Annotated in this window: 53 protein-coding genes (2 of these 53 cut by a window edge); 32 read left to right on the top strand and 21 right to left on the bottom strand. The window is 50.0% G+C overall.

What is annotated here, in order from left to right; genetic code table 11:
- On the top strand, nt 1-1453 hold the 3' portion of the coding sequence (locus tag IYN85_RS23785) for an ABC transporter permease (RefSeq protein ID WP_196161468.1). The gene continues 914 nt to the left of window position 1, outside the view; the window shows 1453 of its 2367 coding nt (coding positions 915-2367); its start codon lies off the left edge, out of view; it ends in the stop codon at nt 1451-1453.
- A 27-nt stretch (nt 1454-1480) separates the two neighbouring features.
- On the opposite strand, the gene IYN85_RS23780 is transcribed toward IYN85_RS23785, so the two are convergent.
- The 3 genes from IYN85_RS23780 to IYN85_RS23770 form a co-directional block, all read right to left on the bottom strand.
- The gene (locus tag IYN85_RS23780) at nt 1481-3367 is read right to left on the bottom strand and encodes an ATP-binding protein (protein WP_196161467.1); all 1887 of its coding nucleotides are present in this window, start codon (nt 3365-3367) and stop codon (nt 1481-1483) included.
- 6 nt (nt 3368-3373) lie between these two features.
- On the bottom strand, nt 3374-5659 hold the full coding sequence (locus IYN85_RS23775) for an EAL domain-containing protein (RefSeq protein WP_196161466.1): 2286 nt from the start codon (nt 5657-5659) through the stop codon (nt 3374-3376).
- A gap of 151 nt (nt 5660-5810) precedes the next feature.
- On the bottom strand, nt 5811-6950 hold the full coding sequence (locus IYN85_RS23770; protein WP_196161465.1) for a HupE/UreJ family protein: 1140 nt from the start codon (nt 6948-6950) through the stop codon (nt 5811-5813).
- Between the two features lie 28 nt (nt 6951-6978).
- Between IYN85_RS23770 and IYN85_RS23765 the strand changes: the two genes are divergently transcribed.
- A complete protein-coding gene (locus tag IYN85_RS23765; RefSeq protein ID WP_196161464.1) occupies nt 6979-7758 on the top strand; it encodes a DUF4198 domain-containing protein in 780 nt (259 codons plus the stop codon).
- Here the strand turns inward: IYN85_RS23765 and IYN85_RS23760 are convergent.
- Nucleotides 7748-9013, bottom strand: a complete 1266-nt coding sequence (locus IYN85_RS23760) for an EAL domain-containing protein (protein WP_196161463.1) — start codon at nt 9011-9013, stop codon at nt 7748-7750. The genes IYN85_RS23765 and IYN85_RS23760 overlap by 11 nt on opposite strands.
- Before the next feature lie 936 nt (nt 9014-9949).
- Nucleotides 9950-10531 (bottom strand): MarR family winged helix-turn-helix transcriptional regulator, encoded by a 582-nt coding sequence (locus tag IYN85_RS23755; RefSeq protein WP_196161462.1) that lies wholly within the window; start codon nt 10529-10531, stop codon nt 9950-9952.
- Nucleotides 10532-10784: 253 nt separating this feature from the next.
- On the opposite strand from IYN85_RS23755, the gene ectA reads away from it, so the two are divergent.
- The 8 genes from ectA (at nt 10785) to IYN85_RS23715 (ending at nt 18755) form a co-directional block, all read left to right on the top strand.
- Entirely contained in the window at nt 10785-11267 is a 483-nt protein-coding gene (gene ectA, locus IYN85_RS23750; protein WP_370592243.1) for a diaminobutyrate acetyltransferase, read from the top strand.
- A 13-nt stretch (nt 11268-11280) separates the two neighbouring features.
- Nucleotides 11281-12612: a diaminobutyrate--2-oxoglutarate transaminase gene (gene ectB, locus IYN85_RS23745; protein WP_196161460.1), complete on the top strand. Its 1332-nt coding sequence runs from the start codon at nt 11281-11283 to the stop codon at nt 12610-12612.
- Nucleotides 12613-12674: 62 nt separating this feature from the next.
- Nucleotides 12675-13076 carry an ectoine synthase gene (locus IYN85_RS23740; RefSeq protein WP_196161459.1) on the top strand — a complete coding sequence of 134 codons (402 nt, stop codon included), beginning with the start codon at nt 12675-12677 and terminating at the stop codon, nt 13074-13076.
- A gap of 9 nt (nt 13077-13085) precedes the next feature.
- Nucleotides 13086-14012 carry a phytanoyl-CoA dioxygenase family protein gene (locus IYN85_RS23735; protein WP_196161458.1) on the top strand — a complete coding sequence of 309 codons (927 nt, stop codon included), beginning with the start codon at nt 13086-13088 and terminating at the stop codon, nt 14010-14012.
- 13 nt (nt 14013-14025) lie between these two features.
- Nucleotides 14026-15465 (top strand): aspartate kinase, encoded by a 1440-nt coding sequence (locus tag IYN85_RS23730; protein ID WP_196161457.1) that lies wholly within the window; start codon nt 14026-14028, stop codon nt 15463-15465.
- Nucleotides 15450-16364 (top strand): hypothetical protein, encoded by a 915-nt coding sequence (locus tag IYN85_RS23725; RefSeq protein WP_196161456.1) that lies wholly within the window; start codon nt 15450-15452, stop codon nt 16362-16364. The genes IYN85_RS23730 and IYN85_RS23725 overlap by 16 nt, the downstream gene beginning before the upstream one ends.
- Before the next feature lie 187 nt (nt 16365-16551).
- Complete coding sequence (locus IYN85_RS23720; protein ID WP_196161455.1) at nt 16552-16998, top strand: MarR family winged helix-turn-helix transcriptional regulator; 447 nt, start codon at nt 16552-16554, stop codon at nt 16996-16998.
- On the top strand, nt 16995-18755 hold the full coding sequence (locus tag IYN85_RS23715) for an MDR family MFS transporter (RefSeq protein ID WP_196161454.1): 1761 nt from the start codon (nt 16995-16997) through the stop codon (nt 18753-18755). The genes IYN85_RS23720 and IYN85_RS23715 overlap by 4 nt, the downstream gene beginning before the upstream one ends.
- A 197-nt stretch (nt 18756-18952) precedes the next feature.
- On the opposite strand, the gene IYN85_RS23710 is transcribed toward IYN85_RS23715, so the two are convergent.
- Entirely contained in the window at nt 18953-19453 is a 501-nt protein-coding gene (locus IYN85_RS23710) for a cytochrome b (RefSeq protein WP_196161453.1), read from the bottom strand.
- A 35-nt stretch (nt 19454-19488) separates the two neighbouring features.
- The gene (locus IYN85_RS23705; RefSeq protein ID WP_230390948.1) at nt 19489-20763 is read right to left on the bottom strand and encodes a mechanosensitive ion channel family protein; all 1275 of its coding nucleotides are present in this window, start codon (nt 20761-20763) and stop codon (nt 19489-19491) included.
- Nucleotides 20764-21100: 337 nt separating this feature from the next.
- Between IYN85_RS23705 and rimK the strand changes: the two genes are divergently transcribed.
- The 4 genes from rimK to IYN85_RS23685 are packed head-to-tail and all read left to right on the top strand — an operon-like array spanning nt 21101 to nt 23988.
- Complete coding sequence (gene rimK / locus IYN85_RS23700; RefSeq protein ID WP_196161452.1) at nt 21101-22006, top strand: 30S ribosomal protein S6--L-glutamate ligase; 906 nt, start codon at nt 21101-21103, stop codon at nt 22004-22006.
- Nucleotides 22003-23037, top strand: a complete 1035-nt coding sequence (locus tag IYN85_RS23695) for a succinylglutamate desuccinylase/aspartoacylase family protein (protein WP_196161451.1) — start codon at nt 22003-22005, stop codon at nt 23035-23037. The genes rimK and IYN85_RS23695 overlap by 4 nt, the downstream gene beginning before the upstream one ends.
- On the top strand, nt 23034-23555 hold the full coding sequence (locus tag IYN85_RS23690) for a mechanosensitive ion channel domain-containing protein (RefSeq protein ID WP_370592242.1): 522 nt from the start codon (nt 23034-23036) through the stop codon (nt 23553-23555). Before IYN85_RS23695 ends, IYN85_RS23690 begins: the two co-directional genes overlap by 4 nt.
- Nucleotides 23548-23988 (top strand): RimK/LysX family protein, encoded by a 441-nt coding sequence (locus tag IYN85_RS23685; protein WP_196161450.1) that lies wholly within the window; start codon nt 23548-23550, stop codon nt 23986-23988. The genes IYN85_RS23690 and IYN85_RS23685 overlap by 8 nt, the downstream gene beginning before the upstream one ends.
- A 622-nt stretch (nt 23989-24610) precedes the next feature.
- Here the strand turns inward: IYN85_RS23685 and maoP are convergent.
- From maoP to IYN85_RS23670, 3 genes are all read right to left on the bottom strand, one after another.
- The gene (maoP, locus tag IYN85_RS23680; protein WP_196161449.1) at nt 24611-24967 is read right to left on the bottom strand and encodes a DUF413 domain-containing protein; all 357 of its coding nucleotides are present in this window, start codon (nt 24965-24967) and stop codon (nt 24611-24613) included.
- A 112-nt stretch (nt 24968-25079) separates the two neighbouring features.
- Nucleotides 25080-25559 carry a methylated-DNA--[protein]-cysteine S-methyltransferase gene (locus IYN85_RS23675; protein ID WP_196161448.1) on the bottom strand — a complete coding sequence of 160 codons (480 nt, stop codon included), beginning with the start codon at nt 25557-25559 and terminating at the stop codon, nt 25080-25082.
- Nucleotides 25556-26917 carry an AlkA N-terminal domain-containing protein gene (locus tag IYN85_RS23670; protein WP_196161447.1) on the bottom strand — a complete coding sequence of 454 codons (1362 nt, stop codon included), beginning with the start codon at nt 26915-26917 and terminating at the stop codon, nt 25556-25558. Before IYN85_RS23670 ends, IYN85_RS23675 begins: the two co-directional genes overlap by 4 nt.
- Before the next feature lie 241 nt (nt 26918-27158).
- Here IYN85_RS23670 and IYN85_RS23665 point away from each other — a divergent pair, with 241 nt between their 5' ends.
- Entirely contained in the window at nt 27159-29102 is a 1944-nt protein-coding gene (locus IYN85_RS23665; RefSeq protein ID WP_196161446.1) for a methyl-accepting chemotaxis protein, read from the top strand.
- Nucleotides 29103-29996: 894 nt separating this feature from the next.
- Here the strand turns inward: IYN85_RS23665 and zntR are convergent.
- Nucleotides 29997-30416, bottom strand: a complete 420-nt coding sequence (gene zntR, locus IYN85_RS23660; RefSeq protein WP_196161445.1) for a Zn(2+)-responsive transcriptional regulator — start codon at nt 30414-30416, stop codon at nt 29997-29999.
- A gap of 138 nt (nt 30417-30554) precedes the next feature.
- Here zntR and IYN85_RS23655 point away from each other — a divergent pair, with 138 nt between their 5' ends.
- From IYN85_RS23655 to IYN85_RS23625, 7 genes are all read left to right on the top strand, one after another.
- Nucleotides 30555-30839 (top strand): MazG nucleotide pyrophosphohydrolase domain-containing protein, encoded by a 285-nt coding sequence (locus IYN85_RS23655; RefSeq protein WP_196161444.1) that lies wholly within the window; start codon nt 30555-30557, stop codon nt 30837-30839.
- A gap of 20 nt (nt 30840-30859) precedes the next feature.
- Nucleotides 30860-31552 (top strand): HAD-IA family hydrolase, encoded by a 693-nt coding sequence (locus tag IYN85_RS23650; RefSeq protein ID WP_196161443.1) that lies wholly within the window; start codon nt 30860-30862, stop codon nt 31550-31552.
- Nucleotides 31553-31810: 258 nt separating this feature from the next.
- The gene (locus IYN85_RS23645) at nt 31811-32947 is read left to right on the top strand and encodes a hypothetical protein (RefSeq protein WP_196161442.1); all 1137 of its coding nucleotides are present in this window, start codon (nt 31811-31813) and stop codon (nt 32945-32947) included.
- Nucleotides 32877-33599 carry a DUF6151 family protein gene (locus tag IYN85_RS23640; protein ID WP_370592241.1) on the top strand — a complete coding sequence of 241 codons (723 nt, stop codon included), beginning with the start codon at nt 32877-32879 and terminating at the stop codon, nt 33597-33599. The genes IYN85_RS23645 and IYN85_RS23640 overlap by 71 nt, the downstream gene beginning before the upstream one ends.
- A gap of 1 nt (nt 33600) precedes the next feature.
- Complete coding sequence (locus IYN85_RS23635) at nt 33601-34716, top strand: AraC family transcriptional regulator (RefSeq protein WP_196161440.1); 1116 nt, start codon at nt 33601-33603, stop codon at nt 34714-34716.
- 18 nt (nt 34717-34734) lie between these two features.
- Nucleotides 34735-35148, top strand: coding sequence for a GFA family protein (locus IYN85_RS23630; RefSeq protein ID WP_196161439.1), 414 nt, complete (start codon nt 34735-34737; stop codon nt 35146-35148).
- A 24-nt stretch (nt 35149-35172) separates the two neighbouring features.
- Nucleotides 35173-35655 carry a cupin domain-containing protein gene (locus IYN85_RS23625; protein ID WP_230390947.1) on the top strand — a complete coding sequence of 161 codons (483 nt, stop codon included), beginning with the start codon at nt 35173-35175 and terminating at the stop codon, nt 35653-35655.
- 6 nt (nt 35656-35661) lie between these two features.
- Here IYN85_RS23625 and IYN85_RS23620 read toward each other — a convergent pair whose 3' ends face one another.
- Nucleotides 35662-36963: an MFS transporter gene (locus IYN85_RS23620; protein WP_230390946.1), complete on the bottom strand. Its 1302-nt coding sequence runs from the start codon at nt 36961-36963 to the stop codon at nt 35662-35664.
- A 414-nt stretch (nt 36964-37377) separates the two neighbouring features.
- On the opposite strand from IYN85_RS23620, the gene IYN85_RS23615 reads away from it, so the two are divergent.
- The 5 genes from IYN85_RS23615 to IYN85_RS23595 all read left to right on the top strand — a co-directional run bounded on the left by IYN85_RS23615 (nt 37378) and on the right by IYN85_RS23595 (nt 41041).
- Entirely contained in the window at nt 37378-37794 is a 417-nt protein-coding gene (locus tag IYN85_RS23615; RefSeq protein ID WP_196161438.1) for a zinc-ribbon domain containing protein, read from the top strand.
- A 457-nt stretch (nt 37795-38251) separates the two neighbouring features.
- Nucleotides 38252-39175 (top strand): YafY family protein, encoded by a 924-nt coding sequence (locus IYN85_RS23610; RefSeq protein WP_196161437.1) that lies wholly within the window; start codon nt 38252-38254, stop codon nt 39173-39175.
- 74 nt (nt 39176-39249) lie between these two features.
- Nucleotides 39250-39642, top strand: coding sequence for a hypothetical protein (locus IYN85_RS23605; RefSeq protein WP_196161436.1), 393 nt, complete (start codon nt 39250-39252; stop codon nt 39640-39642).
- Nucleotides 39643-39664: 22 nt separating this feature from the next.
- Nucleotides 39665-40189: a ClbS/DfsB family four-helix bundle protein gene (locus IYN85_RS23600; protein ID WP_196161435.1), complete on the top strand. Its 525-nt coding sequence runs from the start codon at nt 39665-39667 to the stop codon at nt 40187-40189.
- A 222-nt stretch (nt 40190-40411) separates the two neighbouring features.
- On the top strand, nt 40412-41041 hold the full coding sequence (locus IYN85_RS23595; RefSeq protein WP_196161434.1) for a helix-turn-helix domain-containing protein: 630 nt from the start codon (nt 40412-40414) through the stop codon (nt 41039-41041).
- 69 nt (nt 41042-41110) lie between these two features.
- Here the strand turns inward: IYN85_RS23595 and IYN85_RS23590 are convergent, their stop codons facing one another.
- Nucleotides 41111-41494 carry a VOC family protein gene (locus tag IYN85_RS23590; protein WP_196161433.1) on the bottom strand — a complete coding sequence of 128 codons (384 nt, stop codon included), beginning with the start codon at nt 41492-41494 and terminating at the stop codon, nt 41111-41113.
- Between the two features lie 213 nt (nt 41495-41707).
- On the opposite strand from IYN85_RS23590, the gene IYN85_RS23585 reads away from it, so the two are divergent.
- The 3 genes from IYN85_RS23585 (at nt 41708) to IYN85_RS23575 (ending at nt 44481) form a co-directional block, all read left to right on the top strand.
- Nucleotides 41708-41974 carry a DUF211 domain-containing protein gene (locus tag IYN85_RS23585; RefSeq protein WP_196161432.1) on the top strand — a complete coding sequence of 89 codons (267 nt, stop codon included), beginning with the start codon at nt 41708-41710 and terminating at the stop codon, nt 41972-41974.
- 11 nt (nt 41975-41985) lie between these two features.
- On the top strand, nt 41986-42555 hold the full coding sequence (locus IYN85_RS23580) for a VIT1/CCC1 transporter family protein (protein WP_196161431.1): 570 nt from the start codon (nt 41986-41988) through the stop codon (nt 42553-42555).
- Nucleotides 42556-42900: 345 nt separating this feature from the next.
- Entirely contained in the window at nt 42901-44481 is a 1581-nt protein-coding gene (locus tag IYN85_RS23575; protein WP_196161430.1) for a diguanylate cyclase, read from the top strand.
- A 251-nt stretch (nt 44482-44732) separates the two neighbouring features.
- Here IYN85_RS23575 and IYN85_RS26065 read toward each other — a convergent pair whose 3' ends face one another.
- The 7 genes from IYN85_RS26065 to IYN85_RS23540 form a co-directional block, all read right to left on the bottom strand.
- Nucleotides 44733-46955, bottom strand: a complete 2223-nt coding sequence (locus tag IYN85_RS26065; protein ID WP_196161429.1) for an ATP-binding protein — start codon at nt 46953-46955, stop codon at nt 44733-44735.
- Between the two features lie 4 nt (nt 46956-46959).
- On the bottom strand, nt 46960-47640 hold the full coding sequence (locus IYN85_RS23565; protein WP_196161428.1) for a transporter substrate-binding domain-containing protein: 681 nt from the start codon (nt 47638-47640) through the stop codon (nt 46960-46962).
- Nucleotides 47641-47868: 228 nt separating this feature from the next.
- Nucleotides 47869-49398: a histidine ammonia-lyase gene (hutH, locus tag IYN85_RS23560; protein ID WP_196161427.1), complete on the bottom strand. Its 1530-nt coding sequence runs from the start codon at nt 49396-49398 to the stop codon at nt 47869-47871.
- Nucleotides 49391-51082 (bottom strand): urocanate hydratase, encoded by a 1692-nt coding sequence (gene hutU / locus IYN85_RS23555; RefSeq protein WP_196161426.1) that lies wholly within the window; start codon nt 51080-51082, stop codon nt 49391-49393. Before hutU ends, hutH begins: the two co-directional genes overlap by 8 nt.
- Nucleotides 51083-51126: 44 nt before the next feature.
- A complete protein-coding gene (locus IYN85_RS23550; protein ID WP_196161425.1) occupies nt 51127-51870 on the bottom strand; it encodes a UTRA domain-containing protein in 744 nt (247 codons plus the stop codon).
- A gap of 85 nt (nt 51871-51955) precedes the next feature.
- Complete coding sequence (locus tag IYN85_RS26285; protein ID WP_196161424.1) at nt 51956-53293, bottom strand: ATP-binding protein; 1338 nt, start codon at nt 53291-53293, stop codon at nt 51956-51958.
- A 226-nt stretch (nt 53294-53519) separates the two neighbouring features.
- A complete protein-coding gene (locus IYN85_RS23540) occupies nt 53520-54734 on the bottom strand; it encodes a ribose-phosphate pyrophosphokinase (RefSeq protein ID WP_196161423.1) in 1215 nt (404 codons plus the stop codon).
- Nucleotides 54735-54915: 181 nt separating this feature from the next.
- Between IYN85_RS23540 and hutI the strand changes: the two genes are divergently transcribed.
- Both hutI and hutG read left to right on the top strand, forming a co-directional pair.
- Nucleotides 54916-56145, top strand: coding sequence for an imidazolonepropionase (gene hutI / locus IYN85_RS23535; protein ID WP_196161422.1), 1230 nt, complete (start codon nt 54916-54918; stop codon nt 56143-56145).
- Nucleotides 56138-57103, top strand: a complete 966-nt coding sequence (gene hutG / locus IYN85_RS23530; protein WP_196161421.1) for a formimidoylglutamase — start codon at nt 56138-56140, stop codon at nt 57101-57103. Before hutI ends, hutG begins: the two co-directional genes overlap by 8 nt.
- A 68-nt stretch (nt 57104-57171) precedes the next feature.
- Here hutG and IYN85_RS23525 read toward each other — a convergent pair whose 3' ends face one another.
- Nucleotides 57172-57671: the 3' portion of a DUF4386 family protein gene (locus tag IYN85_RS23525; RefSeq protein WP_196161420.1), read on the bottom strand. The gene runs 70 nt beyond the window's last position; 500 of the gene's 570 nt are visible here — the last part of the coding sequence; its start codon lies beyond the right edge, outside the window; the stop codon is at nt 57172-57174.

Raw genomic sequence — 57671 nt, 5'->3', positions numbered from 1 at the left:
TCTGATGAGTTTGTTGGCGCTCGGCGCAATCGCCAGTACGTTGGCTATTCCGTTGGCGGTGTTGTGCGGTAAAGCCTATGCGCAGTTTGTCAGCGGTATTCTGAATTTCGATGTGCTCACTGCGCATCTGCCCTGGTTCACCTACGGGGTGTTGGTCGCCAGTGGTATTGGTATGCCGATACTTTTTTCGTTGGGTACCGTCTTGCGTGGCACTCGTATCAGTGTAGTCAGCGCGCTTTATGATTATGGCGTGAGCGTGCCGTTGACGTTACGCATCCAGGAACGACCGGCGCGTGCTCGCGGACCAGTGTTGTTGCAGTTGGCACAACGAAACCTGCGCCGTAATCGTCAGCGGTTAGGAGTGACATTGCTGTCGATGGCACTGGGTGTGGCCATTTTTAACACGGGCTTTAACGTGCGCCAGTCATTGCAGACGCTATTGGATGACGTTGCCACGGCCATTGGCTACGACGTGCAGGTGGTGTTCGCACAGCCGTTGGCTGAGACAGAGGCACGAGCGTTATTTACGAACCTGGAAAACGTGAAGACCGTGCAAAGCTGGGCGGGTGGTTTGGGCTTGCTGCAGTCCGACGCGTTGTCGACAGAATCTGGCGTTGGTGTCATTGCTTTGCCTTACGATGATGTCATGCTCAACCTGCCATTGGTTTCAGGAAAATGGCTGAGCGGACAACCGGAAGAAGTTGTCTTCAATGAGCAGGCCTTGAAGCAATTTGGTTCACCGAAGGTGGGTGATCGCCTCCCCGTGACGATTAACGGAGACACTCTCTTGTTGACGTTAACCGGTGTAGTGAAGCAATTGGACCTGCCAAAAATATACGTGGACCAGGCTTACTTTAATCAGGTGATCAATCACAGTGGTGATATCAACACCCTGTCCTTCCAGGCGGTGGATAACCGTTATGACGCCGTGTTGGAACTGAAACAGCAGATTGAACGACGCTTGCTTAGCAGCGAATGGCCGGTGCTGTACGTGGTGTCGGAAGCGGAACGGGTGAAGGTCATTTTTGACCACCTGAACGTGATTCTCAGTTCGCTGATCTTCCTGTCTTTGTTGGTGTTGGTGGTCAGCGCGATCGGCTTGGCATCCAGCACCAGTGTCAGCGTGATGGAGCGAACCCGGGAAATTGGCGTTATGCGTGCCATGGGCGCAACCCCAACAGATATTTTTCGGTTGTTAACCTGGGAGGGCCTGTTGGTTTCATTGTTCAGTATCGCGTTGGGATTGATGTTATCACTGCCCCTGAGTGCCCACGCGGCTGAGTTCTTCGGTTTGCTGATGCTGTCGGAAGCCAACGCACTGTCGTTCCAATTCAGTGTCTCAGGTTTGTGGATTACGCTGCTGTTTACTGTTGGGTTTGGCTGGTTAGCGAGTCGGATTCCGGCGCAAGGTGCAACGGCGTTATCGACTCGGGACGCGTTGGCGTACGAATAATTCGGTTACCTGAACGAATTGAACCGGCTAAGCCGGTTCTTCGCTTGTGTGTGCATTCATTCGTACCGGCATACGGATAACCATGCGACACCCGCCGGTGTCGGGTGTTTCAACACGGATAGTGCCCTGCATCGATTGCGTAACCCATTGATGAACCAGATGCATACCGAGCCCGATATGCCCTTTGCCCCGGGCTCCGGTAACAAAGGGGTCAAAAATGTCGACACCCTTGCCCAGGTGAATACCGTTGCCGTTGTCACTAACGCTGATTTCTACTCGATTGTCGTCCAACGGCTGTGCTTCTATTAAAATTCGGCCGACCTGGTCGGTCTCAAAGCCGTGCTCAATGCTGTTAGTGATCAGATTCTCCAGCAGTTGCGACATCAAACCATATTCATTGTACAGCTCAAGATCTGTGGGTACCCGGTTTTCAATGCTAATGGCGGTATCCTGCAGGCGAAGTTTCAGCGCCTGAATCAGGTCGTCTACCAGAGTAGCCAGGCTGAAATCCGACAACTGCAAATTGGTGCGTTCGTAGGCCAATCGTTTAAAACTCTGCACCACCGAGCGGGCTCTCTGTGCATTGGCATCGATTTGTTTAACCCGCAATTTGGTATTGGCGATGTATTGCGTCAGTGCCTCAACAGTCAGTCCAGTCTGAACTTGTGTTTGCAGGTCATCAACGGAAGCCTGTAATCCGGACGCGCTGAGCAGGATGCCGCCGATAGGCGTGTTCAGTTCATGGGCGACGCCGGACACCGTTAATCCCAGCGCGGCTAACTTCTGACTTTCCACCAGTTCATCCTGCAACTGCTGTTGATACATAAGCGCGTCGTTCAATTCGGTGACGGTTTGCTGCAGACGGGCTTTGTCCGCGTGCAGTTCGTTCGAGAGTCTTAACACGATGGCGCGCAAATGAAAGCTGCGTATAACGAACAATAAAATCAATGACGTTAACACGACAAAAACAAACAGCGCGTGCCAAAACGCTTGCCAGCGCGCATTGGCTAGCTGAGTGGGTGTTGCATAAGCCAAGAACACGACGTCGGCGTTTGAGTTGCCACCCGGGCCCATGACTTCCGTGCGGTGACTGACTAATGCGCCCTCAATTTTTTGTTCTGCTGACGAAGCGTTAGAGCTGAGCCATTGCCAAAGCGCGGGATACCTGTTGGCGAGCGATGCCTCCGCATTGTCCAGATCGTTGCCCCATTGCAGTTCGCTTTGTGGATGCAATATCCAGTAACCGTCGCTGTCGGTAATCTGCAGGGTAAAGCCCTCAGTTTGTATGTTGGCCAGTTTTTGCAACAGGTCGCGTAGGCTGATATTCATCACCAGAACACCGTCGCGCGTGGTATCTTCCACACCGGTATGAATGGCAATACGCACCGTTGGTTGATAGGGTATTTCGATTTCACCGTTGTCGACGTTCAGGTCAATGCGAGATACATAAATATCCCCAAGGTCACCATACAAGGCCTGTTGAAAGTAATAACGGTGACTCTTGTTCTGCAACTCGTTCTCCGCACGTACCTTGGCAATACCGTTGGCGAAATCGACTCGAACACGCTCCATACCCTCGCTATCCAACCAGCGTAATTGAGTGATGTTGGGTACTTGTTCACCAAACAGTTGAAATGTGTTACTGAGCTGTCTGGTGTCGAGTGGCGTTGCCTCTGACAGGCTTTCTGAAACCGCCGAACTGAACCGTAACACACGTAACAGGGTTTTTGCATCGCCGACTTCCTGACGAAATTCAGCAACGGCCTCATTCAAGGTTAACTGTTGCGACGTGGCAAGTTCGTTGTATTGGTTTGTATAAATGAAGATGAAAACGAGCGCAGATGAAAACGCTGACAAGCTGATCAACAGTAGCGCAAGGTAGGACAGTTGGCGCTTTAACTTGGCGATCGGCATAGTTGCTTAGCTCGAGGTTCGGAGCGTTGGTGTCTCGCCCGAACTCTCAACGGCTTGTGTTTCTAACCACACTAACACGTCTGCTAATATCATGGGTTTGGCAAAGTAATAACCTTGGCCAAACTCGCAATCTTTTGCGAGTAGCATCTGGTGTTGCTGCTCGGTTTCAATACCTTCCGCAATAACGGCAAAGTTAAATCGTTTTCCCAATTGCATAATGACATCGGTAATCTGTTCACCTTCTTTGTGTTTGGTCATGGCATCGACAAAGGAACGGTCAATTTTCAGATGAGTCGCCGCGAGGCGGGTAATGTGTGATAGCGAAGAATAGCCTGTACCAAAGTCGTCAATGCTGACGTGGTAACCTAAGTTAATCAGCAGTCTCAGGATTGGGTTGATGCGCTCGTAGTGTTCCATGGCCATAGTTTCGGTGATCTCTATGTCCAAAAACTCTGAGGGGACTTGATTCAGTTGGCTGAGATTGAGTAATTTATCGATATAAGTACTGTTCAATAAATCCGCTCCCGTCGCATTAAAGGACACCCGTAATCGGTAACCATTGGCAAGGAGTGTTTGCACGGCTTGCAGCGTCAAGTCGAGGGCGATTGCGTCGATCTTGCGAATCAACCCCGCCGATTCGGCTAGCGGAATAAAAGTATCGGGGGGAACCAAGGTGCCATTCGGTTTTTGCCAACGAAGCAGGGCTTCAAACCCGACAACGGCTTTGTTGCTTAGCCTGACTTTCGGCTGAAGGACAACAAAAAATTCGTCACGGCTTAACGCCGCACTCAAATCATAAATCATAGACTGTCGGTTCAGTATCGTAGACTTAAGTTCAGCATTGACCTGATAAAAAGGTTTTGCATTTTCCTGCGCTAAATTCAATGCGGCTTTGCCTAACGACAAAATAATATCGGCCGGGTCATCACTATAATCCCCCAATGGCAGGAGAACGATGTTGGAATGTAGGGTCCAGGTGGTATCCCCTAGATGCGTATTGAGTTCGGTCGCCTGTTGGTATTCGATGTCATAAAACGACGGCGTTTTGTCGAATATCATGACCAACGTATCGTAGGTTAAGCGAGCGATCGACCGACTATTGGGAAGCGTTTGTTTCAATACCTGACAATACTGCATCAGCAACGACATACTGTTGATGTGGCCGATACTCATTTCGATATCATTGAAGTCACGAAGGCGAATAAATGTCATGGCCGATTGTGTTTTATTGGCTTTAGACAGACTGTTGAGATAGCGAATGAGCCAGTTTCGGTTTGGAATGTGCAACTCAGCGTCCCGATAGGCGAGATCGGACAGTTGTTTAATTAGACCGATTTTCTTGAATCCGTCGTTTATGTTTTCACAGAATGCGCGTAGCAATTGCAGATGATAATCAGATAGGTGAGCATTCGAATTAACGATCATAATGTAGGTCGAACCGTTTATTTCTGAAATGTCAAAATACAAAACAGACACCCACGGGCTGAACACGTGATTCGCCTGTGCTATGGCCGCTGTGATGTAAGATTGCAATAACGGAACATGGATATGGGTTTCGTTTAAAACCTCGTGCAATGAACCGCCGATATAGGGTTCAAACTGTCCAGAGGCGGCCAGAATGGTTAATTGTTCTTTCAGTTTTTCCGGCGAAACGGAAGCACAAACGATACCGCCCGCGTTTGCGTGGGTCAGCTTAGCAATTTCATCCAGTAAGCTGGTGGTAAACTCTCGCAAGTCGGTTTTTGGGGCAATCGCCTGCGCTGCCTGAATCAACACCTGCAACCCCACTTTGGATTTCTCCAGCGACTGAAATGCTTGCCAAGAGCGGATATTGCCGGTGAGCATGGCGCGCAGTTTTTCCTGCGTCAGGTCGGCTTTGTTCCAATATTCATTGATGTCGTATCGTTCCATGACATCTTTGCGCGGAGCCATACCGGGTTGCCCGGTGAGCAGTACAATTCTGACGGTAGCGTTGCCAATAGCGTTGCGAATGTTGCCGATTAAACGCAAGCCGGCGTCATCGTTTTCCATCACCACATCGAGCAGTATGACGGCCATGTCTGGGTGGTCCAGCAACAGCGTTGCCGCTTGCTCCGCTGAGTTTGCTGTGAACAATTCAATGGGTTGGCCGAGTATGCTGATGCCGCTGAGTTCTACGCTGAGGGTTCGTTGATAGGTTAAATCGTCTTCAACGCTTAATATTTTCCAGGCCGATAAGGCCGGTTTACTCGTTTGACTATCCGGCAAGGCAGCGGGTTTGAACGGAAAAAGGCCGGTTTGCTGTGTGTCCAATGCACGCCCTCCTTTTCTGGTCAATGAACCATAAACGTAGACCGCTTTGTTCTGCCTGACAAATTAATCATTATGATTAGAGTGCAAATATGACCATGTTTTTAGCAGGGTTATTAGTCTCCTTTGAGAACGTTGGTTTTATTCAGTTGGTTTAAAAAAAGACCCGTTGCACAAACCAGAAACTGCCAACCAGACTGATCGCCACTGAGGCGTTAACGACGATAACCGACCGGTACCAGGCTTTGTGTCGAAACCAGAAACCAACCAGTGCAAAGCAGGCCGCAATCACGCTCAGCTGACCGAGTTCGACGCCGACATTAAAGCCGAGTAACCCGCCGATAAACGACGCCGGGCTGAGCCCGAAGTCGGTCAATACGCTGGCAAAACCAAGACCGTGGATCAGACCAAATCCAAAAATAACTAATGGGCGCCACCAATGCATTTTGGTGAAGAGGATGTTTTCGATCGCGATGTAAACGATTGACGCCGCAATGATAGGCTCCACGATGGACGCGGGGACACGCAACACGCCGAGCATACTTAACGCCAGAGTCAGGGTGTGCGCAATGGTAAAAGCGGAGACTTGCCATAGCAGGGGGCGCCAATGTGTACTGAACAAATAAAGTCCGATGACAAACAGAATATGATCGACGCCCAACGGGACGATATGCGCAAAACCGACGGGGATATAATCCAGAAAAACCTGCCAGGCTGAGACGGTCAGAAGATTTGCCATTGCGATAGTCCCGGTGGATCTACCTTCAAACAAATAAGCGGTAAACACGTCTTGCGCCTCGTTCGTGCTTAACCGGAATGCGGCTGGACCGAACGACTCTGGCCAGTCCAGTTGCCAGTCTTCCGTGATGGGCTGCTTGGTGGTTAAGGCCACGATGCTGTCGCGCGCAATGTTAATGTCGCCGATGTCATCGATGCGGACACTGGTTAATTCCAGTGCGATCTCTTGTTTTGATGTGAAGCGCATGTCACGGGTGAGTTGCGCTAACCAAGGTTTCGCTGCCTGCAGTAAACCGTTCGCTTCCAGCGCGCGTAATTGTTGATAGCTGCTGGCATTGGGGGCTTCACTGCTGTCACTGTGGGTAGCGGCAATATCGGTGATCTGCGCTTCCAGGTTAAGAGTTAGCGTGAATTGGATATGGTTATCATCGAGTACCAGCGCATCGATAACCACAGGGTTGATCTCATGAGCACGCGCGCTGCCACAGAGTACCAGCAACAGTATAAGGCAGGACTGAACAACGGGTTGGAATCGGGTATTCTGTCGCAACTTCAATGGATTTCTTCCTTACACAGAGGGCGTTATGAGCAAACATTGTCTTATTTTACTGATGATCGCAATAGAGCCCTGTCTGGCCCATGAGTTCTGGCTGCAACCACAACGTTATACGGCGGTACCGGGAGAAACAGTTCAGGTCGATTGGCGCATCGGGATGGAATTCTCCGGCACGCCTTACGTGTACCTGCCAGATATGGCGACTCAGGTTGCGCAATTCAGTGATGGTCAGCTCCGACCGCTGACGCCGCGTTTCGCTGCCAAACCGGCTCTGTCGGTGGTGATGGGCGCTGGTACCACCATTGCCGTCACGGAGTCGTCAGACTTTACCATTGAATACGAAGACAAGGCTGCCTTTGAGACGTTTCTGAGCAAAGAGCATTTGCAGGTGAACACTGACGCCCTGGCAGACGAAGACCAGGTCATTGAACGCTACCGTCGCTATGCGAAAGCATTACTCACCCCGCCAGAGCAGCCATGGCAGGATAGTCGTGTGGGCTTGGCATTCGAATGGGTAATTGCGCAACAGGACACACAGTTGAAAGCGCAACTGTTCGCCAGTGATCAACCCGCCGCGGATCTCCCGGTTCGGTTATTTGTACAACGTGCTGATGGGGCGGTAGACAGCAGGCTTGCGCAGACCGATGCCAACGGCGTGGTTTGGTTTGATGACTTAAGTGAAAACAATCACTATTTGTTGAATGCCATTCGGCTGTACCCGATTGATCCGGCTGCGAATAAAGATAAGGCGAGCTGGCATTCGGATTGGGCGTCCACCACCTTCCAATGGTTGAACGTTACGGATTGATCGAGCGGTGTGCTTCCCAGTTGTGTAGCCAGCGTCGAATATCGGTGTAGGGTTTCGGCGGAGAGTACAGATAACCTTGCAGATGGATGTTGTGATAACGCGACAGATACTCGACATCGTCCGCACGCTCCAATCCTTCGGCCACCATTTGCATGTGGTTGGCGGTGCACTTGTCCACCAGTTTTTCACACAACTGCTGAGCGTAGGGGTCGCTGGCAATATTGTTGATGTAAGAACGATCCAGCTTAACTTCGGAAAACGGGTAGTGTTCAAGTTGCGCCAAACTGGTGAAGCCCATGCCATAGTCGTCCAGCGAACAGCCAAACCCCATCATGCGCAACCGAGCCAGATTTTTTAATCGGGTGTCTTTTTCGATAAGGTCGGTCTCGGTAATTTCCAATGTGATGCGCGTTGGGGGCAGTTGACAGATCTGGCAGAGGTCGTTAAACGTTGAGGGCAGTTTGTCATCGTCCAACTGACCGGGGCTTAAATTAATCGCCAAGGTCAGCGGTAGGTAGGGAAATTCCTCACACAGTAAATTGAATTCGAGCGCCGCTTTTTCCAGCAGCGCTAATGTCAGCAGCATCATCAAACCCGCGCGTTCCGCGGCATCAATAAAGCGATCCGGTGTGATGATTTCTTTGCTGATCGGATGCACCAAACGGCATAACACTTCAAAGCCGACCACGCTTTCGGTTTTATTATCTATTTTCGGTTGGAAATAGGGCACGATATTTTTATTTTCGATGGCCCGTAAAATCATTTCCTTGGACAGCGACGCCAGGTCGCTGGCGTTATAATTTCTCGCAGCGAGGAGTGCGCGGTCCATCATGGTTTGAATGACGGACGGCTCCAGGTTCTGATCCAGATAACCCACCAGATACAAAGACTGCCGTCTTGCTAATTCTATGGTGAGGTCGACGATGCGTTTTTCCATCTGTGAGTGAATGATGATGCTGCCGTCATATTGCCTTTGACCCAGATGTTCGATGAGTTCCAGGCCATCGCATTCGGGCATCTGCAAGTCGGTGAAGATAATATGGACGGTAGGTCCCTGTTCAATCCGTTCAATGGCTTCCAGCCCATTGGCGGCCATCTGGATTTGCTTATAGCCCATATCCTGCAGGACGAACGCAATGGTCTGAAGCCGCACAGGGCTGTCGTCCACAATTAAAATGGATACGCCGTCTGTGGTTCCGGGTTTTTTGGGGAACAGCTGGTTGGTTCGACCCGTGAGCTTTGGCGTGAGAGACATAATGTGCTCCACCGTTAGCGTCTGTGCTGGCAACAAGTACTTCATCACACATTGAACGTCGTTTGACGGCCAAGGTGTTGATGAAAATCATTTTGACTATAGCTGAAAAATGACGAGCTTCGAGTGTTGCTACAAAATGAAACAGGACGAACGTTTTTTGACACTGGCACTGGATAGAGCCGGGAGGTGACTTAAGTGATTTGGTTTAATTGGATAATGTTTTCTGTCGAGTACCAAACCGTTTCGATGATTCGGGTTTGTTTCTCGAAGAAGAATCTCTTTGAGTTTTTCCTTTCCAAGGGGAGATCCCTTTGATCCCGAATGGTACTTGCCTGAGCAGGTGCAGTATATATCTTCGGCATTTGCTTCATCTGTGGACTCGGTTGCAATGGGGCGTTCTCGCTGTCAAGGACCGACGTATCCGGCTCTCTTATTCAAGCATCCCTGCTTGACCAACCTGTGAGACGGAAATTGCTTCGTGTGGTCGTTTGAAAGGCGGAGAAAACCGTAGCAAGAGTTACTTTCTCGATAGATAAAACCAACCTCTAAATTCTATGTACGAAAGACTGGCGTAAATAACTGTTTCGTCGCATCTGCTTTGGCTGACATGACAGACACATCGCAACGGATTCAAGGGCATGGATGCCCTTGGAAGCGCCGCGCGTGCAGGGACGCACGCTCAAGCGACCGTTCGAAGAAAGTGTCCGGCATGGAAGAAAACCAAAGCGGGCGACAGAAGGGGGGGGTTAAAATCGATTAAAAGCGAAACCCCAATGGGCTTCGATTCGATTTTAACGACTTCACCTCTGGTGAAGGCCGGATCAAGGGGATCTCCCCTTGGAAAGAAAAAACTTCGAGAAATCCAAACACCCTTAAGCCAGTACCATCCGGTACAACCGCTCTCGCGGTAACAACTGCACACAACGTTAGACTAGGTTACTCTTTATTGGCCTGGCCGAAGCTGTCCATCGTAAAGGCATCGTGTTTGTCGATGGAGGTATCCTGGCGGTCGAGCAGACCAACATCCAATACCGGTGACGCGTCGATATGCTGGGCATCCATCATGTAAGCGATGCGTTGCAGAGACGCGATAATCATGGTCTGTTCCCATTCCTGCAAATCCGCAAACTGGCGCGCAAACTGATCCTGCAGCGGGATCGGTGCTGATTTCAATACTTCGTGTCCATTATCCGTTAACAATGCAAACACCTTGCGCTTGTCAGTGGTGGATCGCTCGCGCATGACCAGCTCGCGTTTTTCAAGGCGGTCGATAATGGTCGTGACCGTCGCTTGGCTTAAATTCATGATGCTGGCCAGTTCACCAATAGTCATTTCGCCTTTATTACGGATGGTCTGTAACAGCAATATCTGCGGCGCTGTCAGGCCTGTTGTCTTAGCCAAATGTTTGGAGTGCAGATCGGTGGCCCGGATTACCCGACGTAACGAAACCAGTACTTCTTCAATTTTTTCCACAGGAAGCTCGTCATAATCTTTAGATGTCAAAGTAAAAGTATACATCAGTACCCCAAAAAACCCGATTAAAAGCCGTCAATGGCCGCATATCGATAGATTACGTTACAAAATAGCACAGCTAATGCGACTGGAAAATAATTTTATTTAGTGTACTATGCATATCCATATTGAAGAATTGCTCAATTAATGAGCTAAAAAGCCATATTTTTGGTGAAGAGTTCGAAGTTTAGACATATTTCACAAAAATATTGCTTAGTCTTCTAAAGTATTGACTTAAATTTAATAAATGGGGGAGAGCGTGATCCATTTACAGGTTCCTGAGTTATCGGATGGGTATGAGGTCTATCGGCTTATACAGCGCTGCCCACCACTGGATGTGAATTCCGCTTATTGCAATCTGCTGCAGTGCGGCCATTTTGCGCAGACATCTGTCATAGCCAAGTCCGGCGGTCAGGTCGTGGGGTTTATCAGTGGTTATGTACAGCCAGAACAGCCCGATACGTTGTTTGTCTGGCAGGTTGCTATTGATGATTCTGCTCGCGGGCAGGGGCTGGCCACGCAGATGCTGGAACACTTGTTGGCGCGGCCGAATCTGACTGGCATTCGATACCTGGAAACCACCATCACAGACGATAACCAGGCTTCCTGGGCGCTGTTTACCCGATTTGCAGAACGCAGACAGGTCGAGCTGTCACGGTCTGCATACCTCGACACCATGACTCATTTTAATGGCGAACATGACAGTGAACGTCTTGTCCGCATTGGTCCTTTTAATCAATAAGCTGGAGTAATCCATGAAAATTTTTGACGAAATTGAATCGGAAGTGCAATCGTACGCGCGATCATTCCCACGTATTTTTAACCGCGCTAAAAATGAATTTCTGTATGACGAAGACGGCAACGAGTACCTGGATTTTCTCGCTGGTGCTGGCACGCTGAACTACGGTCACAACAACGACAAATTCAAAAAACGCTTGCTCGATTATGTTATGGCCGATGGCGTGACTCACGGTCTGGATCTGCACACCAAAGCCAAAGGTGAATTTCTGGAAGCGTTTAACGAACGCATTCTGAAGCCCCGTCATCTGGATTTCGTCATGCAGTTTACCGGTCCTACCGGCACCAACGCCGTTGAAGCCGCGCTTAAGTTGGCTCGCAATATTACCGGCCGTGAAAACATCATATCGTTTACCAATGGTTTTCACGGGGTGAGTCTGGGTTCATTGGCCACCACCGGTAACTCGCATCACCGGGGTGCTGCCGGTGTGAGCCTGAATGGCAGCAGCCGCATGCCGTATGACGGCTACCTGGGTGATGACGTCGACACCACTGCGTATCTCGACAAAGTTTTGTGCGATTCCAGTAGCGGTATCGATAAGCCTGCTGCGGTGATTGTTGAAACGGTACAGGGTGAAGGGGGCATTAATGCCGCCAGCATCGAATGGCTGCAACAATTGGAACGCGTCTGCCGTAAGCACGATGTGTTGTTGATCGTTGATGACATTCAGGCGGGCTGTGGCCGCACTGGGACCTTCTTCAGCTTTGAAGAGTCTGGCATCAAACCAGATATCATTACGCTGTCTAAGTCTTTGGGGGGGTACGGTTTGCCGTTCGCGGTGGTCTTGATCAAACCTGAGCTCGACCAATGGAAGCCCGGCGAACATAACGGTACGTTCCGGGGCAATAATTTTGCTTTTGTGACTGCCAAAGCAGCGCTCGATGAATACTGGGCCGATGACACTTTTGCCAAAGATGTGCAACGTAAAGGTCGCTATGTTACCAAGCGGCTGACGCAGATGGCCGAAGACTATGGCGATGGCAATTTTACTACGCGTGGTCGCGGTATGTTCCAGGGCATAAACTGTGTGAATGGTGAGCTCGCGTCAAAAATTACCCGTAAATGTTTTGCCAATGGTTTGATTATTGAAACCAGTGGTGCAGATGATCAGGTGGTGAAGATTCTCTGCCCGTTGGTTATCTCAGACCATAATCTGAAAAAAGGGCTGGATATTCTGGAGGCGGCCATTCGTGATGTCTGCGCGAAAGAAGATGAAATTCCAGAACAGACGGATTATTTCGATAACGTTCAGCTGAACGAACCCGAAGAAACCAAAGCCGCCAGTTAACTTTTTTGAGCGCGCACGTGTTGACTCCTCTCTCACGGGCGTGCCTTTTTATGGAGAAAAATATGATTGTCAGAACCATGGACCAAGCTCAGGCCGATGGCCGTAAAATCGTCTCACCCGATGGCAACTGGGACAGTACCCGCCTGCTTTTGAAAGACGATAACATGGGTTTCTCATTTCATATCACGACGATTTATACTGGTGCCGATTTCCAAATGCATTATCAGAACCATTTGGAGTCGGTCTATTGCATCAGCGGCGAAGGCGAAGTCGAAACTATGGCCGACGGTAAAAAATACCCGATTCAGCCGGGCACGATCTACATCTTGGACAAGCACGACAAACACATTTTGCGCGCGTTTAAAGAAATGAAAATGGCCTGTGTGTTTAATCCACCCTTGAACGGCAAGGAAGTCCACAACGCCGAAGGTGCGTACGAACTCGATGCGGAAGCGATCAGCTAAGGTAGCAACATGAACGCCAATGTAGGCGCCGACGTTGATCTGTATCCATCCCGTCACGGTGCCGACTGTGGGATTCAGTCGCGCTATGACCCGATAGTCTATGGCGAGCCGGATCGCGACGGGGGGCTGACTCAGAATCAGTTGGAGCGCTACCAACAGCAAGGTTATCTGGTGCTGGATAACCTGTTCAATAACGCTGAAATAGAGCGCCTCATCGACGAAGTCACGCTGTGGCAGCAAGCCTTTCGCAACAGCGAAAACGACAATGTATCGATCGATGAACACGGTGATATTCGGTCTTTTTACGGTATACATGCGCAGCATGCTCTTTATAGTGCGTTGTCTAAAGACACCCGTTTGGTGTCAATCGCTCAACAGGTGTTGGCGGATGATGTGTATCTGCATCAGTCACGCCTGACATTTAAGGCGCCCTTTGTCGGTCAAAGTTCATTCTGGCATTCCGATTTTGAAACCTGGCATGTGGAAGATGGTCTGCCCCGAATGCGAACCTTGTCTTTAGCACTTGTGTTGACCGAAAACCAACTGACTAACGCACCGATTATGGTGCTGCCAGGGTCGCATAAATCATTTGTCAGCTGTCCGGGCGAGACACCGGAAAATAATTATTTACACACCATGCGCGAACAGCACGCGGGTTTGCCGCGCCAAGATGACATTCAGATTTTGGCAGACATTAACGGCGTTGATGCGATCTCGGCAAAGAAAGGCAGCGTTATTTTGTACGACTGTAATCTGATGCACGGTTCCAGCAATAACCTTTCGCCACTGCCCAGACGTAATGCCGTGTTTGTTTACAACGCAGTATCGAACCGGCCCCGTGAACCTTACTCGGGGATGCCGGCACGGCCTGAATTCATGGCGACGCGTCGTCTGATTCAGCCCATTCGCGCGCAACATCAACAGTTACATTTTTAAATCAGGGGAAACCATGCACACAATAGAAAAAATTGGCGGTACCTCCATGAGCGACTACGAGTCGGTTCGGGATAACATAGTGTTTAAACCGGCCTTGGCCGACAACCTGTATCAGAGGGTTTTCGTGGTCAGTGCCTATGGTGGCATCACCGACAAACTACTGGAAAGCAAAAAGAACGGCCAGCCGGGCGTCTACAAATTATTTGCCAGCAGTATGCAGGATGACAGCTGGAACGATGCACTGTCTGCGCTGAAACTCGATATGTATCACATCAACGAGGATTTGTTTGGCAGTGATAGCAGAGCTCTGGAAGAGGCGAATCGGTTTATCAATGATCGCATGATCGACGCTCAGAAATGCTTACTCGATTTGCAGAGCCTGTGTCGCCATGGCCACTTTGCGCTGGACGCTCATCTGGCGACGGTGCGTGAAATGCTCGCCAGTTTGGGCGAAGCACACAGCGCTTGGAATACCGCTCGGCTGTTGCAGCGAGATGGTGTGAACGCCTGTTTTGTGGATCTGACCGGCTGGCGCTCGAAGACGCACATGTCACTGGATGATCGTATTCAGCAAGCCTTTGCCGAGATTGATCTGAGTAATCAATTGCCTATCGTGACCGGTTATGCTCACAGTGCCGACGGTCTTATGCTGTCATTCAACCGCGGCTACAGTGAGATGACCTTTTCGCGCCTGGCAGTCTTAACCGGCGCAACTGAAGCCGTGATCCACAAAGAATTTCACCTTTCCAGTGCTGATCCACGCTTGGTTGGTGAAAGCAATGCGGTTCCCATTGGGCGCACTAACTATGATGTGGCCGATCAATTAGCAAACCTGGGTATGGAAGCCATTCACCCGAAAGCCGCTAAAGGTTTGCGTCAGAATAATATTCCGCTGCGGGTGAAAAACACCTTTGAACCGGAACACACCGGTACGCTCATTACTGGGGACTATGTCAGCGATTCCCCGCGGGTTGAAATTATTGCCGGTACCAAAGGTATTTATGCGCTCGAGTTGTTCGATCAGGATATGGCGGGCCTATTTCACATCTACGATCCGAAAATTGTTGGCATTATTAAACGGTACAAAGCGCACATCGTGTCGAAAGACATTAATGCCAATACTGTGACGCATTACCTGAGCACCAACTTGAAGACCATCCGTCGGATCCGTACCGAACTGGAAAATACATTTCCGGAAGCCGAAGTAGATCAGACTAAGGTCGCCATTGTGTCAGCCATTGGCAGCGATCTGAAGATCAACGGATTGCTGGCACAGACAGCGCAGGCGATTTCGGACGCTGGAATCGGTATTCTCTCCGTACACCAGTGCATGCGTCAGGTCGACGTGCAGTTTGTCGTGCACGAAACCGATTATGCCAATGCCGTGAAAGCATTGCATAAATCGCTGGTGGAAGTTCATGATCACGGGCGTGCTATATGCCTGGCGTCGTAAGGTACTTCCTGTTCATCGTCTGTCTTTGGCCGTTTGGGCTATTGGCAGCCGATGAGGGGCAGGATAACTCAGCTGACGATGCTGCTACGCCAACCAATGCCGAACTGGAACAGACAGTCAATGCGCTCGAGGAACCGTTGTACAACGCTTTCGTTGAACGCTACGTGCTCGATGAATTAAAGCAGTTGCGAACGGACCTTGGAAATCAGCGGGCCGACATTATCCAGCAGATTCTCGACCGCGAACATAAGTCCGTCGACCGGGCGGTCTCCTACGCGACCGATACCGTAACCTATTTCTTTTACCTTGTGGCCGCCGCCAGTTCGATTCTGGTTATTGTGGGCTGGACCTCGATTCGCGACATCAAAGAACGGGTGCATTCTTTCGCCAATGAGGAAATCGCCAAGTTGATTACCGAATACGAAAGCCGTTTGGCTAATATCGAGAAACAGTTGCGTCTGAAAACGCAGGACATTGAGGAAAACCGGGAAGCGTTGGAGCAAACCAAGGAAATTCAGTCGCTGTGGTTGCGCGCCCAGCAGGAAAACAACCCGTCGTCGAAGATCCAGATATACGACCAGATTCTCAAGCAAAGCCCGGAAGACAGCGAAGCACTGACCTACAAAGCGGATGCCGTGCTGGAGCTGAACGAGTCGCAATGGGCGGTAAATCTGTGCAACCAGGCCTTGATGATCAACCCTGAAAACGCGCATGCCTATTATCAACTGGCCTGTGCCTATTGCACTATGGGGTATTTTGAAGACGCACTGAAAAACGTTGAACAGTCGATACACCGTAACGAAACCTATCGTGATGACATCATGTCGGAAGTTATGCTCGAACCGCTGCGGGAACTAAACGAATTTCAGTCGCTGTTCGTAGGTGAACGGTCACAGTAAACCGGCAACATCTTTCGAAGACCCGTGCAGCCTGCTCGGGTCTTTATTCCCAATAAAGCACTGACTGAACTCTGTATACGAGACGCTTTGCTCTGACTTATCAATACTCATTCCCATCCTATAGCTTGCGTTTTATTGTTTGCTTCATAGAATGATTTAATCATTGAACTATTTAAGGGTTGAATCAATGGCTGAGCCGTCATTTGAACAAGCCATGCAGTTTGAACAAGCGTTCAGACATGTCCATATCGGCATCCGCAAAGGCATGATCAAACAGGTGAAAGATGAATTGGGCATCGAGTTTACCGATTTTCCGGTGCTCTACCTCATCAAAAAAGGGTTTACCTCACCCAGTGCCATAAAGGACCGCATGCAGATGTCGGCATCAATGGTCTCGCATATGGTCGACCGGAGCCTGAAAGCCGAATTGATTAACCGTGAGCTGGACCCTAAGGACAGTCGACGCTTTCTGTTGTCGTTGACCGACAAAGGTGAGCAGTTGATCAAACGGATGAACGAACACTACATGCAACGCATACAGAGTGCGGGTATGTCGGGTGAACAGTTGGAGCAGTTGAGCAAACAACTGACCAAGTTGGCTCGCGCCTTTGGCGCGACGGAGGAGTGTGAATGATAGAACAACATGAAGGGTTAAAGATCAGTCCGGAACAGCGCCGAGCGAGTGTCATCGGAGTGATGCTGGCGTTGTTTATGTCGGCGTTGGATCAGACGATCGTCAGTACTGCAACGCCGATGATCATCCGTGACTTGGTCTTCCCCGCCAACTGGATTACCTGGTTAACCACCTCGTATCTGGTGACCTCAACAGCGTTATTGCCGATCTGGGGCAAACTGTCGGATCTCTACGGTCGGCGCCGGTCGTTAGAGGTGGGCCTGGTTATTTTCATCGGCGCGAGTTTGTGGTGTGGGTTTTCGCAGTCGCCCATGGCCTTGATTCTGGCGCGCGCGCTGCAGGGCGTCGGTTCCGCGGCGATTTTTGCCAATGCCTTTGCCGTGGTCGGTGATCTGTTCGAACCCCGAGACCGACCTAAAATGCAAGGTCTGTTTGGCGCTATGTTTGGCCTCAGCTCGGTCTTCGGCCCGTGGATTGGAGGGCTGTTAACGGATTACCTGAGCTGGAATTGGGTATTCTTTGTCAATCTGCCCATCGGCATTGTGGCGTTGACATTTATCGGTCGCAAAATGCCGTTGTTGCAGCACACCACCGGAAAACACATTGACTATTTAGGTGCAGCGTTGCTGCTGTTGTTTGTGGTGCCATTGTTGCTGGCGTTGTCGCTGGCCCCAAACACCTTCGCTTGGACCAGCAAAGAAGTGCTGGTTATGTTCGCGCTGTCGGCCATTGCTGCCGCGTTATTTATCCGTCATGAGTTAAACGATTCCGATGCCATTATCGACTTGCGACTGTTTGCTAAGCCTGCCTTTGGCATTACCGCGTTGGCGTCATTCTTATTGGGTGCGGCTTTCCTAAGCTCGATCGTGTTCATTCCGCTGTTTATGGTGAACGTGCTGGGTGTCAGTGCCACCAGTGCCGGTGCCACTCTGACACCGTTAACTCTGGGTATCGTCGCCGGTAACATTGTATCTGGCCAATTGGTCAGCCACATTGGTTCATATCGACCGGTACTGATACCGGCATTAGTTATGCTGATCGCCGGCTTTGCCTGGATGGCGATAGGCCTGACCCCCGATCTTCCGCAGTGGTTGGTGATTGTGAAGTTAGTCATCCTCGGTATCGGTCTGGGTCCGAGTATTCCGCTGTTTACGCAAATGATGATCAATGCCGCGCCGCGCAATAAAATGGGTGTGGCCTCCAGTACCGCCACCTTTGTACGTCAGATGGGCAGCAGTGTGGGTGTCGCTGTGTTGGGAACTATATTCAGCGCCACGTTGACGGCTAATATGCAAAACGATCTGCTGCCGACAATTCCAAACCAGTTTGCGCAGACTTTTGCAGCACCGTCGAATAGCGGAGAAGGTAGCATGGGTGCCACCATCGATTTTGACGAACTGAAAGTGATGGTCGCTCACAATATCGATGCCGTATTGGTGCAATTAGAGCAAGCTAAAACCGGTGACGCATCCGGTTTAAAACAGGTCTGGCAACAATCCGCGATGACCGCTGCTTTACCACTGCCGCAAAGTAATGATCAGGTCGTGCGCGTGAGCAAACAATTGACGGCGCAACGGGCGTTTGTTTTGAAGCAATTAGATGTTGTGCACCGTACATTCCAGGAAGTTTGGGCCGATGCCATACAGCGTATTTTTTACGCGGGTTTGATTATCGTGATTCTGGGCTTTGTGGTGACGTTGTTCATCCCCGAGGTGCCTTTGCCACCAAAACGGGCGGCCGCGCCCGTAACGGAATGACCCTGAGCCCGGAAATTTCGTTACTGGTCGAGAGCTGAGGGAAATTAGCCTAAACAGTTTGTTCGTTTGTCCGCCAAGCCCTAGTTTTTGTAAAGTCCAAGGGCATTCGGACAACATGTAACAAAGAATTTTTCACGGACTCGATCAGCGAAGGTCGGTCGCAAAGTGTTACCGAAGTCCGGTATCTTTAACGCTTGTCAGAACTTGTTTTCCGGCTTTACCATCCGTTTTAACACATCCGTCTTGAGCACAAATTGTTGATACAGGGCGCCGACAACGTGCAGAAATAAAAAGGCTAACAGCAAGCCTTTGCCAAACTCATGACCCTTCGCCGCTAATTCAACGTGACCAAACCAGGCTACGGAGCCGGAAATAGGCATGACCAGTAAAATGGTGTACAGCATAAAGTGCGTGAGTTTTGCGGTAATTTTCAGTACCGCGTTTTCTGCTTGTGGTGGCGGTGGTACTTTTTGTTTGAGTCGCACGCTCAGGCGGATAGCAGCCATGACAAATATCAGTAACCCAAGCACAATGTGTGATTGTCCCCATATCACATCAAGTATACTGGGTTCTTCACCGCGTTGAATTAACCCACCCAGGTTGTGTACACCATCATGAAAAATAAACTGCACGAGAACCATGACTGCGAGCAACCAGTGCAGACGAATTTGTGTGCTTGAATAACCAGTTTTCGACATGATTTTTTCCTTGTTTGAAAAACGCCTTGCGTGGGTTATGGCAACTTACGAAAGCCTTCGTTGAGAATGCGCACTTCGCGCTGCGGAAATGGGAACTCGAAGCCTTCCCGTTTCATCATTTGCCAGATGCTGTAAAGAAGATCGCCGCCGACGCGATGCTCACCGTCGTCGATCGCTTCCATCCAGAATTCCAGATGCAACTGAATGCCGTTGTCACCAAAACCGGCGATTTCAACATCGGGTTGCTCTTCAAAGTTATAGGCTTCACCAGCCAGAACTTTCGGGTGCGCCGCAAGCAGTTCCTTGATCAAAGGGAACAGGCGATCCAGATCGGTTGAATAGGCTACTTCGTAGTCGATCGCGTATCGTTGTTTGGCGTTTTTGTGTGTCCAATTGGTGAAAGTCTGGCTAAAAAATACATCGTTGGGCACCACAATATCTTTACCGTCGAACGTTTCCAGCGTAATTGCCCGTAAGTTCAATTCGCGGATCATACCTGCGCGTCCGTCTTCCAGCTCGATGTAGTCACCAATAGCCAGTGAACGATCGAGTAAAATAATCAGCCCGGATATAAAGTTAGAGGCAATAGATTGCAGGCCGAAACCGATCCCCACACCGATGGCACCACCTAAGACCGCCAGGGTGGTCAGGTTAATGCCTAGAATGTTGAGCAGAATTAAAAAGATCACCACATAAACGGCAACTTCAAACAGCTTGGCAATAATTTCCCGGGTACTGATATCGAGTTGTTCCTGCTGGCGGATTTTCTGTTTGCCGAACTTGTTGGATTCCTTTCCTAGCCAAAACAACAGTAACCCGAAGTAACCAACCCGTAACACGTCATACAGGGATATATGTAAGTTACCTAGATTCGTGGCGTAGCTGTCCAGTGCGCTAATGACCGGAGCCAGTAAATCAAAGGTATTGAGGACAATCAGTGGGATCAACGTATAGATAATGGCAAGTGCAAAACCCTTAGCCTTTATATGGGTTAAGGCGTAGCGGACGATAATGGCTATGGCCACTAACGACTGCGCAATGGTGGTCAGTGGAAACGAACCCGCGTGACTTTTTTCATAATAATAATTCGGGAACACGAGCAGTACGAATGTCAGTACCCACGTGCCGGAGTCCTTCATGAAATTTTGCAAGCCTTGCAGGCGCGACAGGTGCGATGCTCGCATCATACGCAACAAAATACGGTTACCAATAAAACCTGCGATAAGGCACAAGGCAATAAAGCCGACCTCGGCCAGAATTGGATAATTTTCCAGCCATTGTTGAGTGGTTGAAAAATCGGGTAATGTCATAGGGGTGTTCCTGTGCGACTTGTCATACTGAGCAACACGTGAACGTGTTGGCTCGGTTCATGGTATTGCTTTCCCGAGAAAGGTCTTACCCGGGATTTACGGGTGGCTTGGCCCGCTGTTACTCTTAGCCTTCGGGCAGAGTATAAGCATTGCGCTCCGGCTGCCAGCCAAAAGAGCGCCTATTGCGTACATTTTTCAGTCCACTGGCAAACCGATACGGGTGTTATGCGGACCTACAGGGCATTTGCTTTTATTCAGACTAGTCTTACTATGCGCGCCCTACAAATCAGGTGCATTTTGTACCATACTGAATTTTTATTATCGGAGTCCGCTCGACATGCGAATTGCAGTGTTATCACGCAACGAAAATCTATATTCCACACGCCGGTTAAAAGAGGCCGGTGAAGAGCGCGGCCACGAAGTCGACATCATCGATACCCTGCATTGTTATATGGACATCACGCGGTCGCGACCCGCCGTGCGATATCACGGTGAAGAGTTGCCATATTACGACGCGATTATTCCACGCATCGGCTCGTCGGTGACCTTTTATGGCACCGCGGTGGTGCGCCAATTTGAAATGATGGGGACTTTCTGTGTCAATGAGTCGGTGGCGATCAGCCGCTCACGAGATAAACTGCGTTCGCTGCAGTTGTTGTCGCGCAAGGACGTTGGCTTGCCACGTACCGGTTTTGCCAACAAGCCAGACAACGTAAAAGACTTGATTAAGAACGTCGGTGGTGCGCCTCTGGTGATCAAGTTGCTGGAAGGTACTCAGGGCATAGGTGTGGTGTTGGCCGATACCAACAAGGCAGCAGAAAGCATTATCGAAGCCTTTATGGGCCTGAAAGCCAACATTCTGGTTCAGGAATACATCAAAGAAGCCGGTGGTGCCGACATCCGCTGTTTCGTGGTGGGCGATAAAGTGGTCGCAGCGATGAAACGTCAGGGCGCCGAAGGAGAGTTCCGTTCTAATCTGCATCGTGGCGGAACGGCCAAACTGGTTCGCTTGTCCAAAGACGAGCGTGCCACGGCGGTGAAGGCTGCCAAGGTCATGGGTCTGAATGTGTGTGGTGTGGATATTCTGCAATCCGCCAACGGACCGGTGGTCATGGAAGTTAACTCGTCACCGGGCTTGGAAGGCATCGAAGATGCTACTAAAAAGGACGTAGCGGGATTGATTTATGCGTTTATTGAAGAAAACGCAAAGCCGCACAAAACCCGAACCCGAGGTAAGGGATGAAAGAACTGGTCATTGCCGGGCACACCATTAAGCCCGGCAGCCGAACATCGCTGGATATACCGGTCGCCAAACTCTACACCGATACCGGAATCTATATTCCCGTGCACGTTATTCGTGCCAAAAAGGAAGGACCAACCGTCTTTGTTTCGGCGGCCATTCACGGTGACGAGCTCAACGGTATTGAGATTGTGCGTCGTCTGATTCAGTCGAAAAACCTCAAAGTAACGCAGGGCACGCTTATCCTCGTGCCTATGGTCAATGTTTACGGTGTGCTCAACCAAAGCCGATACATGCCCGACCGACGAGATCTGAACCGGTGCTTCCCAGGCTCTGCCAAAGGTTCATTGGCCGGACGGCTCGCCAACATCTTTTTAGAAGAAATTGTGTATAAGTGCGACTACGGGATCGATTTGCACACGGGTGCGATACACCGGTCCAATTTGCCTCAGGTCCGCGCTGATATGAAGGACCCGGAAACCCGGCACCTGGCCGAATGCTTTGGCGTTCCGGTGTTGCTTAATTCAGACCTGCGCGATGGTTCGCTGCGCCATACTGCGGTGGAAAAAGGTATTCGAATTCTGTTGTACGAAGCAGGCCAGGCTCTGCGTTACGACGAAATTTCCATCCGAGCGGGCATGCGTGGCGTCATCAATGTTTTGGGCGAACTGGGCATGGCCAAAAAACGAAAAAGCCGTCGCAAGCTGACGCCTTACGAAGCCAACAACAGTGCCTGGGTACGAGCGGGTGAAAGCGGCATTGTGAATCATTTAAAAGCGCTGGGCGACGCTGTGGCCAAGGGGGAAATTCTGGCCACCATCGGCAGCCCCTTTGGTGATGTGACCGAACATGTAAAAGCCAACCGCGCAGGAATTATTATCGGCAAACAGAACATTCCCTTAGTGCAGGAAGGCGATGCCATGTTCCACATCGCGTTTTTCTCCGAAGCGGACGACGATATTGCCGATACCATCGGCACCCTGCAGGAAACCCTGATGGACGCGGATAAAAATCAAGAGGAAATCATCGCGTGAACCTGTACGTTGAGTTATTAATTTTCATCGCTATCGCCATTCTGATCCGCGGCTTTGTGTTAAAAATGGTGGGACGCTTAGGGGAAGAGAAACAGGTCGATGAGCGTCGTCTGTTCTATGTGAAAAAGGCGATTGACTCCGTTATTGTCACGCTCTGCGTGCTGATTATTTTCAGTGTGTCCGGTTTGGGTATTAACGATCTTGGTGTGTTCCTGGGCTCAGTCATCGCGGTATTGGGCGTCGCCCTGTTTGCGCAATGGTCCATACTGAGTAATGCGACAGCCAGTGTCATCGTGTTTTTCTTTTTCCCTTATCGCGTGGGCGATGAAGTAAAGATACTGGATGGCGACAACAGCATTGCCGGTACCATTAAAGAGATTGCTTTATTTCACGTGATACTCAGCGATGAACGAGGCGACATCATCACCTTCCCGAATTCCATGGTTTTCCAGAAAGCCGTTGTGATTAAAAAAGGAAAAACACAGAACAATGAAGAGGATGAAGACCACAATGAGTGACAAAATTTTAGTCGGCGCCATTGAAACCTGTTCGCTCCCAGAACTGAAAATTCAGGATCTGGATGTCCGGATCGACACCGGTGCTAAAACATCGTCACTGCATGTCGATCACATTAAAAAATTTCAACGCAATGGAAAACCCTGGGTGAGTTTTGACATCCACCCAACCGTGCACAATGTTGAAGAAACTATCAGTACGGAATCGAAACTGAAGGATATCCGCCGGATTAAATCGTCGAATGGCCAGGTTGAAGAGCGCTACATCATTACCACTCAGTTTCAATTGGGTAATGATGTTTGGGACATCGACATCTCGCTGACGGATCGTTCGGATATGAGTTTTTTGATGTTGCTCGGGCGCGAAGGTATGGGCTCGCGGATCATCGTAGACCCATCACAGACTTATCTGGTGTCCAGCGAAGAAGCCGAGTAACTGCGCTAGGCTTATTTGTGTTCGTTTATGCGAACCTGATTTGTATCTGCGGCAATGGCATCACCCAGTAAATGGGTTATTTCGCTTGGTCGTTTGAAAGATGAGTAGACAATGACATGAACTGCTTTCTCGATAGACAAAACCAACCTCTCAATTCTTTAAACCCAGGACTGGCGTAAATAATCGTTCCGTCGCATCTGCTTTGGCTGACTTAATTGACACGTCGCAACGGATTCAAGGGCATGGAAGCCCTTGTAAGCGCCGCGCGTGCAGGGATGCACGCTCAAGCGACCATTCGAAGAAAGTGGCAACTATAGCAGAACACCAAAGCGGGCGACAGAAGGGGGGGGTTAAAATCGATTAAAAGCGAAGCCCCAATGGGCTTCGATTCGATTTTAACGACTTCACCTCTGGTGAAGGCCGGATCAAGGGGATCGCCGCTTGGAAAGTACTATCCAATAAAACCATGCCACCGAATGATGCATGTACCGAAGATACTAGCAAACTACGCTTAAGTAAGTGCCATTAGGGGAGCCACCCCCGGGAAAAGAAAAAATCCAACATGCTCTTTCAAGAAGAGCCAATACGAAAAAGGGCATCTGAGATGCCCTTTTTACCTGGATTACGCGTCTTCTGTTTCCAGCGGTTCACTGTCTTCAATGGCCGTGCTGTTTGCGCGGTCATCACGCCCCATCGAAATATAGAATTGACGCTTACCTAGGTGTCGGCGATACAGTTGCCATACCTTTTCATGGTCGGTTTCAGCGGCTTTTTCATGGCGACAAAAGCGTACAAATTCACGCTCTTCGTCGGTTTCCGCTTCACGTTCACCACTGTCCAGGGCTTTGTAAGCCTGACCGTGGGCTTCAATCAACGCGGTTTGTTTTTTCGTGAAGTCGCCACTGCGGGCAAAGCCGTAAGGAAAATGGGCGCGATCAACAAAAATTTTGGTGGCCTTAAAAGAAACTTGCTCAGTCATGGTAATCGTCTCCAGGGTGACCTTTCCGGCGATTATCATGACGGTCCTGAAACCAGTAAATCAGAAAATTTTTATGTTAATGATAAAAAAATTCGATCAAAAGAGCGTTGGTTTAGATCGCCAATGTACCTTCATGCTTTAACAGCCAGGCTTTACGTTCCACGCCTCCCGCGTAACCGGTTAAGGTGCCTTTTTTGCCTATGACTCGATGACAAGGCACGATAATGGAGACCGGGTTTTTGCCGTTAGCCGTACCCACGGCCCTGGTCGCACTGGGTTGGCCAATGGCATGGGCTAAATCCTGGTAGCTCCACGTTTCGCCAAAGTTGATGGTGGTCAGCGCCTGCCAAACCCGGCGCTGGAAATCGGTACCCTTTGCCGCAATCGGTACGCTGAAGCTGCGCCGTCCCGACTGGAAGTATTCCGTCAGCTGTCGTGTGGCCAGTTCAATGATCGGGTGGTCTGGCGTATGGGCGCCAAGCGCCTCTGGCTGGGTGGTTTGGGTCATAAACCACACGCCGAGTAAACCCAAGTCGTTGGCTTGTAACGTGATGGTGCCCAAGGGGCTGTCGATGCGGTGATATACGATCATGATTGTGCGTTCCAGCAATGAAAGGTGGCATAACTGCCCCAAGGAGACAGAGTATCCGGTTGGCACTCAGCCAGCGAGTTGAGCGTTTTTTTAATCACCAGATCCGTGGACAAAAAACAGTCGCTTTCGGACAGGCCCCGCAACCGCGCGTATTGAATGGTCCAGGGGCCAATACCTTTAATGTTGATCCAATCGTCGACTGCCGCATCGGGGTTGTCTCTGACAAAAACAGCGAATCGGCTCAGCGTGTCTTTGCGGCTTTGCGGCATTTTCAAGAAGCTCAAATCCGCGTCGGCGATCTCTGCAGGCGTGGGGAAAAAACGGGTCTGCGCGTGGGCATCCGCAACCGGGGAAAGTTCCGACACCAGTCGGTTGAGCTGTGTAATAGCGGCTTTCACGGAGACTTGCTGACCGAGAATCGCTCTGACACCGGCTTCCCAAGTTGACCAAACACCGGGTATTCGCAAACCTTTGCTTAAAATAGGTTTTAACGCCGTCGTCGCGAGGTGTTGTTCAATGGTAAGGATGTCAGCGTCGAGATCAAACATGCGCCGGACCTGGCTCACCAGTGGCTTTAGCTGACTGATATCGTTAATGGCAAATTGCATCAGCAGCGCTTTTCCATCGGTGGGTTCAATGCTGAACCAACCGCGACTGCCCTGGCATTGGAAGGTGCGTTGATAGCGTTGGCCGTCAATGCGCTCGACACCGGCAATTAATCGCATTTGGTAAAACGCCAGAGTGTGTTGCCAATTCAGCGGGGGACGGAACGTCAGTTGGATTTCATTAGTCAGTGGTTTAGCGCGGCGGCGTATATCGCTCGGTTTCAGATGCAGGATTTGCCTGAAGGCGTCATTAAAACGACGCACACTGTTGAAACCACTGGCCAGACCGATGTCCGCAATTGGTAGGCTGCTGCTATGCAACAGTTGCTTGGCAAACATCAGTTGTTGAAATTGAGCGTATTGTTTTGGCGACATACCCAGGTGCTTGTGAAATAACTGCCGCAAGTAGCGGTCGGTAATGCCCAATCGTTCTGCCAATTCCGGGAGTGATTGTTCCTGCAGAGCACCTTGCTCAATCAATGTCAGTGCCCGTTGAAAGGTGGTTTCGACCCCCCTCCAAGCCCAAGACCCGGGTGCACTGTCCGGGCGACAACGCAAACAAGGGCGATACCCTGCTTGCGCGGCCTGCGCCGCATTTAAAAAGTAATCAACATTGGCTTCTTTGGCGGGAATAGCAGGACAGATCGGACGACAAAAAATACCCGTGGTTTTCACCGCAACAAAAAATCGACCATCAAACCGAGCATCACGAGCCAAACGGGCTTGCTGAAATTGTCGATGGATCTCGCTCATAACGTCTTCGTCTTTAATCAAGAATAGACCCAAGTGTACGCCAACAGTCAATTGAAACTAGCCATTTTCGGAACCGAACCCTAGGCATTAAAGTAACCGTGCTCATATTGACTATGGCGATTCAAAGCCGGTATTTGCTGGCTAAATATCGAACAAAGCCTAAGCTTTTTAGTATAGGGGTCGATAAACAGTGAAGGTCACTGACGATGCGCAGGCCGTCGAATCATAGTGAGGAGTGGTTATGAGTACCTGGTTAAAGAATCTTAAAATTCAATATGCTCTCATTGGCATTATCACCATCGCGATGCTCATTTTGGCGTTTGCCACCAATTTCGTAAACAACCGTATGTTTACTTCCGTCACCAAACAAACCATTGAATCCGAACTGCTATCGAACCAATTGCTTAAGGTAGAAGCGAGAATATTGAGTGAGTTGAATATCCCGATTGGTATTGCACGGGGTATGTCTCAAACGACATTCCTACGCAAATGGGTTGCAGATAAAGAACCCGAATCGCAGCGCAAAACGATGCTGGAATACCTGAATGAGTTAAAGACACGCAATAACGCCGTGACCGCTTATTGGGTATCTAACGTCAGTAATAACTATTACAACGAAGAAGGCATTTTGACTCAATTGGATCCTGCCGAAGACACGTGGTTTTTTGACTTTCTGAAGAGTGGCAGAGATTACAAAGTATCGCTGAATTACGATGCACCGAGGAATACGACGCTTGCCTTTGTTGACTTTATCGCTCGAGATGGCAGTAAAGTGCTTGGGGTCGCTGGAATCGGTTATTCGGTCGATGCGGCATCCAAAGCTGTATTGGACAACAAAGTGGGTGAGGAAGGTTACGTCTTCGTGACCAGCACCGATGGCACTATACTGATTCATCGAGACAGTGCTGACATGGCCGAAAACATGAACGTCGCTCAACTTCCGGGTATGGCAACGGCCGCAAAAAATCTACTCGAGGGTGACAGTTATCACTTTGTGCAATCCAAAATTAATGGCATCGACAGCTACATTGCATCCGTGTCCATGGAAGAGCTGGGATGGAAAGTGTTTGCGGTGTTGCCGGTCAGTGAGCCACTGGGTCCGGTGCGTTCGGTATTGTGGCGAAGTGCGTTGCTGAATGCGGCATTAGCCATCGGGTTTATCTTGATCATGATATACATAGCCCAGCGTATTACCCGACCAATTGTCGATATTGGTGTTCGTTTGCAAGATATGGCCAAAGTCGGTGGCGATTTGACCCATCGTCTGGACGCTTCACGTGGCGATGAGCTGGGCCAATTGGCGCAGGGCTTCAACGCGATCATCCATAAAGTGAATGAAATTATGGTCGACATTAAAGAAACCGAGGGCGTGATGACCTCATCGTTTGCTGACTTACGGTCCATGGCCGAAGAGGTAAACGAATGTGTGAATGGCCAGCAGCAGGAGGCGGAATCCGTTGCTACTGCGACCACGGAAATGACGCACAGCATCTCAGAAGTCAGTGCCTTGGCAACCAGCACTGCTGAGCGCACTGAAAATACCCATTCACAAATCACACAAGCCAACGGTCAGGTACAGACCACCAACAAACTGATGCAGCAGCTGAACGACAGCAACAAAGCCACTCAATCTGTCATGAAGGCGTTGTCCGATCAAACACAGACGATCAGTTCGGTTGTCGATACCATCAGCAGTATTTCAGAGCAGACTAATCTGTTGGCCTTAAATGCAGCCATTGAAGCGGCACGTGCAGGTGAACAGGGCCGTGGTTTTGCTGTGGTTGCCGATGAAGTTCGTTCACTGGCCAGCCGCACGCAAGAGTCCACCACCGAAATCAAAGAAGTTATTGAGCGACTGCAAACTCAAGCCTTAAATGCCGTGGATGCCATGGATAAAAACAGTGCTCTGGCCAACGAAGGTTTGGAAAACACGAACGTCGCCAGCCAATCGCTGCAAGCGGTTGTGAACGACATTCAGGAAATTACCAATATGAATACCCAGGTGGCTACAGCAACGCAGCAGCAGTCCTCTGTGATTTCCGAACTTAGTTCAAACGTTACCCGTATTGCGGATATGGCAAACACCGTCGCGGACTTATCGAACCGGACTAAATTGGTGGTGCAGGAGTTGGATCAGCAAAAAGAAAAACTGGGTACCTTGGTCTCGCAATTTAAAACGCAGTAATCATGCAAGTGTTAACCCTATCCGGCACAAAAAAGCTCATATGGTTAACAGAAGTGACTTATGGCGGCTCGCAATCGCGGCTTCTGCCTCAATCATAGAGATATCTTTGGTAAAACAGTTCACTGAACATGGTTAATAGAAAATCTACCCCGCCTGCGCCTTCCTACCCAGCTCAACAACATCGTAAACGACAGGCGGTGACAACGCTTGGAAAGTCTGTTGTCATGGCAGGCACGTTGGTGATGTTGTTTAACAGCTTTATTTAGTGCTGGGTTTTGGCAATAGCTTAATGGCTATCTACCTCAGCGGGTGTAGAAATGCGTAAAGTTCGAGGCAAGTTCTGCAGGCAATATTCATTATCTTGGCAAAGGACTTTACAATGAAATTGGCCATTAAAGCCCGCCCTCAGGGTCCTTCAGATCGACGACTGAGCTTTGTTGTGTGTTTTGAAAAGGACTCGGCATTCCTGCAACACACGCCTCGCTCATCCTTCGATCTGATAGGACTGAGGTGATTTGAATTAATCAGAGTTGCCCTAGATGCTGCAACCAATGGTTTGTGTTTAGCGATCTATGCTGACTGTTATTTGAAGTTCTTTCGCTTGCATGGCGCGGAATTCTGATAGCGCATTCAACAATCACTTTCTCTTTTTCCTTTGCAAAGACATTTCCTCAATGATGGTGAACACGACAGTCGCCAGTTAGTTCAAACAGTCACAACTTTCTTCGAGTTTCTTTAATAGCCAAGTAACGGGGGGCTGGGTTGTACCTCGTTCTCAATAAGCAGTAGTTCGTTTTATGTTATATAGGAACGCCTCCAAATAAGAAAAACTAGCTGTTAGCGACTTTTAACACCGTACTTGCAGCATTCCAGGGGCAGGCTACCGGCTGTCTTTCAGTGTTGCATTGGTACCGGGTCTTCATGCTCAAGCGCCTCGATAATCGTGCAGTATTCGGCGCTTTCGCTGCCGCCGCAACAGGCGTCGGACAGTCGATGCAGTGCTTTTAAAACGGACTGCAATTCCTCGATCTGATGTTTCACTTCTTTGATCTTGGTATCAGCCAATGCTTTGGCATCGGCACAAACGTGTTTGGGCAAATCAGAACGGATGGATAAGAACGTACCCACTTCATCCATGCTGAAGCCGATGGTTCGTGCTCGTTTGATAAAGCGCGCGGTTTCCAGATCCCCTTTCGTGTAGATGCGATAATTACTGGCGCTTCGGCCAGAAGCTTTCAATAAGCCGCTTTTCTCGTAATAGCGCAATGTATGCGCGGTCAGACCAGATTTTTCAGCCAGTTCACCAATTTTCATGAGTTTTCTCCCGTCAGGCATCTGTTTTGATGCGGAGTTTAGAGGTTAGAGTATAGTCTAAGGTCAAGGTTTTTCAGCACTGCCTTTTCACTGCGGCTTGCGTACAATGTTCGACTTGTTATCGAACCGAGAACCGGCATGAATCTGAATGACCTGCAACAGCACGTAGGCGCTGTCGATACCCTCCCAGACCCACAGTCTGGCTACTTTTTGAAACTCATCGAAGAGGTGGGGGAGTTGGCCGAAGCCATTCGGCAGGGTCAGGCGGGGCAGCCAACGTTGGAAACCCTGAAAGGCAGTATTGCCGAAGAACTGGTCGACGTGTTGTATTACACGCTGGCGCTGGCAAACCAGCATGGTGTGGATCTGCAACAGTCGTTCGATTTAAAAGAGCAGTTGAACCGGATTAAGTACCAACGCTGAATATCGAGCACGGCGGTTCAATGTTAACCTTGTCACAAAAACGCGGTACTATGCTGGCCGCAAACAACAATAACACAGGGCTGTGCCGCATGATTCAGGCAATCATCACTGATTTCGATGGTGTCATCCGCCATTGGCAAAACGACCAAACCGCTCAGGTGGAAGCGCAATGTAAGCTGCCCGCGGGTACGTTGTCATCCTTGTGCTTTGATCCAGAACTGCTGCTGCCAGCCATTACCGGCAAAGTAAGTTTCGAGCAGTGGCAAGTCAATGCGAAAGCGAAAATCCAGAAGATCTATGGTCTTGGCGTGGCCGAACATTACATCGAAGCTTGGCAGCGAAACGGTTATCGGATTGATCATGACCTGATCACGAAATACCGAGATTATTTCCCGGATGCACATGTGGTTCTCGCCACCAACGCAACGTCGCGATTGCCACAGGAACTGCACGAGGCCAATCTGAACTCAAGCTTTTACCAAGTGTTTAACTCCAGTGCCATGGGTGTCGCCAAGCCGCAAAAGCAGTTTTTTTCGGCCTTATTGATGAGCTTGGGTTTATCCGCTAAACAAACATTGTTTATCGATGACAGTATCGGTAACGTGCAGTCCGCAAAACAGTTGGGTATGAACGCGCTGCATTACGACAGCCGCACGCAAGTGCTTTCGCAACTGGAACATCTGTCTCTGCAGTATTCGATGCTCGCCATGTAGCCGCTGTTTTCTTTGGCCGCTTGCAAAAACCTGCTTGCATTCAAGTTTGTCTTTTGTAAACTCGACGTTATGACGAAATTACCTGCACAGTACATCACACGATTTATCAGCCCTCGGGAACCAAACGGCTCGGGTGGCAAGTGACGTCGGTAACTTGAATGAGCGGAAACCCCCGGCCAACACCCGGGGGTTTTTCGTTTTCAGGTAGCCAATTTTCCGCTCCAAACATTGTCATTCAGTTTATGGAGCACAACACCCATGCCAGTACTACTTTCTCAAGCCGAATTATCCCGCGCCTTATCCACGCCCGATTTAACCGACCCGTTGGTGGTCAGCGGTCATGCCCTGCAAACGCTGATCCGTTTGACGCAACGAGCGTTGCAACAGGTGTGGTCTTGTCAGGTGCGCACACTGCGTTCCAGCCCGGTCGTACCAATTGAAAATAATTACGATCGCCTGAACTACCCCATGGATGGCGCAGCGCGCGACGCCCGCTATACCCGGTACATTACCCCTCGCTATATTTTGCGAACGCAAACGTCATCGGCCATCCCTGATGCGCTGGCCGGTATGCATGGCGAAAGCCCAGCTGACTTGCTGTTATTGTTGCCAGGGATTGTGTATCGGCGCGATTGCATCGACCGACTGCATTGCGCGGAGCCTCATCAACTCGATATCTGGCGATTGGTGAACCACAAAGAGCGTAAACCGATGCGCATCGAGGACCTTCACCAGATGATTCAAACGCTGATGAACGCTCTTTTACCCGGACACGAATGGCGAACGGTTCCGTCGCCGCATCCTTATACTCAGGGTGGTGTTCAGATCGATGTGCGTTGGCAGGAAGCCTGGATTGAAGTGGGCGAATGCGGGCTGATTGCACCGACGATTCTGCACAATGCTGGCCTTACCGTGCATTCCGGATTGGCGATGGGGCTGGGGTTGGACCGGATATTAATGATTCGCAAAAACATTCCCGATATTCGTCTGTTGCGATCAACCTCGCATCAGGTACAAGAGCAGATGCAGGACCTATCACTGTATCGCCCGGTGTCATCCATGCCAGCCATCAATCGGGATATATCGCTTGTGGTTAATGCAGCGGTCGATGCGGAAATACTGGGTGATCGATTGCGGGAGGGCTTAGCGGACATTTCCATGATTGAATCTTTAGTGGTTATGGATGAGACACCCTACGCGTCGTTACCAGAGAAGGTTCGTGAGCGCTTGGCGATAACATTGGACCAGAAAAACCTGTTATTGCGGATTACCATTCGCGATCTGCACCGCACATTGACTTCGGCGCAGGCGAACGCGATACGCAATGAGGTCTACTTGTTGTTGCATGAAGGCAAGCCTATCGATATTGCCAGTAACGGGGAGCATGCGCAGTAAGATCAGAGGTGATCTTGGGCAGACCATTGTTTATAGTAAGGCGAAACTTCTCAGGGTCGGTGCTATGGAACTTCAGTTGCAATGCCAGTGTGGCCAAGTGCGCGCACGGTTGTCTCACATGCAACCAAAGACCGTGAACCGGGCAGTTTGCTATTGCCGGTTCTGTCAGTCTTATTTGCGCTTTCTCGGTCAGGAAGCAGCATTTGCAGACACTCAGGGCGGAACTGATGTTTTTCAGATGTCGCCACGCGATGTAACCTTTGAGTCCGGCTTTGAGCTCATTCGGGCGGTGAAGCAGACTGAAAAAGGTGCCGCCCGATACTACGCCGGGTGTTGCAACACGCCGCTGTTTAACGGCGTGCAAAACCTGAAAGTACCCTTTCTCGGTGTGTTTACCGGCAGTATTCAGGGCTTCGATGAACCCCGCAACGCGGATGATGCCATCGGCCCGGTGCGGGCGCGGGTGAACAAACAGACGGACGAACAGTGGGCGCAACCCAACGCAGATCGAATGTCGGTATTACGCATGTTATTGCATGTGGCTCGGCTGATGCTGTTCTGGTTCGTGCGTGGCGACGCGAAGCATTCACCATTGTGTGCAGATAACGGACAGCCACGTTTGTCCGTCGAACGCATTCGAGTGAAAACATAACATGGGCGCGCTGATTCTCAGTTTCCGTGTGGCAGCGGGCACGCTTATTCTGTTGACGGCATTTCAGTTGATTCGAAGCAGTCAGAATCGTCGTTTCAACATCAGCTACCTGATGTTGGCGAGTGGCATGCTTATCTATTTATTCACGCCCTATTTTTTCCACTGGCGGGGCGCCGAATTTAGCCTGCCACTCCCGTTACCGGTCGGTATTTTGATCGACGCGTTAGCCTCGTCAACGCCAGCCATATTTGCAGTCTTTACAGTCATTGTTTTTCAGGATCGCTTACCTCCGCGGGCGATGATCTTGGCAGCCGTTGCTATGATGGCGCTGGACATGATCGGGTTCAGTTGTGAAGCGGGTGCCTGTGGTCCCTTTTCACCGCTGACGACGCATTCATGGGCCTGGTTTTTGTCGGGCCCGTTTCCGCACCTGTTGCGTGTTGGGTTTATAATTCTTTCTATTGTCTGGACACTCGACGGTTGGACCAGTGACCTGCTCGAATCCCGGCGTCGGTTCCGCGCTGTTTTCTTAGCGATTCAAGGTGTCCTCATTGTGACGGTCGTGGTGTTAGAAAACTTTATTCCTGCGTCTGTTATCGCACCCGAAACCAGTTTACTGTTCAACAGTGTGCTGATCTGTTTGGCCGCAGCGTTATTGGCCGCCTTCTTCTTGCAGACTAACACGGAAGTTACTGAACAGTTAACGCAGTCCAAACTGGTATCGCCGCCTGCCGATACGCCTTCTGACCACATAACGAACAATAACGCTCCGCGCTCAGCAGAATTGCTGACTTTGCAGCGCTTGTTCGACGAAGAACGAATTTATTGTCAATCCGATCTGACCATTGGAAAGCTGGCCGCAACAATGAAACTGCCTGAATACAAACTCAGAACACTCGTGAACACAGAGTTGGGTTACCGCAATTTTAATGAACTGCTAAACCTCTATCGGATTTCCGAAGCGGCCAACCGGTTGGCGGATACGAAGACCAAACCTTTGCCAGTACTGACCATCGCGTTGGATGTTGGCTACCGTTCACTGTCGACATTTAACAAAGCTTTTAAAGAGCGCCACGGGTTGACGCCATCGGAATACCGTAAACAACACACTCACTAATTTTTCAGGATGTAAACGATGTATCACGGAAAGTGTTTATGTGGCCGCGTGCAGGTGCAAGTTAATGGCGGCATTCAAGACATCATTCATTGCCACTGTTCCCTGTGTCGAAAAAACAGCGGAAGCGCGTTTGCCACCAACGGTTTCATTGCCCAGGACATGTTTTCAATTACACAAGGCGAAGACTGTTTAACCACCTTTACGTTCAAGCCAGGACGGCATCGACATTTTTGTCGTTATTGCGGATCACCGGTGTACAGTTCGAACGAACAGGACCCAACGCGACTTCGGCTGCGGTTGGGCATTCTGGATTCCGACATAGTGGAGAGACCCATGTCACATAACTTCATGGGCTCGAAAGCTAATTGGGAAAACCTGGACGCATCGTTGCCGCGTTATGAAGAATTTGAACCTGCACGCCAGAAAACTTAAAACCTAATACCAATGGAACCCTAAATGAAACCAATGAGCAAAAAAAGCATGGATGCCATGTCCCTCATGGCGCAAACGGATAATGCGTTTCCGGACGTTTTCCACGCCAAAATGGGGCCAGCTCAGGTGCGTGCATTGAGTGATGCTTTTGGGCTGCAAGGGTTTGGTGTCAATCTGGAAGTCGTGGTGCCCGGTGCATCATCAGGCTTGCGGCATTGGCATACCCGCTCGGAAGAATTTGTGTATGTGCTCAGTGGTGAATTAACGTTGCACTATGGCGAGCAGGTGGAAACGATGAGGGCCGGTGCATGCATTGGTTTTAAAGCCAACGAAGGGCTGGGGCACCGGTTAGTCAATCATACGGATAAACCGGCGGTGTTTATGGTTGTTGGCAGTCGGGTCGATGGCGATCAGCCGGTTTATGATGAAGACGACTTTCAATGGAGCGTCGACGCCGACGGACAATGGATTGCCGCACATAAGGACGGGACGCCTTACTCGTCGTAGGCCTTCTCACTCCGGCATCGGTTGCTCGGTGGTGGTTTGAGAGTTGGGTTTATCAACGGAGGGCTCTGCTGAATCCGGTTGGCGCAAGGTAGGTTCGCCCGCGCTCACCAACACACGGCTGCGCAGCATGAGCACACCGATGAGTGCCATGCCGAGGCCCGTGAACACCAACAACACTTCGATACGCACTATGTCTGCCAGTGGGCCAAACACCAGCATGCCCATAGGCATGGTGGCCGAGGAAATCATCGTCATCACGCTGAATACCCGGCCCATGTAATGTTCTTCAACATGTTCCTGAATTAAAACCGTGGCGGGCGTGTTAAACAACGGCATTGCCAGCCCAGCGATGCCCATGAAAATCAGGTACAGCCAGAAGACCGGAACCACGCCCAGTGCAAAGGTAAACAGCCCCATAACCACCGTAGAGCTGATCATGGTATGAACCCGATTGCGGAAGCCGCCCCAAGACGCGATGAGCGCACCACCGATCATCATCCCAATACTGAAAGTGATTTCTATCGCGGTTAAGCGCCAGACATCCTCGCCAAAACTCCGCGTGACTTGCAAAGGCGACAAAAACGCCACCGGCGCCGCAAGGAACATAAAAACCGCGCTGAACAGAAAGAAGCGAACCAGATAACCGTGGTGGCGAATGTAATGGACACCACTGCGCATGTCGCTCAGGTAGCTGGTGGTTGCGGGGGGCTTGGCAGCATGATGCGCCGGAACATGAATGAATACGGCCATAATAAAGACCGCTAAAGCGGCTGTGACCACGTCAATGTAAAAAATGGTTTCGATCGGCGCGAATGTCATCAGTGCACCAGCCATCATGGGTGCCAGCAACATTGTCATGGCCTGAATGGTGCCTAAAATACCGTTAACCCGCGTCAGTTTATCCTTGGGTGTAAATTGCGGAACAAAAGCTCCGACAGCCGGCATTTGAATGCCCTGCCCAATAGCGCGCAGAAACGAAGCCAATAAGAACGGCCAATAGCCCTGCACACCCAGCATCAAACCAAGCGCCAACGCCAGTGTGGTTAGCGCGACCAAACTGTCAGCCAGCATAATCAGTTTTTTTCGGTCGTAACGATCGGCCCAAACCCCCGCAAAGGGACTTAAGAAAAACATCGGTAAAACGCCGATGATAATCATCAGCATCATCATGTAACCGGACTTCGCCGTGAGGGTGATGTGCCAGAGAATCGCGTACTGCACCAACATTGACCCAAACAACGACAGCGCTTGCGTGGTCAGAAACAAGGTGGCGGTGCGTTGCCAGGTAGGGCGCTCAGTAGTGTTCAAAGGTCAGATCTCGTGTAGGTTGGGGCGATTGTTTTTATCAATATTTGCGTCGTTGTATACAGGGCCTGCATTGACCATTCCTTGTCAGGCGCGAGTATAAGCCATGAAGGATATCGAACTGTGTCCGCTGTCATAGTATTCTGGCTGCTCGCCGACAGACTTGGCGTTTTATAGCACAGATAAACGTAATAACGTGCTTTTTTTGACGAAATAAATGACGTTAAACCCCCCAATGTTGCGGCTGAAAACTACGCAATAGTCATAAGCGAGTATGTTCAGGCGCTATATGCATTAGCATACAGTTGATAGCATATAGCGCGTGATTCAGCAGTCTCGGTTGTAGGAAGGAAATAGAATTAAATCGGTTGTGTACAATTTCGCTCTGAAGTGAAAACGTTATTAGTAGGTATCGACATGAAAAGTGGTAGGCAACGGCGTATCGAAATAAAAAACAAACGAGCAGAGCGCGCTGCGATACTAAAGAGCGAATTAGAAGGTAAGAGGTATCTGGAAGCCAAAGCACTTTCAAACACGGTCGTAAAAGCGAATCATAATGAATTGCTACATAACAATACGTATGGGCGTTTTCCTGACTATTACTATGACGTCGTGTTTAATTGTGTTGAATGTGGCGCCGCTGCACTTTGGACCGCCAAAGCGCAGAAATGGTGGTATGAAATCGCGAAAGGTTCTATTTGGTCGACCGCGTCGCGATGCCCTGCCTGCCGAAAGAAGCGTCGAGAGGAAAAAGAAGCGCAAAAGAGACATATGGACGATATGGCCAATAAAAGGCCACACCCAAATGAAGCATTCTTTCGACGAAAACAATAACAGGTCTAATGCCCGCCTCGGAGCAGTTGTTAGCGGTCAGGAACAGCTTTGGTTTGTATTACGTGACTGATGAGAAAGTTGGTGGTGAGTTCTTTCAGCGATAATTTTCCGACGAGGCTGGGGCGGCTTTCGAGCACTACGCTGCGGGTGCTGAGCATGAGTGCGTGAATGGCTTCGTGTTTTAAACGAATCGTCAGATCTGACGATTTCGTCTCGACAAGGGATAAACAGTTCAACCAGGTCGCAGTTGCTCTCAAAATAGAAATTTATATGCCAAGCAAGCTTAAGTAAGTGCCATGGCCCTTCACCTTGATCGCGGCGCGGCTCTATATCCGTTAAGAACGGGCAACCAAAAAAAAGTTGTTGTCAGTTGATGCAAAACAAGCCACATGCAAGCCATAGGGAAGGCGTTGGCTTATACTTTGTGAACGAACTGTCTTAACAAAAAAATACTTTTATGCAGATTGATCGTCTCCTGGAAATAGTAATTCTGTTATTGAATAACGGGCAGCTCACTGCACGTACTCTTTCAAACCATTTCGGTGTATCTGTACGAACGATCTATCGGGATATCGACACATTAAGCCTGGCTGGGGTGCCTGTCAGTATGACGAAAGGTCAGGGCGGTGGCATCAGCCTGATGAAACATTATGTGTTAGATCGATTCTTTCTGACTCAGAAAGAACAGGACGAAATTCGACTTGCATTGGACACTCTACGGGCTTCCAACTTTCCGGGAATAGAGTCCACAATCAATAAAGTTTGTGGGATATTTAAACAACCTTCGCAATCAGATTGGATTCAGGTCGATTTCTCTTATTGGGGCAGCGCCCGGGATGAGCAAAACAAGTTTGGTCTGCTCAAGCATGCGATATTGTCGAGAGTTGTTATTCACTTTAATTACTATTCTTCAGCGGGCACCCTTGGCAAGCGGACGATTCAACCTCTTAAGCTTTGTTTTAAGGGCAATGCTTGGTATCTAGTGGGTTATTGTGAGACAAAACAACAGGTGCGAACGTTTCGTATTTCACGCATGACTGATGTATTGCTGACGGCAAAGACGTTTCATCGCGATCTGCCGGAGGATCTCTGGGTTGAGCATTCGGCGGCGCCTTCCCCGGCTTTGACCAAACTCCATTTGCGTTTTGACGCTGAGGTTGCGCATCGAGTACACGATGACTTTAACCATAGCGACTTTACTTATCACAAAAACGGTTCACTCGAAGTACGGGTGGAATACCCGATGGATGCCTGGGTCATTTCCTATCTGTTGTCGTTCGGGCAATACGTCGACGTGTTGTCACCTCTGTCTTTAAGGCAGCGATTAATTGATGCAGCGCAAGAAATGCTGGATAGGTATCGAACACAGCCTAAAATATGACGCAGGGTGTCATATTCCCCGGTTCATAATGCAAGGAGGTTTAAGAAACCAGTCAAGCCGCTAAGGAGGCCATTATGTTAATCGCACTGGGTTATGGAATCATCAGCACACTATTACTGTATGGGGGGTATCAGTGGTTAACGGCTCGATACCCAAAACGTGTGTTAACACACACCCTGCCTCTGAGCGTATTGAATGCGTTGTTGGCTACAGTATTCACCATTCTTTATCTGGTCAGCCCGGAGTCATTCAGCGCCGAGACCCAGATATCCGGTATCGCACCCCTGGTATTCTTCACAATACTGTCGCTTTATTTTTATTTGCTGATTATACCTTTGGAAGGACTCAACCTGGTTTTGCTATATCAGGAGAAGGCACGCTTCGCAAGGGCACCTGGTCTGAGTCAACTTTGTTTAAGTATGATTGCGATAGCCGGTGTCATCTACATTTCTGTTTCTGTCTTTTAATTCAGCGAAAGGAGGCTTTGTTATGAGCCGACCCACAACTAAAACCGACCTGCTAGCCTCTGCCAATACCGAGTTCGAAAAACTTTGGGCGTTAATAGAGTCGATGAGCATGGATGCGCAAAAAGCTTCATTTCAATTTGAGGACCGGGACAAGAACATTCGGGATGTGCTGATGCATCTGTCAGAGTGGCACAAACTGGTCGAGTCTTGGCATCGCGAAGGCACGCTCGAAGGAGGCATGCCTGCGGTTCCGGGTGAGGGCTATACCTGGAAAACTCTTCCAGAGTTTAATCAGAAGCTTTGGGAGCGTATTCAGGGTGTTCCGTTGTCGAAGGCCAAAACTCTGTTAAAGAAAACGCATCTGCAGACGCTGAACTTGATAGAGTCCCATACCAATGATGAGCTGTTTAAGAAATCGGTTTATCCCTGGACAAAAAGTTCAACGCTTGGTGCCTACTTTGTCAGTTGCACTTCCAGCCATTACGTTTGGGCGATGAAGAAGATTCGTAAGCATAAGAAAGCCACTCAAGAAAACGCTTCTGCTTAAGGTTCAACATCCGGCACGCAGAGTGGTCTGGCTTGGGGAGCAACCCTCCTCAAGTTAGTCCTTAAGGTGAATGTCTGTATTTTCAGAAAGCACAGCGTTGCCTTTATGGCACGGCTTGAATAATGTGGTTTTCCGCAAAGTGGCGTACAGAGAATCACATTTCGTTGTTTAGCGCGGCTACAGGATGGGAGCTTCAAATAACTATTGGTGGGGAAAGATACCGTGATATTGGAAGAATGGCTGTATTCGAGCGAATGTGATTCAACCGCTATCGTGCTGCCGGATGGATGCTGTGACGTTATTTTTCAGCAAGATGAACAGCATTGCTTTACTTTTTCCATAACCTCTGTCGATAGTTGCGCCTATCAGGTGGCCCTGAGCAAGGGTGTCACATTGCGTGGTTTTCGGTTGAAACCCGGGGTGGTCGTTGACGAAACATCGTTGGCGGAGTTCATGGCGCACGAGCCTGAACCGAGTAAGCTGGATAGCACATGGCTAAACGAATTTTGCGCGGTGAAAGCTTCGGTCAATGAAGCGCTTGAAGGTCTCCGATCCGACTTAAACGGGATCGGAGCAGTGGCAAAAAATTTAGGTGTGTCGGTACGCACCTTACAACGGCACATCCGGTCGGAAACCGGAAAGTCACCTTACTTCTGGATGTCGTTGGTTCGAGCCAGGCGTTGCGCCCGGCTTTTGGCCGGGGCTGCCGACCTAACGGATGCAGCATTGGCTTCAGGCTATGCCGATCAGTCACATATGACCAGGGAGTTGCAACGCTGGTTCCGGTGCACACCCTTGGCCTTTAAACAGGGGCGCTGTCACAATGAAATCCACTTGTCCGGCTACGACTAGTGGTCTATGCGTGAATTTAAGTAATGAAAGCGCATAGCAATCGCGCCACCTTATTTTCTGCATGGACCACTAGCTCGCCACCGGTGAGCAAATTTCAATGAGAAACCCATTAGGGTCTCCGACGTACGCCGTTGTCTGTCCCCAGGGTTCGTTGCGTACTTCTTGAATTAGCGTTGCGCCTTGCTTTAAAGCCGCTTGCAATGATGCCTCTACGTCGTCTGTTTCAAAGGCGATTTCGAATACAGGGTTGTTGACGTCTGGCTTGCCTGGGTTTCTTCCGAGTTGAGTCATCAGTGATGCAGATGAAAATGCAAGTTTTGTACTACCGGTGTCCAGCTCACCATAGTCGCCACTTTCATGCAACATAGCTCGCGTTAAGCCAAACGATCGTTCATAGAATGAGAGCGTCGTTTCTACGTTTTCGACATAGAGTATGGTGTATCGTAATTTCATGGTTGAGACCTTTCTCCGCATTAATTGAGTGGTAACCCTAATGGTTGATTCGCTCATCGTCTTGAAAAAAAGCGACACGTTCAGAAAAGGGCAATGATGGGCTAGGGTTTATCTACCTGCGCGTCTATGGCAATTGGTCTACACTGATTGTGTGAACTTTTAGCGGGGCGCGAGTTGCCTTGCTGATAAATCTTAACTCAAGAAGTGGTGCCTATGATTAAGCTAACCGGTGTCGTCTTGGATGTTCTAAAACCGCATCAGCCCGGTGCGCTGGAGTTTGCTAATTCCATTGCGCAATGCCGCGAGGGTTTGGTGGTTAATCTGGTCGTTGTGGAAATGGATGAAAAAACCCATTCCCTGAGCATAGAAATTACGGGGCCTGACATACCGTTGGACAATATTGAATCTGTGATTAACGACATGGGCGGTTCTGTCCACAGTCTTGATGAAGTTCAGGTAGTTAACGACAATTCAGACTGAGTGTTCGGTTTATGTCTCGACGCACACTACAACAAGCACTGGCGTTGACTGAAAGTACCGCACTTTTGCGACGTTACTTTGTTGTTAACGGGTTTGATGGCGCTCTGACGATGCTGGGTATTTTAAGCGGTTTTTATTTAGGCGAAGTTGCCGATACGCGAATTGTCATCAGCGCTTGTTTAGGGGCTGCGGTGGCATTGTTTATGAGTGGCTTGAGTGCAGCTGTGATCAGCGAAGCCGCTGAACGGAAACGCAGTCTGGCAGAAATGGAACAGGCAATGGGAAAGAGTTTGCAACAATCTGCCCATGGAACTGCAGCGCGTTTGACGCCATGGTTGGTGGGTGCCGTTAACGGTTTGTCTCCTCTGTGTATATCACTGCTTATTCTCTCGCCGGTGTTTTTTTATTCCCCGGACATGCGATACTCACCATTATTGACCGCGATGAGCTTTGGCCTTATCTGTTTGTTCTTGCTTGGTATCTTCCTGGGGCGAATCGACGGGAGTCATTGGTTGCTGAGTGGGTTAAAAGCGCTCTTTGTTGGCATATTCACTTTAACGATCATCCTATTGTTGGAATAATGCCGCCAAAAAACCGGAAGTTCACAGCCGCTTCCTTGTTCTGAAAACCTTGTTTAAATCCAAAATGGACCTTGCCCGCGTCACCAATGTTAGAAACAAGTGAATGATGGTTTGGCGACGCTGGTAAATTTAGCACGACCAGGCAACTGAGTTGAGGGATCGCCCCGAACGACGAGTAAAATAGCGTGCAGATTGAATCAGCCGCGTTATCTCTTGGTTGGTTGTTCTCGTCATCAATGACGGTTGTTTATTGTAGTGGCATTCCTTTCGCTTTGTGACTTCGGCTTTTTCTTAATAGTCTCATTTCCGTATTCCTTAACTGAGGCAATTTGGGTTGGATGGTCTATGATGCGAATCATAGGTTTGATCGGAATACGCCGTTGCCGTACCGTTGCGCGCCGCGCAATAGGCCGCAAGGTATCTGCTATGCTGATATTTGGGTGCGCTCAGGCGCAAATTTTTCTCTTTAATCGGCTGACTATGTTTGGAAAAGGCATTAAACCTCTAATTTTAGTGTGTTTGGTCATTTTTACCTGGGGGTTTAGCGGCGCACGCGCCGCTGAGCCTTTTGTGAAAACACCAGAACAACGGGATTACCTGGCCCAGAGGAATGACATAACCGTTTGTGTGGACCCAGATTGGATGCCCTATGAAGCTATAGACGGCAACGGCCGTCATGTGGGAATAGCAGCGGACTACATGGGGCTGTTTGCCGATATGATCGGCAAACCCTTGCGCTTGGTCGAGACGGAATCTTGGGCTCAGAGTGAGGCATTTGCCCGTGAACGCCGATGCGATCTGCTGTCGATGCTGAATGAATCAGACGCCCGCCGGGAATACCTGAACTTCACCTCACCCTATATGGAAGCCTCAGTGGTTTTGGTCGCCCAGTCCGAAGTGCCCTTCATTGATGGATTGCAGACGCTGTCGGGCAAAACACTCGCCATGGTGGAGGGCTATATTTTTGAGGAGCGGATCCTTGAGCAATACCCGCTAATTGATCTGGTATACGTAGAATCCATGGTACAGGCTTATGAGAAAGTCTCGGCCGGTGAAATCTATAGCGCTATGGGAACACTCTACGTCGCCACATCTCAGATTCAGCAGTTGGGTTTGAGCAACCTCAAAATAGCCGGACCGACTGGCTTCAGAAGTTACTTTCGGGTCGGGGTCCGCAATGATGATCCTATCTTGTTGTCGTTGTTCCAGGCCGCCATCGACAACCTGAACCCGATTGAGGAAAACGAAATTCTGAAACGCTGGATCTCAGTGCGGCTGGAAACCGGAACGGATTACCGTTTGGCTGTTCAGGTACTTAGTATTGCAGCATTGATCTCCGCTTTATTGCTGTACCGAAACTGGAGTGTTCGCAAGCTGGTGGCTCAGTTGAACCATGCGAATCAGCAGTTAGAAATAAAGTCGGAAGCACTCAGTCGACTGTCGCGTACTGACTCGCTCACCAAATTGCATAACCGTCTATATTTGGATGAACAATTTAAAACCGAACTACAGCGTTTTGAACGGTATGACACCGCCTTTTGTTGCGTGTTACTCGACGTGGACCGGTTCAAGGAGGTGAACGACCTGTACGGTCATGCGGTGGGGGATGCTGTCTTACAGCAATTGGCGACATTGTTAAAATCATCCGTTCGATTTAACGATATTGTGGGCCGCTGGGGTGGCGAGGAGTTTTTAATTATCTGTCCGCAAACCAACGAATCGGGTGCGCAAACCTTGGCTGAAACATTACGCGCTAAAATTGAACAGCAAAAGTTTACAACTGTACCCAACCTAACTTGCAGTTTTGGCGTGGCTGAAATCCAGCAAGATCAGACTGAAACTCAGTTACTGGCACTTGCCGATGAAGCTCTATACCGGGCGAAAACACAAGGCCGTAATCGAGTGTGTGTTGCACTGGCGCGCTAGCCCGGAAATTTTATTATAGGTTGAGAGCTGAGGGGGAATGAGCCTAAACAGCTTGTTCGTTTGTCCGCCAAGTCTTAGATATTCTAAGGCTCAAGTGCAATCGGGCAAAGTGTAACGGGATTTTTTATCTGACTCGATCAGCGAAGTATGGTCGAAACGTGTTACCGAAGTCCATTTATCCGAATGCCATACCAGCTCTGGGATACAGAGTTATTTTAGGCGATATAGAGAAATTTTCGGGCTAACCTGATTCACTGCGTTTGCCCTTGGTTTTTTACGGTTTCACGCAGTCGTTGCGTGAGTTCTTCCATCAAAATGGGTTTTGCCAGATGACTGGTGAAACCTGCTTCATGGCATCGGGCTATTTCGTCAGCGGCGGTCAACGCAGTTAACGCAATCACAGGCAGTCCTTTCCAGCGAGAGTTCTGACGGATGTGTTCAATGGTGGTAAAGCCATCCATCACCGGCATCTGTAAATCCAATAACACCAGTTCGAACTCCTGAATGTCCAATTTATCCAGTGCCTGTGCGCCGTGGTTGGCAATGGTGACTTCAAAGCCCAGATCCTCCAGCATGGTACTGGCAACCAGTTGGTTCACTTCATTGTCTTCAACGAGTAATACCCGATTGCCGCGAAAGGTCTCACGTTGTGCCGGCGCTTGGTCAACCGGAAGGAACTCTCCGGTGAGTACCTGTTGTAAGGTAACCACGAGTTGCTGACAGGTGAGTGGAATAGAAAATGTGGCAGGCAACTCGTGACAGTCGATATTCAGACAGGGTATGTCAGCAGCCGTCATGGATGGTGTCATGCATTCGTTATTGGTTAAAAATGCGGCTGCATCGGCGCACAACTCTGCGGTGAAATTTTCCTTGAATTGCACCGGAATTCCAGCGTTGCGCGCCAGTTTGACCAGATTATGGGCTAGGTCATTATAGGGCAATACCACCATCAGCTTTTTCTCGACCGGCCATTCCAGTGTGGTTTCCAGTGTGCGCACCAACGGTGTAGGTATTGAAAAGTAGAAGCGCGAACCTTTACCGTCACGACTATCGACATGGATGTTGCCGTTCATTTTTTGAATCAGATCGTTACTTATTTTCAGCCCTAGCCCTGTGCCTGTATGGGCCCGAGTAGTGGTCGAGTCGACCTGTTCGAACGCTTTAAACAATTTGGACAGATGTTGCTCGGGAATGCCGATACCTGTGTCCTGTACACACACATACAACCCATTTTCGACGCTGTATTGGGCGATAATTTTGATGCAACCCCGTTCGGTAAATTTTAGGGCATTGCCAATCAAATTGTTTAACACCTGGCTGAGCCGGTTTTCATCGCCTTCGACCCAAATTTGCTCGGTGAAGTTGGTTTCAATGAGTAAAGCTAAGCCTTTGTTACGGCAGCTGGCTGAAAATAGTGCGCTGCAATTTAGTAAGAACTGGTTCAGTTCAAAGGGTGCGTTGGTCAGCGTGAGCTTGCCCGCTTCCAATTTGGAAAAGTCCAGGATGTCATTGAGAATGCTGAGCAGCGTTTGCGCTGATTGCTTGGCAATCTTGAGGTTTTTTGCAATGGCAGGGGGTGGGTTAGCGCCCAAACTGATGTCAATTAAACCGATGACACCATTCATGGGCGTACGAATTTCGTGGCTCATATTGGCGATGAATTCTGATTTGGCCTGGCTGGCTTGCTCGGCGGACTCTTTCGCCGTTGTGAGCTCCGTAGTGCGCACATCGACGATTTTTTCCAGTTGTTGTTTGTGATCTTCCAATAAAATAATAGCCTGTTGTTGTTCGATCATGCTGGTCCGCAGCCGGTTCACCAAGTCGTTCAGGGCTTCCAAAACGACATCTAATTCGTCTGCGTGAGGGTTGTGTCGTTCGAATCGAAATTTTTCGTAGTTGTCGGATTCCAGCATCTGACGACTTTGCACCGCTAAAGTCACCAGGTGATCGAGGATCAAACGTCGCATCAGAATTACCGTGCCCGCACCGACGCATACCGCCATCAGCAGCAACGGCAACAGGAAACTACCCAAAATTTGCCCAAGTCGTTGACGCATCCAATGCGTATTCGGTTGCACGCGCAGTTCTCCGACAAGCTCGGTTTCGCCGAAGGAATTTTGCGTTTTGAGTGTAATGACGGTGGTGCGTGTGTCCTCTGTTATCTGGCCACGAACGTCCGTGAAGGGGTCGATACTAGAAAAACTGATGACCTCAACGCCTTGCAAAATGGGTTGTTCAATAAGGCCGTTTAGCAATACAGCCAGGCTGTCATAGTCGAACAGGTACAATGCGCTGCTGATACTGGGCGCTGGCGTAATTTCAATGGCGTTGATCGAGTTGGCCAATTCTTTTTTCAGCAAATAATACTGCAGCGTAAATCCGAGAAGACCGAAAATCACCGTAAAAAAAAGGGTTATAGCCATGGTATTCAAGGCAATGCGCGCTTGGATTGATCGTTGAATAGGCTGTGCCACGCCGTTAAAACCCCAATGTATTGATGATAATTTTTTCCAGTTCACCACTGTCGCGCATCTCGTTCAGCGCTTGGTTTAACGGCTCGATCAGATTTTCATGTCGCTCGTGGACATAGTGAAATAACGGTATGTTTTGAATGGGGGTCGGCAGCATGTTAATGGTGCTGTCTGGCCAGGAACGAATGAGCTCCAGTCCAGTATCGCGGCTGGCAATGACGATATCGACCCGGTCTGCTTCGAGCAGTTTCATGGCTTGCTCCAGTGTTTTGGTTTCGATCCGGTTCATGCCGATGGTTTGATTCTGCGCGGCGGCGAAACCGGCAATATAGGCCAGTCGAAAAGGTTCAAGATCTGCCCAACTCTGAATGCTGAGGGCTTGTCGACTGAACGCGTGGATCGACACAAAATAATGTGGGCTGGCTAGCGGCACCACCTGCTCAAACGGCTGTTGCGCGCCCGCCACGCGAAACAAGGTGGCGTCTGTTTTACCGTCATTGAGGTCTGGCAGTAAGCGAGGCGTGGGCACCCGGATAAATTCGGGAGTCATGTCCACATGGCGGTACAGTTGACGGATAATTTGAATATTAACCTTGGCAAATTTGCCATCCACGCCATAGCTGATGGTGAACGGCTCTGCGCAGAGCGTCAAAGGAAGTAACAGGATTAGCAATAACACGCTTTTCACGAATCTTAACTCTTTAATACGGAAGGAAAGTTGAGGGTAGGAAGCTGTGCTCCGCCCCCAATTGAGCGTAGACGATAAAAACGGGTTATTCCTGATTGTTAATGCAACCTTGATTAATTCAAATCACCTCAGATCTTTAATTTGAAGGAGCCGGAGGGCGGGGCTGAAATGGCAATTATGCAAAGGTGTCTTAATCAATGGGCGCACGGGTGTGCGCCAGTAACTGCCTCAGTCGGTCAGCATGATGTCGGTAATAGCAAACGGGCGCAGACAGTCCGCTTTAATCAGGTCAAAGGCCGCTTTGATGTCGGGCGCGAAGTAGCGATCTTTGTCGTAAAACGGCACGTGAGAACGCAGTTCTGTTTTAGCTTTTTCCAGCAGGTCACTGGATCTCAGTGGGCTCAGGAAATCCAGCCCTTGGCATGCCGCTAACCACTCGACGGCCAAGATGCCGACGGTGTTTTCATGCATATCCTTTAACCGACGTGCCGCAAACGTCGCCATCGAGACGTGATCTTCCTGATTGGCAGATGTCGGCAGGCTGTCGACTGACGCCGGATGTGCCAGTGTTTTGTTTTCACTGGCCAGCGCCGCGGACGTGACCTGAGCAATCATGAAGCCGGAATTCACCCCGCCGTTGTTGACCAGAAATGGCGGCAAACCGCTCAAGCCGCTGTCGATCAGCAACGCCATACGACGCTCCGACAGGGCACCGATTTCCGCAAGTGCCAGGGCGAGGTTATCTGCGACCATGGCAATGGGTTCGGCATGGAAGTTACCGCCAGACAGGATCTCATCATCGTCGCTGAACACTAGTGGGTTATCGGATACCGCGTTGCATTCGGTCAGAATCACACTCGCGGCATGACGCATTTGCTGCAGACACGCCCCCATCACCTGCGGTTGGCAGCGCAGACTGTACGGGTCCTGAACTTTGTCACAGTTTTCATGTGACTGTTCGATATTGGAATGCGCCAGTAAATGACGATACGCCGCCGCCATATCAATTTGCGCCTGATGACCGCGGGCCAGATGAATGCGTTCGTCAAACGGAGCGCGTGAGCCTTTGGCGGCTTCAACGGTTAGGGCGCCGATCACGGTGGCGGCCAACAAAGCGTTCTCGGTTGCGAATAAGCCTTGCAGTGCCAGCGCGGTAGAGGCTTGGGTGCCATTAAGCAGAGCCAAGCCTTCCTTCGGTGCCAGTACGATGGGTGTTAAGCCAGCCAGTTCCAGTGCAATTTTAGCGGAGATGGTTTCGCCCTGATAAAAGGCTTCACCTTCACCCAACAGAATAGCGCTCATGTGCGCCAATGGGGCCAGGTCGCCGCTGGCGCCGACCGAACCCTTAATGGGAATGCAGGGGTAAATCTCTTTGTTGACCAGGGTGATCAGCGCCTGAATGACGTCCAACCGGATACCGGAAAAGCCGCGCGCCAAGGAATTAATTTTTAACACCATCAGCAGACGTACCGTGCTGGTGTCCATGTATTGGCCGATACCCGCAGAATGACTCAGTACAATACTGCGCTGCAGGGTTTCCAGTTCTTCCGGTTCGATCCGCGTATTGGCAAGCAAGCCGAAGCCGGTGTTAATACCGTAGACAACACGATTGTCATCGATGACTTTTTTTACGGTGGCGGCGGACTGTTCAATGCCGTCAAGACAGCTTTCGTCCAACGACAAATGAACTGCCTGCAAGTGCACCTGATGTAATTGTGCGAGTGTGAGCTGCCCGGGCTTGATGACTAATTTATTCATAGTGGTGACCTCCGTTGGCACCTTCAATCATGGGCAAGTCCAGTTGGTTATCCTGGGCGCATTGCACAGCAATATCGTATCCCGCATCGGCGTGACGCATGACGCCGGTGCCGGGGTCGTTCCACAATACCCGGCCAACACGGGTGCGCGCCTCCGGCGTGCCATCGCAAACCACCACAAGACCGGCGTGCTGTGAAAAGCCCATGCCAACGCCGCCACCATGGTGCAGGCTTACCCAGGTAGCTCCGCTTGCGGTGCTCAGCATGGCATTCAACAGCGGCCAGTCAGACACCGCATCGGAGCCGTCTAGCATGCTTTCCGTTTCGCGATTAGGAGACGCCACGGAGCCGGAATCCAAATGATCACGGCCGATTACAACGGGCGCTTTTAATTCACCAGAGGCGACCATATCGTTAAACGCCTGACCAATCCGGGCGCGATCTTTTAAACCAATCCAGCAGATACGGGCGGGCAGCCCCTGGAATTGAATGCGTTCACGTGCCATGTCCAGCCAGTTGTGTAAGTGCGGGTTATCCGGAATCAGCTCTTTCACTTTTGCGTCGGTTTTGTAGATGTCTTCTGGGTCGCCAGACAGTGCCACCCATCGGAACGGACCGATACCTTCGCAGAACAGCGGGCGGATATACTTTGGCACGAAACCGGGAAAATCAAAGGCGTTGTCGACACCCTTCTCAAGTGCCATCTGGCGGATGTTGTTGCCGTAGTCGAGTGTTGCAGCACCACGATCTTGCAGCGCTAGCATCGCGCGCACCTGTACCGCCATACTTTCTTTCGCCTTGTCCACGACCAACGCCGGGTTTTCCAAACGCATGGTTTTCGCCTGTGCCATTGTCCAACCCTGTGGCAGGTAGCCATTGAGTGGGTCGTGCGCGCTGGTTTGGTCAGTTACCACATCCGGTGTGATGTTTTTGGACACCAGTTCGCTGTAAACATCGGCGGCATTGCCCAGCAAACCGACACTGATGACTTCGCCCTTGGCGGTTGCTGTATGGATTACTTCCAGTGCTTCGTCCAAGGTGGTGGCTTTGCGGTCGACATACCCCGTGCGCAAACGGAAGTCGATCCGGGATTCGTCACACTCCACCGCGAGCATCGAAAAACCGGCCATGGTGGCTGCCAATGGCTGTGCGCCACCCATGCCACCCAGCCCCCCGGTCAGAACCCACTTGCCATTTGCGATTCCGTTGAAATGTTGTTTCGCCACGGCCCCGAAGGTTTCGTAAGTACCTTGAACAATGCCCTGGGAGCCGATGTAGATCCACGACCCGGCCGTCATCTGGCCATACATCATCAAACCCTGTTTATCGAGTTCGTTGAAATGCTCCCAGTTCGCCCAGTGCGGCACCAGATTTGAATTGGCGATTAAGACGCGCGGGGCGTTTTCATGTGTTTGGAACACACCGACCGGCTTACCGCTTTGTACCAACAGCGTTTCATTGTTTTCCAATCGGGTCAGGGTTTCGACGATCTTGTCATAACATTTCCAGTTCCGCGCAGCACGGCCAATGCCACCGTAAACCACCAACTCTTCCGGATGTTCCGCGACATCGGGGTGGAGGTTGTTCATTAACATGCGCAGTGGGGCTTCGGTCAGCCAGCTTTTTGCGGTGAGTTGGGTGCCAGTGGGCGCTGCAATGCTTCGGGAGTTGTCCAGTCGAGTCATATGAGGTTCCTGTTTTTTTAGTTTTTAGTTTTTAGTGAGCATTTTTACGATGGGTTGTTTACCAGGTGTCCACCCAAGCGGTACTTATCCCCGGGGTGATACAACATGGCGAAATTCACAATCTGTTTTTTACGTCGTCCGCGCTGTAAACCCATGGTTCGCCGCGACAGCTTCAGGCACGGCGTTGTCGGTGAGATGTTCAGCCAGGCTTGCAGAGCAGAGTCGGGCATAACCGCTTCAACCCAATGATCTGCTTCAGACAGTGGTGACAAAGACGACAAATAGGCGCTGGGTGTTTGGGTGGTGAAATCCTGTTGTAGATAGTCCGGCGCGACAGCGGGCAACACAAATCGTTCTTCCACTTGAATGGCGTGTCGTTGATTACGCGTGTCTTCTTCGAAGTGACGCAGCCGACTGAAAAAAACAACACTGTCTGGGGCAATGCCAAGTTGTGCCGCAATCAGGCTCGACGCCGGAAGTTCGGTCAGCTCCAGAACTTCCGCCAGATGCCGGTGACCCCGTTCCGTGATTTCATCCGCAATATTGCGTATTTCCAACAGTGAACCGGTGGGTAATTGTTCTGCAACAAAGGTACCTGCGCCTTGGATTCGTTGCAGCACACCGGCATCGGTCAACTCCGTCAGCGCACGGCGTGCGGTCATTCTAGACACTGAAAACTGTTCAGCCAGGAGGTTTTCGGAAGGCACCGCGTCACCGGGTTGCCATTGACCTTTCTCGACCTTGGCGATGATGTGCTTCTTAATGGTTTCAAACCGTGGTGCAGCCATCGTCCTGTTCCCGTTCGGTAGTGTGCCCGAAGAGTAGGCCAGGCGACTTGTATATACAACTTTTAATGTCGCAATTCTGCAAATATTAGGTGGGTAACAATGTTTCGCCTGAAAGCTGAAGGGGAATACGTATCTCAAACGTAGTACCTTCTCCGACAACACTTTGCACGGATATCGTCCCCATGTGTGTGTCGACTATTGACTTTGAAATGGCTAAACCAATGCCGGTACCTTGACCAACAGGTTTTGTGGTAAAAAACGGATCAAAAACGTGCTTGCTAACCTCTTTCGGCATGCCGCATCCATCGTCCGTTATGCGAATTAATGCATTATCGCCTTCTTGCATAGATTCTATGGCAATATTTCCAAAGTTTGGAATGGCGTGACAAGCATTGACCAAAATGTTAACAAAGACCTGATTTAATTGAGAAATACGACACGGTACCCATGGCAAGTCACCTAGAGCCATGGCGACTTCTGCTTTGTACTTTATCTCATTCCTAAGAAGGTTGACTGTTGATTCTAAGCTCTTGTTAAGGTCCGCTGGTTCAAATGCTTGATCCCCCATATGAGCATAGTCTTTTAGATCTTTTACAATATCTCGAATTCGTTCGAGTCCCTCTAAGGATTCTTCAGAAATCTTTACCAGTTCATTCAAAAAACTATCGAGTTTTGATTGTGACTTCCAACGGGTAATCATTAACAGCATTTCACCGTTTGGATCGTTTGCGGCTTCTTCATCCAGTTTTGTGAGGGTGTCATTAATTTTGGAAACATACCGTTTGATTAAGTTGGAGTTAGATGTGACAAAACCAATTGGATTATTAATCTCATGGGCTACACCAGCCGCTAACTGTCCCAGAGCCGCCATTTTTTCACTTTGAACAAGTTGCTCTTGAGTTTGCGCAACTCGCAACTGTTCTTCTCTGAGTTTTAAATGCAAGCCAACCCGGTGACGCAATACTTCCTCGTTTAACGGTTTTCGTATGTAGTCAAAGGCACCGAGCGAGAACATTTCAGATTCTGTTGAAACATCCTGGTCGCCAGTCACAATTATGATGGGAGTACCGTTACCCATCATAGAGTACAACACTTCTCGGCCATCCTCTCCGGGTAAATAGATATCCGTTAACACCAAGTCAAATCTATGACTCTGACCCTCTATGTCGCGTTGAAAGTCCTTGGCGCTATCAAAAACGACTAGTTCACACATCCCATTAAGTGCTGTCGCAATGAAGTCGCGTACATATTCTTGGTCTTCAATCAAAGCAACTTTGTGCACGGATATCGTCCAATTATTGTTACATAGGAGGCCAGGGAATCTCTGAATAATTGCCATTTCAGCCCCGCCCTCCGGGTCCTTCAGATCGATGACTGAGCTTTGTTGTGTATTTTGAAAAGGACTCGCCATTCCCTGCAACACACGCCTCGCTCATTCTTCGATCTGTAAGGACTGAGGTGATTTGAATTAATCAGAGTTGCCCTAGAACATTATTGAAAACACTATAGCCCCTGAATGGCAGTTCGCAATTGGCAGCAGGGTATCAGTTTGGCTTTAATCTCTTGTGCAAGGAGTAGCTGGAGTGTGGACTGGGGGCTAACGAAAAAGCCCAGCGCTACGGCTGGGCTTAATTCTTTCCAGCTGAGTTTCAGCCTTCTTTCAGCGCACTGAGTTCGTCACTGAACCAGATTTTGCGTTTGAATCGCGGGTTTTTCGACGACATGTCGATTTTGTAGGGATTCTGTTCATGGCTCTGCGGCAGGTCGAGGATGTTGCACAATTCCTGGGCCAGCCATTTCTCAACTTTTAATACCACCATTTTTTTCCGTAAACGGCCTTGCTCGTCACGGTTCAGAATGGTGGGTAAGGTATTCAACGTTAATATTTCACCGATAGCCGGATGCGCCATGCGCTCACGTCCTTCATCGCTGGCGTAAAAATGCGATACCGCAAACACCATGCGTTGTGGGTTGATCTGCTGCAGGAACTGGCAAGACTTTACGACGGTGGAACCGGTTCGAACCATGTCGTCGAATAGCACGATGCTGGCACCATCAAGGCCATCGAACGTGTGTTCACTTTCTTTGTGTAAGGTGATTTCAACTTTGCGTTCTGCGGTACGCTCTTTGTCGAGCATGATGAACTTGGCTTTGCTCAAGCCAAGGGTGTTAAACATTTCTTTAACGAAGTCGCGAGCGCCTTTGTCCGGTGCGCACAACACCAGGCCTTCACCTTCTGGGCCATAGTGCAGAATGTCAGAGTTCAATAGATAGTGGGCGTAAATCTCGTAAGGGATCAGATTGTGGAAATTGCCTTCGAAAACGTCACTGAACATCTTCTGCACAGAATCGGAATGGTTGTGAATGGTCATCACGGTGTCGACGCCGGATAGCTTCAGCATCTGTGCGTACAGTTTTGCGGTGAATGGTTGGCCATCAAATTTCTTGACGTCTTTAATGTCACGTTCAAAGCTGGTTTCACCCAGATCTTTACGTGCACCACGATCCTGTGCGCTGTAAAACAGATCCGGCTCCACCAGAATAACGCGGCTAGCGCCGTTTTCTTTGGCCGCCCGTGCAATGATCAAGTTGGCCATCGCCAATTCCTGGCGGCTTTTTACATGACTGCCGGTACTGACAATAATGACGGCCTTGCCATCGAGCGTATGACCGATGTTATCGAAATCAGCTTCGTCCGAAATAAAACGCGGACAGAATTCCGAGTTCATGAACTGCTTCATACTGATCAAATCAGCAATGTCTTCGTGCTGTCCCATCGCATAGGCGACGTCAATGGCGAATGGGTTATCGGATGAGTTGCTAACTACTACGACATTAGTTGACTGACCGGTCGACAAAGTCATGAATGTTCCTCAGGGAAGGCGGGTAAGAATTTAGCGCGCAATTTTAATACGTGCAGACCGTGGGCGATAGGGCAGAAACGTGAATAATGTCGATTTTATGTCAACGCGACGTTGCACTTGTGTGTATGGCGTTCCGCCATTAAGGTGCTTGAGTTGACCAATTGGAAAAGAAATCTTTGTTATGACGCTTCATGTAGACGGAATTATCCGCAACGCGCGCTTGGCTACGCTGCAAACCGGTGTGCATGGTGATGATTACGGCACGCTACAAGGTTGTTTAGCCTGGCATGCGGGCAAAATTGTGTTTGTCGGTTCAGAGGCGGACTGTCCGGAATTGTTGGCTGGGCAGGATATTGATGCGCAGCAACAGTGGCTGACGCCGGGTTTGATCGATTGCCACACACATCTGGTGTATGACGGCAATCGCGCGAGTGAATTTGAACAACTGCGCCAGGGCATGCGCTACCAGGACATCGCCGCCGCGGGTGGGGGTATTAACAGTACGGTTCGCGCCACCCGCGCAGCCAGTGAAGACACGTTGTTGCGCAGTGCGGAAACTCGCCTGAAGTGTCTCCTGCGTGAAGGGGTGACTACGGTTGAAATTAAAAGTGGTTACGGTTTATCACTGAATGACGAGTTAAAAATGTTGCGGGTTATCCGCGCATTAGGTGAGCGTGGCGATGTTCATGTCAGCGCTACCTGTCTCGCAGCCCATACGCTGCCATTCGATTTTTCGGGCGATCAGGATGCTTACATCGACTGGATTACGGAGACTTTGTTACCTCAGCTAAAAGATGAGAATCTGGCAGAGGCGGTTGATGTGTTTTGTGAATCCATCGGCTTCAGTGCCGCACAGACCCACCGTTTGTTTGCTGCTGCGACCAGGTTGGGATTGCGGGTGAAAGGGCATGTTGAACAGCTCTCACAACAGCATGGCGCTGATGTGGTCGCTGAATTCGGTGGTCTTTCCGCCGACCATGTCGAGTACCTTGAGCCGGAACAGTGCTTATTGTTAGCGCAGAAAGACGTGGTTGCCGTTTTGCTCCCTGGTGCCTACTTTTACCTCAACGAGACCCGAAAACCACCGATTCAAGCCATGCGTGATGCCGGTGTGTCCATGGCCGTTGCGACCGACCTTAACCCCGGCACATCTCCGCTGAACTCATTACTGACCGCGGCAAATTTCAGTTCAGTGTTGTTCGGGTTGACACCCGCCGAAGCCTGGGCCGGAATCACCCGACACGCTGCCCAGGCATTGGGGCTAGCCCAGTGTAAAGGTCAATTACGTGAAGGATTTGATGCCGACTTTTTGTTGTGGTCATGTGATCATCCGAGACAAATAATTCACGAACTGAATCGGTTCAAACCAACCGGTATCTGGCGACTTGGCAAGGAACAACGACATGACTGACAAAAAGGATCTCTCCGCAGTATGGCAAGGGCGGGTCGATGCTGAAGACCCTGAGTTAAGCCGACGGCTGCATCAACATGTACACGCCGATGATCTTTCGGTCGATTATCATAGTGCTCCGGTACTCGTGGGCTTTGCCTGCGATGAAGGGGTCCGCCGGAATCAAGGTGTGCCCGGTGCCGCTGAAGGTCCCGATGCTATTCGCAAAGCGCTGGCGAATCTGGCTTGTTCAGAAGATTTTGAATTTTTCGACGCGGGTGATGTGACCTGCCGCGATGGCAATCTGGAAGCGGTGCAGCAAACTTTAGCCAACAACTTAACGCGGATTCTGGAATCCAACGGGCGACCCTTTGTATTGGGTGGTGGTCATGAAGTGGGTTGGGCCAGTTATCTTGGCGCGCAGCAATTTCTGCAAACACATGCGCCGGACAAACAGCTGGGTATCCTTAATTTTGATGCTCATTTTGACTTGCGCAATCCAGAACCAGCGCCAAGTTCTGGGACACCGTTCCGGCAATGCCAGGAATGGTGTCATCACAATGACGTGCCGTTCCATTACGCGGTGCTGGGTATTAACCCGACGGCCAACACCGATGCGTTGTTTCATTTTGCGTTCGAACATGACGTCACCTGGGTGGAAGACCTCGACTGTCACATGGCGACAATGCCGCACTTGCAACAACAGCTGCGCGATTGGTTGCAACCGCTCGATTTTGTATACGTTACCCTGTGCCTGGATGTATTTCCGGCCGCCTATGCTCCGGGTGTCAGTGCACCTGCGGCGTTGGGTGTTGAGCCGTTGGTTGTTTTCAAGCTGCTGCAATTCTTAATGGATGAAGCAGAACAACAGAATAAGCAGATTCTGTTGGTGGATGTTGCGGAGATGAATCCATCGAAAGATATCGATCAGCGTACCGCGCGTTTGGCTGCACGCTACATCTATCAAATGATGATGTAATAAGATGAGACCTGTTGCGCAAGCCTCTGTTCTAAAGAGGCTCGCGTGTCATTTTAGTATGACCTGCGTTAGCCGGGGTTTACTTGCAGCGCGCGCTCATCAAACCCTTTAACGATAAGCCAACCAGCTAGAAATATTTCGTTTAACATAATCGATGGGTAGAACACCGCCACCAATGGGTGGGTGACACCCAGTAGGTTCAGCAGGTTTCCGATTAACAGCAAGGCGAGCGACACCAGCCCCCAAATGGAAATAAACGTTGGGACCAGCGTTGATCGATACAGCAATAGATAGAGCAAGCTTGATGCCGCGATGAAAAGATAAGCGTGGTAGGAAAATATAAAGTCGCGTATTGCGGATAACAATGTGGTGCTGGAAAAAATTAAGAAAGCAGCCAGGATCAAAAAACTTCCTTCGAGAACTTTTCCCACCAAATATCCAAGCGCCAGTGTCTGACCTGCAGGTTTTAACCATGGGTACAGCAGAACAGAAATCGCAATAACCGCAAGCCCACTGAGAGATTCAAACACGAAAATAGTCAATGGTGAGTCTGTGAGCAGACTCACCA

Source organism: Reinekea sp. G2M2-21 (assembly GCF_015687175.1).
Taxonomy (GTDB): Bacteria; Pseudomonadota; Gammaproteobacteria; order Pseudomonadales; family Natronospirillaceae; genus Reinekea.
This window is presented reverse-complemented; position numbering and strand designations above follow the sequence as displayed.

Excerpts from the sequence above, each read along its gene's own strand:
- IYN85_RS23580 (WP_196161431.1), top strand. The coding sequence starts at position 41,986 with ATGTCTCGACGCACACTACAACAAGCACTGGCGTTGACTGAAAGTACC.
- IYN85_RS23730 (WP_196161457.1), top strand. The coding sequence starts at position 14,026 with ATGCACACAATAGAAAAAATTGGCGGTACCTCCATGAGCGACTACGAG.
- maoP (WP_196161449.1), bottom strand. The coding sequence starts at position 24,967 with ATGACTGAGCAAGTTTCTTTTAAGGCCACCAAAATTTTTGTTGATCGC.
- hutI (WP_196161422.1), top strand. The coding sequence starts at position 54,916 with ATGACGCTTCATGTAGACGGAATTATCCGCAACGCGCGCTTGGCTACG.
- IYN85_RS23725 (WP_196161456.1), top strand. The coding sequence starts at position 15,450 with ATGCCTGGCGTCGTAAGGTACTTCCTGTTCATCGTCTGTCTTTGGCCG.
- IYN85_RS23780 (WP_196161467.1), bottom strand. The coding sequence starts at position 3,367 with ATGCCGATCGCCAAGTTAAAGCGCCAACTGTCCTACCTTGCGCTACTG.
- IYN85_RS23615 (WP_196161438.1), top strand. The coding sequence starts at position 37,378 with ATGAAAAGTGGTAGGCAACGGCGTATCGAAATAAAAAACAAACGAGCA.
- IYN85_RS23665 (WP_196161446.1), top strand. The coding sequence starts at position 27,159 with ATGAGTACCTGGTTAAAGAATCTTAAAATTCAATATGCTCTCATTGGC.
- zntR (WP_196161445.1), bottom strand. The coding sequence starts at position 30,416 with ATGAAAATTGGTGAACTGGCTGAAAAATCTGGTCTGACCGCGCATACA.
- hutH (WP_196161427.1), bottom strand. The coding sequence starts at position 49,398 with ATGAATAAATTAGTCATCAAGCCCGGGCAGCTCACACTCGCACAATTA.
- IYN85_RS23600 (WP_196161435.1), top strand. The coding sequence starts at position 39,665 with ATGAGCCGACCCACAACTAAAACCGACCTGCTAGCCTCTGCCAATACC.
- IYN85_RS23635 (WP_196161440.1), top strand. The coding sequence starts at position 33,601 with ATGGGCGCGCTGATTCTCAGTTTCCGTGTGGCAGCGGGCACGCTTATT.
- IYN85_RS23610 (WP_196161437.1), top strand. The coding sequence starts at position 38,252 with ATGCAGATTGATCGTCTCCTGGAAATAGTAATTCTGTTATTGAATAAC.
- IYN85_RS23740 (WP_196161459.1), top strand. The coding sequence starts at position 12,675 with ATGATTGTCAGAACCATGGACCAAGCTCAGGCCGATGGCCGTAAAATC.
- rimK (WP_196161452.1), top strand. The coding sequence starts at position 21,101 with ATGCGAATTGCAGTGTTATCACGCAACGAAAATCTATATTCCACACGC.
- IYN85_RS23675 (WP_196161448.1), bottom strand. The coding sequence starts at position 25,559 with ATGATCGTATATCACCGCATCGACAGCCCCTTGGGCACCATCACGTTA.
- IYN85_RS23625 (WP_230390947.1), top strand. The coding sequence starts at position 35,173 with ATGAAACCAATGAGCAAAAAAAGCATGGATGCCATGTCCCTCATGGCG.
- IYN85_RS23670 (WP_196161447.1), bottom strand. The coding sequence starts at position 26,917 with ATGAGCGAGATCCATCGACAATTTCAGCAAGCCCGTTTGGCTCGTGAT.
- IYN85_RS23695 (WP_196161451.1), top strand. The coding sequence starts at position 22,003 with ATGAAAGAACTGGTCATTGCCGGGCACACCATTAAGCCCGGCAGCCGA.
- IYN85_RS23585 (WP_196161432.1), top strand. The coding sequence starts at position 41,708 with ATGATTAAGCTAACCGGTGTCGTCTTGGATGTTCTAAAACCGCATCAG.
- IYN85_RS23605 (WP_196161436.1), top strand. The coding sequence starts at position 39,250 with ATGTTAATCGCACTGGGTTATGGAATCATCAGCACACTATTACTGTAT.
- IYN85_RS23705 (WP_230390948.1), bottom strand. The coding sequence starts at position 20,763 with ATGACATTACCCGATTTTTCAACCACTCAACAATGGCTGGAAAATTAT.
- IYN85_RS23540 (WP_196161423.1), bottom strand. The coding sequence starts at position 54,734 with ATGACTTTGTCGACCGGTCAGTCAACTAATGTCGTAGTAGTTAGCAAC.
- IYN85_RS23715 (WP_196161454.1), top strand. The coding sequence starts at position 16,995 with ATGATAGAACAACATGAAGGGTTAAAGATCAGTCCGGAACAGCGCCGA.
- IYN85_RS23760 (WP_196161463.1), bottom strand. The coding sequence starts at position 9,013 with ATGTCTCTCACGCCAAAGCTCACGGGTCGAACCAACCAGCTGTTCCCC.
- IYN85_RS23575 (WP_196161430.1), top strand. The coding sequence starts at position 42,901 with ATGATGCGAATCATAGGTTTGATCGGAATACGCCGTTGCCGTACCGTT.
- IYN85_RS23755 (WP_196161462.1), bottom strand. The coding sequence starts at position 10,531 with ATGTATACTTTTACTTTGACATCTAAAGATTATGACGAGCTTCCTGTG.
- IYN85_RS23630 (WP_196161439.1), top strand. The coding sequence starts at position 34,735 with ATGTATCACGGAAAGTGTTTATGTGGCCGCGTGCAGGTGCAAGTTAAT.
- IYN85_RS23640 (WP_370592241.1), top strand. The coding sequence starts at position 32,877 with ATGAGGTCTACTTGTTGTTGCATGAAGGCAAGCCTATCGATATTGCCA.
- ectB (WP_196161460.1), top strand. The coding sequence starts at position 11,281 with ATGAAAATTTTTGACGAAATTGAATCGGAAGTGCAATCGTACGCGCGA.
- IYN85_RS23765 (WP_196161464.1), top strand. The coding sequence starts at position 6,979 with ATGAGCAAACATTGTCTTATTTTACTGATGATCGCAATAGAGCCCTGT.
- hutG (WP_196161421.1), top strand. The coding sequence starts at position 56,138 with ATGACTGACAAAAAGGATCTCTCCGCAGTATGGCAAGGGCGGGTCGAT.
- IYN85_RS23650 (WP_196161443.1), top strand. The coding sequence starts at position 30,860 with ATGTTAACCTTGTCACAAAAACGCGGTACTATGCTGGCCGCAAACAAC.
- IYN85_RS23685 (WP_196161450.1), top strand. The coding sequence starts at position 23,548 with ATGAGTGACAAAATTTTAGTCGGCGCCATTGAAACCTGTTCGCTCCCA.
- IYN85_RS23655 (WP_196161444.1), top strand. The coding sequence starts at position 30,555 with ATGAATCTGAATGACCTGCAACAGCACGTAGGCGCTGTCGATACCCTC.
- IYN85_RS23735 (WP_196161458.1), top strand. The coding sequence starts at position 13,086 with ATGAACGCCAATGTAGGCGCCGACGTTGATCTGTATCCATCCCGTCAC.
- IYN85_RS23720 (WP_196161455.1), top strand. The coding sequence starts at position 16,552 with ATGGCTGAGCCGTCATTTGAACAAGCCATGCAGTTTGAACAAGCGTTC.
- IYN85_RS23590 (WP_196161433.1), bottom strand. The coding sequence starts at position 41,494 with ATGAAATTACGATACACCATACTCTATGTCGAAAACGTAGAAACGACG.
- hutU (WP_196161426.1), bottom strand. The coding sequence starts at position 51,082 with ATGACTCGACTGGACAACTCCCGAAGCATTGCAGCGCCCACTGGCACC.
- IYN85_RS23710 (WP_196161453.1), bottom strand. The coding sequence starts at position 19,453 with ATGTCGAAAACTGGTTATTCAAGCACACAAATTCGTCTGCACTGGTTG.
- IYN85_RS23645 (WP_196161442.1), top strand. The coding sequence starts at position 31,811 with ATGCCAGTACTACTTTCTCAAGCCGAATTATCCCGCGCCTTATCCACG.
- IYN85_RS23550 (WP_196161425.1), bottom strand. The coding sequence starts at position 51,870 with ATGGCTGCACCACGGTTTGAAACCATTAAGAAGCACATCATCGCCAAG.